The organism is Bacteroidetes bacterium GWF2_43_63 (assembly GCA_001769275.1).
In the GTDB taxonomy this organism is placed as follows: domain Bacteria; phylum Bacteroidota; class Bacteroidia; order Bacteroidales; family DTU049; genus GWF2-43-63.
On sequence record MEOQ01000014.1, the window covers coordinates 1 to 57,671 of the forward strand.

A 57,671-nucleotide genomic window follows, 5' to 3' on the forward strand; every position below is an offset into this window, starting at 1 on the left:
ATTCCTAAAACAATACTGACGTCCGGAGGATGTCAAACAATAATAGCATCCGGCTTTAGCCGGATGTAAAAAAGCACAAAAACAGGACCCTGACAAGGTCCAATCCACCTGTTTTTAAAACACATTGTTTCAATATTTCGTTTTATTCGACCTCTCCGAGGTCGGTTTTTATTCTATCTTTTACCCGGCCAGAATGGCCGGGCTATTATTGTTTGACCTGCGCTGCAGGTCAGGAAAAATCCATAGTAATCAATTACTCGTTTCTATTTGTCTCATTGAATACCTTCCTCAAAAATTTACTTAAAAACATGGGTGTCCCAGTGGCGAAGTCAGGAAAAATTGGAATGCAGCACGCCTTTGGTATGGCTGCAACTTCAATTTGGGATAAAAAAAAGCTGCCCCCAAAAGAGAGCAGCTTAATATTAAAATCGCTGAATTTTAGAATTCCCAGAGATCGTGTTCGAACACAAAGGTGTCGTTTTCAATTCTTTCACTCTCCAGCAATGCGTCAAGGTTTGCAGCATATGACACGATATATCTATCGTACACATTTGTTTCCTTAATAACATAGCTACCAAAAAGGCGTTTGAAGAACCAGTCATCATAAGTCAGGCGCTGACCATCGTTGAAGCGGTTAAAAACCTCGTTTTTAACAAGCACATTGCGTGCTTCCGGAAAATAGATCCAGAAATCGGCACGAGTACCTTTAAGGTTTCCTTCAAGGTCATATTCCTCGCGAAGCGGGCAAATACCAAGTATTCGGCATTCGATTACAGAACGCTGTCTGTCGAATATCCAGTCCTCTTTCACGCGAAACATAGTGACAGAGGCAACGTCGAACGGAGTTGGAATAATTGTATCAGGCAACTGCTCCCCAGTAAATGGGTCGAATCGGTCCTTCAAAGTGTCTATCTTGACAAGAACAGCTTTTACTTCTTCGGGCGACATCGGAGATTTGAATTCATCGTCTACAGCTCCGTAAGCAGTAATACTGTTTTCTTCAATCCCTTTGAGAATAGAACTCATGAGACTGATACGGCCGTTGGTTGGTTGAATAGGATAATAGAGTGGATGATTGATTTTCTCACGAAGATCAATGACCCGCCAGACACGTTTTGCAAAGAAAACATCGGCTTTCCGAAGGTGCGGATACGGAACCGCAACACGGTCAGGATAGTACTCCTTGTCCCAGACTCTGTCCGGAGGAGTATCAAATACCTGAGCCAGAGATGCGAGGGTAAACCCAAGCATTACAACCACAGAGACAAACAGCGTTTTCATAATTCAATCTTTATTGAGTGATTCTAATTGTAACAGATCCGATCTGCTTATTTCCGGTTGGGCCGGCCGCAACGATGTCTTCAACCCAGAAACGGTCACCACGACGCGAATTCTGAATCATAGTTTTCATTGGAGCACTCAGCATATAACCCTGTCCGGCCATATTGATAAGGTCACCAGCAGCATTCTTATAAACAAATTGATAAGATACGACAGTGTACCTAAGGTCAAAATCGAAATTCTCGAGAACTGCCAACACATATGGAGATCCCAGGATTTCAGCTTTCGTGAAGTTTCCTGAAATTTTGTTGGCCACTTTTGGAATTGGTGTTGGGATAGGTTTTACACGAAATTTAGTCGATCCCATCGGACGTGAACTTCCGTCCATGTCTGCTGAAACATTGATAACAGCTTCGGCGCCACCAGTCACACGGACATTGTATTTTCCGCCACCGGTCGGGCTCATGGAACCATTTGAAATGCTCGCGCGAACTTTTTCGTTTGCAACACCAGGAACTGAAACAGTTACAGGGTTGTCAACACCAATATAAAAAACGTTCATCTTGTCTGCAGAAACAGTAGCAGAAGGCTGAGCAACAAAATATGATGCATTGAACGGGTATTTTGTTGTCACACCATTTCTGGATGTAACTTCAATAACACCACCATACTTTTGTTCGCCAATGGAACCAGCCCCCACTTTGTAAATACCAACACCATCTTTACCTTCAATAGTGGTGACATTTCCAGCCACTTCATTAGTAATGGTATCAGCACTTGAACCAAGAAGAATCGTTGGCTGCGTTTTTGAATCATATGCAGCAACAAATATTTCCGCTTCGTATTCGCTACCAGTTAATACATAATTGCTTTTCGCAATAACCTTTGCTTCTACTTTATCAAAAGAAAATCCTTCAGCATCAATCATAGCGTACAACTGTGCTACAACGTCAGCTTCAGCATTTCTGACTTCCAGGATGGTTTTGTTGAGAATAACAACATCGGCTGCCAAAATGGTGTGATAGAAATTGGTTACCTGCCAGCTGGCAGTACCTTCGCCAGAAACAGTAGGAAAATCTTTCTCGACTTCAAGTCCAAGATTCACATTCTTAGCGTATTTTGGTCCAAGAAGATCGGTCATCTTTTTCTTGAATGCTACGATTTTTTCCTTTAATTCTCCAACTTTCGTCCCGGCTTCGCCTTTATCAGAATCACCGAAGAAGTAGCGATGAGGTATATCATAATTGTCTTTGCCGTTTATATCAGCCAGAAAGCTTTTGCCGTCTTTAAGAGCACCTTGCTCCAATGCTTTGATTTCTTCAGGCGTTTTAGCTTCAACAAGCCCGATGATATCCCATTTCACCTGCTCAATAAAAGCGACCAGAGCGTCGGCTTCTTTCTGCACAGACAGCGCCTTATCATAGTTTTCCTTGACTTTGCCAGGAGTCAAAGCATAGGCCTGCTTAAACATAGTGTAGTTTCCATCAACCTTCGCCTTGAAAATGCGATTGGTTTCGACGATGCTGTCGTTCACCACTGTGAATGCCTGCAAAATATCTTTCGATACGTTGAGAGCAAGCATAGCGGTCAACACCAGATACATCATCGAAATCATTCGCTGACGCGGGGTTTCCGGACAATTCTTTGATCCCATAAATTACCCTTTCTTTAAATGATTAGACAATATACCTTATATTACTTGTTGAGGTTAACATTCATTGCAGAAAGCATGTTGCCATAAACGGTGTTGAGGGCAGCAAGATTTTTCGACAGAACGTTTGCCTGATCTTTGTAAGAACTCAGAGCGCCCATTGTCTGATTAACATTTTCGACAAAAGCACCGAGACTTTCCTGCATAGCATTGGCTTTTTCAACCTGTACATTGGCACCCTGCAGCTGCAATTCATAAACTGCATTGAGCGCTGACAGGTTTTTAGTAATACGCTGGATCTGGTCACCATAGGATTTTCCATCCACTGCACTGAAATCAATAGCTTCAGCTGATTTGGTGAGTGATTCAGCGCTCGAGGTATATTTCTGAGCGAGAGCGTGAGCAGCATTGGTAGCACCTTTAATACTATTCACATATTCTTCGGTTGCAGCAACATCAGTGTTGATTGCATTGGCAACTGCCTTGAATGAACCAGCAGTTTCGTTGGCATTGTTAGCAGCAGCTTTAACAGTTTCAACAAATTCATCATTAACACCTACAGTTTTGCTGAGTGAGTGAGCTGTTTTGTCATAAACATCTTTCAGACCTGAAACGCTTGTTGCAGCAGCACCAAGATTGGTTACAAAACCATCGGTAGCAGCAGCGGCGTCAGCAACACCTGAAAGTTTTCCAGCATTTACGCTGAGATTTTTCATTCCTTCACCAAGACTTGAAATAAGTTCAGGACCGATCTTGGCATCAGCAAGCATTTGGTCAAGTTCCTGTGTCACAGTTTTTCCGGTAGCATCGGATTTTCTTGGCTCCCAGCCGAGTTTTTCAGCTTCTTCGGGGTGATAAATTCCCCAAAGTTCAGGATAAACAAGACTCCAGTCCGGTTCAACGTGCATTGGTTCAAAAGCAGACGCAAAGAAAATGAGAGCTTCGGTACCCATACCAATCAAAAGCATGAGACCAGCACCAGGATAGTGCATAATTTTAAACAGAGCACCTAGGATTACAAGTGCTGCGCCCCAGCCATAAAGCTTAGACATGAAGTTTTTGTACCCTTTACTTTCAACAATTTGTTTAATACCCATAACCTGTTTTTTAAAAAATTTGACTTGTTGTGATTTTTGACCCTTTGATTTTATCTGTAAACATTTGACGAGCTTGGACCATCACCCTTCATGCGGCCCAAATAAGTCTGAACGTTTCTGAATCCAATATATGATTTACCGGTGTCCTGGAATTCGTACCAGCGTGAGCTGACTTCCATAAAGAATCCAATGTCTTTCCATGACCCACCACGAATGACTTTTCTCTTAAGTGCTTCAGGATCAGTGTCTTTTGCTTCATAAGAATAGTCCATATTCAAGTCATGAGCAAACTGATACGCTGATTCATCAAAAGCATTGCTTGACCATTCAGCCACATTTCCTGCCATATCGTACACCCCAAAATCGTTTGGAGCATAATGTCCAACAACCAGAGTGTGGAAGCCGCCATCATCAGGATAGTTGCCACGTAACGGTTTGTAGTTGCCAAGAAAACATCCATTGGAATTGCGGATATACGGACCTCCCCATGGATACTTAGCAAGGTCAAGACCACCACGGGCAGCCCATTCCCATTCGCTTTCAGTTGGCAATCTGAAATCATTAACAATGGCCTGTCCAATACCTCTCAGATAGTTGTGCAGATACTGTGTTCTCCAGATGGAAAAAGCTCTGGCCTGTTTCCAGTTGACACCCACAACCGGATAATGGTCGTATGCCGGATGCCAGAAATAGTTCTGAGTCATAGGTTCATTGAACGAATAGGTGAAATCGAACACCCAACACAAAGTATCAGGATATACATTAATAATGTCGCTCTTAATGAAAACCGAGCGGTCATTATAACCCTGAGGTCTGTTGCGCAATGAAGCGGGATCTTCGCTGCTCTTGATCTGAGCGTCGGTGAGCGGATTGCGGAAGTCTTTTCTTGCAGCTGCCTTGAAATCGATCCAGTAATACTGGAAGTTCAGTTTGCGGCTGTCGAATTCCTGGCGACGATAAAATTGCTCGTGTTCCGGCAGATACATCTGCGAAAGAATTTCGCGAACGGTTTCATCATCATCGTCATACCTCAGTTTGGTTTTCCAATCGAGGTACGGCGGATCCAAATCCTGACCATACTGGTCCTGAAGGATCAGGTACTCCTCGATTTGTTCGCCGAGTAACTGACGTGCAATGGAGTCACGTACCCAGTTAACAAACTGACGATACTCATTGTTGGTAATTTCTGTTTCGTCCATATAAAAAGCCTGGACAGACACTGTTTTGGCTGTCTGTAGCTGATTATAAGGTACGTCCTGGTCGTTCTGACCCATCACATAGCTGCCCATCGGAATGAAAAGCATGCCATACGGATCGGGTTGATACCAAGGTTCGCGATCCTGGACTCCCACCAGATTTCCGCGATCTGAGGTGTCGCAGCTGGTGATGACCAGAACAAGCAACACTAAAGCTGTCAGGTACTTCATATTTAATTGGAGGTTGGACTTCATGGGTGCAAATTTAATAAAACCTATCTCTTTTTAACGCAGTTTTTATCGCTGAGGTTTCACAAACAAAACTTTTTAGAGGAAACGCACATTTCTGTAGCTGTCTGGGGGAATTGTTATGACGATTTTAAAGCAATAGTTCAACATGATCTCATGACTACCGCTACTTCGTCCTCCTCCACCCATGGCAGAAGTGGTTACATCGTAGCTATAACCTATGCCCAGGGTCTCAAGACTTCTGTTTCCGGAATTAATGAAAGGCTGAGCGCCGAGCAAAATTGCAACAGCATCCTGGGTACGATAGCTCAGACCACCCCAGAACTGACTGTTATAAAACATCAGTGCGTTGATATCGAACTGGGTGCTTGCCAAATCAGATTTAATGAAAACTGAGGGTCTCAGCTCGAACTGAGGATTATTGGGCAGTTGATACTGATATCCACCAGTAAGGTAATAGTGACGTTTAAGTTGCGGGCTTCCAAGTGTGGTAACGGCAGAGGCAAGATCTGTCTGGCTTTGCATCAGCTGACTGGAAGACAAACCTGCATAGAAAACACCAGGTTTGTTGTAGTAAGCACCAAAAGAAAGGTCAAATACCATGTCACTCTCAACAGCCTGGCTGTTAATAAGAGGATCGTTATCGTGAACAGCAACAAACTGTGAAAAATCAATTTTCTTATTCAGAAAACCAGCCATGATGCCTAATCCAAGGGTTCCGCCCTTAAGAGGCATGCGGTAGGCATATCCGAACTTCACACCAATGTTATCTTCATAGCCGAGTTTATCTTTGTAAACAACCAGCCCAAGACCTCCATGGATCGGGTCAACATTGCTGTGAAGCGAAAACAACATGGTCTGTGGTGCAACGTTGTTTTCCACATTGTTTACCGTTTCGGTAAATCCCATCCATTGCTGGCGGAAGAGTGCTGTAGCACAAATGGCGTCGTGACTGCCGGCATAACCGGGATTGATGGCCATCTGATTAAACATGTTTTGAGTAAACTGAGCATCCTGCTGCGCGTTTGCCGCACCAGAAGCCAGAAATACTAAAAGCAGGAAAAGTAAATTTTTCCTCATAATCAAAAGTTTAGGTTGTCTTACCTTCAAAAAGTGCATAAAGTAACGAAGATTTTCTGATATCAGCAACATTTTGTTCATATTTTTTCAAAAGTTTTAAGGCTTTAATGAAAATAACTCCGATCGTTTAATGAATATTTTATACTGCAGAACTTTTTTTTAGTTTCATTTAATGAATGTTTTTTGATTTACCTATTTAAAAGAACCGCATAAGCGACTATTGAACATCGTTTCGGATAACATTGCAGCACTAAAAGCAAATGAATGTGAATTGCATGACAATACTGTCGTGAAAGCGTTTACTGGTGCAGATTACGAATGTGTATGCCTAATCGTTTCCACATGAAGAAAAAATCAGCGATAATTTAACATACAAGACATTTTGCTACATAAATTTCTGAAATGTCTGCCACCATCGGTCCGGCAGAATCTCCTGCATGGCTTCTTCATAATCCCGGTAACTGCACGGCACCATATAATGTCTCTCGAATTTCGAGAATAAATTATTTGGACATGAAACTTCCATCCACCAGCGGTCACTTACAGGACTGCGATAAAACGAAATATCAGACTGTGTTTCGTGCATTGAAACTATGTACTTCATCAATGCCGATTTATTCAAATGCGGGTCGTCGCCTTTGCGGCTGGCAAAACCATCGATAAAATACCACATCATCTGGGCAGCCAGGTGAGCAGTCATGCCGTCTCTGTCGTTGGCCGGGCACAATTCATAGATTCCTACTGATGAGAGTTTTTCGCTCAGGCCGGCATAGCGCATAATCTGACAGGCATCTTCGCCATTAAAACCATTGGGCGATGGAAATGACGATGCCGGACAATCACTGATCCGGATAGCTGACATGTCGAAAGAAAGCAGGTCAGCATTGCGTATCAGCGGCTCCGTTTCTGTCATAGCCGATTTTGCCTGACCCAGGCGGGTGCCGTCGAAAAACAGTTTTTTCATTAAGGCAATGGCTTCCTGCTCAACCATATAGGTCTGATAGCCGAGATTGGAATAATTGAAAAGGAAATTCGGATCTCTGAAAATTATTTTATTGAGCCATGATTCATTATGAAAAGCCTCCTCCGATTTACCAATATCAAAGCGGGAATCAACAGAAAGGATGTTGATGATCCGGCCTCTTTTCTCGTAGGCGAGATAATTAGCATAGGTGAGATCCTGACTGCCGCCCAGCATCAATGGGACAACATTCAATTTCAGTAAAATGCTGACAACCTCGCTCACAGCCTCGTAAGTATCATCGACCGACATGCCGGTCTTCAGATTTCCAAGATCAGCTATTGCCACATTGGGAAAATGGTTCTGTAAGGCATAAAAGTAAGGTCTCACGGCGTCAGCGGCAAATGAGGAGTCACGTTCACTTTGCGAATTGCGGCTTTCCGGCACTCCAAAAATGGCGATCTGAATGTTTTCCGGATCTGGAAAGACATCACCAAGATTAAATGAAACACCTGCACCAATCTGCCCTGGCAGAAATTTTTCCGGAAACATTGAACTATCAACCGGCTCGAAATACAGCTGCAGCTCTTCCATCTTTTATTTCGTTTTTGTTTTGGCTACGGTAGCCTTTTTTGCAGTGGTTTTCTTTGCTGTCGCTTTCTTCGCAGTAGTTTTCTTCGCTGTAGTCTTCTTTGCGGTAGTTTTCTCAGCGGTAGGATTCTCTGTAGTTGTTTTTTTCGCGGTTGTTTTCTTCGCGGTTGAAGTCGTCGCCTTCTTCTTTGTGGCAGGTTTGTCTTTTACGGCAAATTTCTTTGCTTTGGAAGCTTTGGCCGATTTTTGATTTCTGGCAGGTTTTTCCGGATGCTCTTTTACGATTTCCAGAATTTCAGCACACGAAAGAGTATCGTATTTCCGACCTTTTCCAAGTGGATAATTTTTGCCTTTATATTTGATGTAGGGGCCAAAACGGCCTTTAACAATCTGCAATTCCGCGTCTTCTTTAAACGTCTTCAGCACACTATTGCGGTCTTTTTCCTGCTTATTGGCAACAATTTCGAGTGCGGTGGCAAGATTGACCTGAGTCGGATTTATGTCGCGCGGAATTGAATAGAATTTGCCTTCAAAGCGAACATAGGGGCCAAAACGGCCAACCGATACAACCACCTCGTTACCATCTGATTCACCCAATATTTTTGGGAAACAGAAAAGTGCCAGAGCCTCTTCGAGTGTCACTCCGTCGATAGTCTGACCTTTCAGAAGGCCAGCGAAACGTGGCTTTTCCTCATCGGTCGATTCACCGATCTGCGCCATGGGACCAAATGGTCCGAGTTTGGTATATACGTTCTTCTTCGTTGCGGGATCAACACCAAGTAGTCGTTCTCCGTGGTATTTGCCGGTTGTTTTGTCAATGTTTATAACCTGAGGGTCAAAATCTTTGTAGAAATTGGCAATCAATACGTTCCACTTTTTCTTTCCATCGGCAATTTCGTCGAAGTCTTTCTCAATGTTTGCAGTGAAATTGTAATCGATAATGTTTAAGAAATGTTCAATCAGGAATTTCGTGACAATGATACCAAGATCAGTTGGGAACAACTTGTTTTTCTCGCTGCCGAACTTTTCTGTTTCAACTGTTCTTTTAATAGCTCCCTTGGCCAACACCAGCGAAATATATTTCCGCTCAACCGGTTGCCGGCTTTCTTTAATCACATATTCGCGCCTTTGAATAGTAGAAATGGTCGGTGCATACGTACTCGGTCTGCCAATACCCAAATCTTCGAGCTTTTTAACCAGCGATGCTTCACTGTATCTTGGTGGTTGTTGCGAGAATCTCTGCTCTGCAACAATATTCTGAGAAGATAGTTTCTGACCTTCTTTGAGTTTTGGCAACTGGCCTTTGTCTTCGTCCGAAGCATCATCATCGCGTGATTCTTCATAGACTTTCAGAAAACCATCGAAGATAATCACTTCGCCTCTGGCAACAAAATACTGCTGCGCTCCGGAAATATCGATCTGAATTGAGGTCCGTTCAATTTTGGCTTCCGACATCTGCGAAGCAACTGTACGTTTCCAAATAAGCTCATACAGTTTTTTCTGAGCGGCCGGGCCTTCAATTTCGCGGTTGCTGGCATAAGTCGGACGAATTGCTTCGTGGGCTTCCTGCGCACCCTTGCTCTTGGTGGCAAATTGTCTGGATTTGGAATATTCCGGACCAAACGATTTCTCAATTTCCTCCTTGATGGTTCCAATGGCGAGCTTCGACAGATTCACGCTATCGGTACGCATATAGGTGATAAGTCCTGCCTCGTAAAGCTGCTGAGCAATAGTCATGGTTTGAGAAACCGAAAATCCGAGCTTGCGGGCAGCTTCCTGTTGCAGTGTTGAAGTAGTGAAAGGGGGTGCCGGATTGCGGGTGCCGGGTTTTATTTCAATCTTGCCAACTGAAAAAGCGCTGTCCTTGATTTTATCAAGAAACATCATGGACTCTCGTTCATTCTCAAAACGCTCATTGAGTTCAGCATTCAGAGAATCTTTGCCGGCTTCGAAAAGGCCATTGACGCGGAATTCAGAGGTGCTCGTAAACTGATTGATATCATCTTCACGTTCAACAATGAGTCGAACTGCCACAGACTGAACACGGCCAGCCGACAAAGCTGGTTTCACTTTTTTCCAAAGCAATGGTGACAATCTGTAACCGACCAGGCGGTCAAGAACCCGTCGGGCTTGTTGAGCATCGACAAGATTTACATCAAGACTTCTGGGATTCTCAATAGCTTCGAGAATAGCCGTTTTTGTGATTTCGTGAAAAACGATGCGTTTTGTTTTTTTGATGTCAAGATTCAGCGCTTCGGCGAGATGCCAAGCAATGGCTTCTCCTTCACGGTCTTCATCAGTCGCGAGCCAGGTGGTTTCGGCCTGTTTGCTAAGCTTCTTTAACTCACTGACAATCTTCTGTTTATCTGGCAAAATAATGTACAAGGGCTTAAAGCCGTTTTTTACATCAATGCTCAAATCTTCTTTTTGCAGGTCGCGGACATGGCCGTAGCTAGACAGTACCTGGAAATCTTTTCCAAGAAATTTCTCAATGGTTTTTGCTTTTGCCGGTGACTCAACGATTACTAAATTCTTCGCCATTCTCTCAAATTTTCCGCAAATTAAATGAATAATTATGGGATATCTTCATAAAACTTTTCAATTAATTTCCTTGTTGTCTGATTTTCAGTCCTTTGAGCCGTTACAATTAAAGGTATGAATTCTCTTTAGGGGTTTAGAGTCTGTCTAAAAATGATGTCGAAGGCAAAAACAACATTCCACCGTCCGAAAGCGACGTAGGAGCTGAAGGACATGGAACCGTTGTTTTTGGCATTGTTACGACGGTTCCATGTTCCGGCATTAATGTTAATTTTCAGCTCAGATGTTTGCAGGAACGGTGGAATGTCGCAACAATTAACTATTTTAGACAGTCTCTAAAGCTTTGCGTAAACTTTCATATTTGTAACTTTGCCGTGAAATGAATGTAAAGAGAAAGAAATTATACATTGAGACTTACGGCTGCCAGATGAATGTGGCCGATAGCGAAGTTGTTGCATCTATACTTAAAGATGAAGGCTACGATGTTTGCACCGATGCAGCAGGCGCCGATCTGATTCTGGTGAACACCTGCAGCATACGCGACAATGCCGAAAAGAAAGTTTTGGCACGCGGACGACAGCTGCAGGCGCTGAAGAGAAAAAATCCGAATCTGCGTGTCGGTATAATTGGATGTATGGCGGAACGATTGAATGAAACCATATTCGAAAAACTCGCTGGGGTTGATCTTCTGGCCGGACCCGACAGTTACAAAAAACTTCCGGAGCTTCTGAAAGAAGTGGAATCGCACCAAAAAGCTTCGGATGTAATCCTGAGTACAACCGAAACCTACGAAGACATTGATCCGGAACATTTTCAGACTGGAAGCATCACCGCATTTGTTTCCATTATGCGCGGATGCAACAATTTCTGCAGTTACTGCGTGGTCCCATACACGCGCGGACGCGAACGCAGCCGACCGGCAAGCTCAATTATGCACGAAATTAAATTATTGGCCGAACAAAATTTCAAAGAAATAACGCTGCTCGGGCAGAATGTAAACTCCTATCATGTCATTGAAGACTCAACGGAATACCGCTTCCCCGCCCTGCTTGATAAAGTTGCAAAAGAATTTCCGATGATGCGGATCCGTTTTGCCACGAGCCATCCGAAAGATTTATCGGAAGAACTGGTGAAGATAATGGCGAAAAACGACAACATCTGCAAATCGATGCACCTGCCCGTACAATCTGGATCCGATGCGGTTCTTCAGCGCATGAACAGAAAATACACGTCGGCAGAATATTTGAAAAAAATTGATTTGCTTCGAAAACATATGCCCGATATTACCATCAGCACCGATGTTATTACCGGCTTTTGTGGCGAAACCGACGAAGATCACCTTGCGACGATTGAACTGATGAAAAAAGCAGATTTCTATTACGCCTACATGTTTAAGTACAGCAAACGCGATGGCACCGCTGCTGCCAAAATGCAGGACGATGTTCCGGAAGAAACCAAATCGGAAAGACTGACCGAAATAATAAAAGTACAACAGGAACTTTCGCTTCAAAACAACAAACGCGATATTGGGAAAACATTCGAAGTGCTGGTGGAAGGATGTTCTAAACGCTCAAAAAAACAAATGTTTGGCCGCACAGGGCAAAATAAAGTTGTTGTATTTGATGCTGAAAATCTGATTCCAGGCACGTTCGTGAAAACAATAATTACGGATTGTTCAACGGCGACGCTGAAAGGGAAGATTGTTTAATTCTGATTTGACATCAGCGAAATCAAGTCCACCACGCGGTTTGAATAACCATATTCATTGTCGTACCATGACAGCAATTGGACAGTGTTTCCATTCAATACTTTTGTAGCCAAAGAATCGAAGACACAGGAATTGGGATTGCCAATAATATCGCTCGAAACAATCGGGTCCTCGCAATAGCTCACAATTCCCTTCATGTTGGTCCTGCAGCTGTATCTCACAGCCAGATTCAGCTCTGTAATAGTCACAAGCGAGTTTAGTCTGATGACAAGCTCAGTAAGCGCTCCGTCAGGCACAGGCACGCGGGTAGCGATTCCGCTGAAGCGATCACCAAGCTCCGGCATCACTTCGAGCACACATTTGATGGCCGTTGAAGAGGTCGGAATAATATTGACGCCCGCATTGCGGCCCCGGCGCAGGTCTTTGTGCGGCGAATCGATCAGCTGCTGATTATTGGTGTACGGATGAACCGTATTCATAAATGCAGTTTCGATACCAAATTTATCATTGATTATTTTTAGCAATGGCGCAACACAATTGGCTGTGCATGAAGCATTCGAAACTATATTGTCGTTTTTTGTCAGCAAAGTTTCATTTACTCCGATAATAATGGTTTTATCAACCGGTGACACAGCCGGACAAGTAAGTATTACTTTTTTAGCTCCGGCATCGATGTGTTTTTGCAGCGATTCCCGGTCTTTGTTTTTGCCACTTGAATCAATGACGATTTCAACGCCCCATTTCTTCCAAGGAATTTCGGTAGGAGAAGTAACCCGGCTAACCTGAATTTCGCGCCCGCCAACGATTACTGAATTTTCGCCAGCAGAAATAGTTTCGTTCAGCATCCCAAAAACAGTATCGTATTTCATCAGATACAACAGCGAGTTTTCCGGCATCGGATCATTGATTCCGGCAATTTCGATTTCCGGATGATTTAACAGAATGCGGAAAACCATTTTCCCGATACGGCCAAAGCCGTTTATCCCCACCTTGATTTTTTTCATTTCAATTTCAATAACACGACAAAAGTAAAGGTTTTATTTTCAATGTTCAAATACGTTTTTTTCGATACTTTGTCTTTGAAAATCGTCAATCAAACAGTAACAATAGAGATAATAAACCATGCATTGTTAAAAAATAATGCCCCCAGGTTTTGACATCAGTTCAATAAAACCGTTTATTTGTAAAAAACACAGCTGCTATGGCAAAAACAACTCAAAAACAGAAAAAGATTTTCGTACTTGATACTTCGGTAATATTGTATAATCACAGTGCTATTTTCAGCTTCGACGACAATGACGTAGCCATGCCCATTTCAGTGCTTGAGGAATTGGACACTTTCAAGAAAGGCAATGATACCAAAAATTATGAAGCTCGCGAATTTATTCGCATTCTCGATAAAATGTCGGACAATCAGCCCATCAACGACTGGATAAAAATTGAGCGTGCACGCGGCATGTTCACTGTTATCATGGACGAAACGAGCAATCCGGACGCAACCAAATTGTATCACAGCGATAAGGTTGATCATCGAATTATTAATGTGGCCATCAAGCTTTCGCAAAAATATAAAGACCGCAAAGTTATTTTGGTTTCAAAAGACATCAATCTGCGACTGAAAGCCAAAGCGCTGAATATTCTTGCCGAAGATTTCGAAACCGGCAAGGTGAAAGACGTTGAAGGTCTTTATACCGGGATGACATTGGTTGAAGGATTGACAAAAGAAACCATTGATTCTATCTATCAAAACGGATTCTGTCTGCCTGAAGAAATAGGTGTAAAAAAACCTATTCCCAATCATTATTTCATTTTGCGAAACACGACAAATTCGGTGCTTGCTTATTTTAATCCTATTACAGGCAACGTCGAAAAATTAGAAAAGAAAGCATCGTATCGGATCATGCCACGCAATGCTGAACAGGTTTTTGCGCTGCATGCCATCATGGCGCCCGAAATTAAATTAGTTACACTGCAGGGCGTTGCAGGTACCGGGAAAACGCTGCTGGCGCTGGCCGGAGCATTGGAACAAAAAAAATTGTATAAGCAGATTTACCTTGCACGCCCGATTGTTCCACTCAGCAACAAAGACATTGGATTTTTGCCGGGTGACATTAAGAGCAAGCTAAACCCATATATGGAGCCACTTTTCGACAATCTGAAATTTATTAAAAATCAATTTGGCGACAAAGATGCCACCCAAATTGATGAGCTGCTTGAAAAAGAAAAATTGGTAATTACCCCATTGGCATATATTCGCGGACGAAGTCTGAGCAACATTTGCTTTATTGTCGATGAAGCACAAAACCTCACCCCTCACGAAGTGAAAACAATTATCACACGCGCCGGAGAAGGAACCAAGATTATTTTCACCGGTGACATTCACCAGATCGACACGCCATATCTAGATTCGCAAAGTAACGGACTCAGCTATCTGATCGATAAGGTGAAGCATCACGCATTGTACGCCCATGTGAAACTCGAAAAAGGAGAACGCAGTGAGCTGGCGAATCTTGCTAACGATTTGCTGTAAATAAAAAGAGGCTTTCCAGAAACTGGCAGCCTCTTTTTTTTAAGAGATAGATTGCAAATTAATGTCGTATCACTTCTTCCCACCTTTGTGAGAATTGGATTGACCGGGGTTTGATTTATGCGATCTGTTTGTTTGTGTAGCTTGATTCTGTTTAGTCCCCTGCGATTTTTGCTGAACAGGATAATTCCCGTGCGATTGAGGTGAAGGTTTTACATAGTTATTATGTTTCACCTGCGGCCTGTAGGTATGGAATTGGTTCCCGGAAAATTTCTGGCCGGGCTTATCGTTGTCCTTAATTGCATAAGGAGTGAATTTTTTGCCATTATACTTCTCCACCTCATGTTTATTGGGCCCCATGTTGTACCATGAATTATTCGCATGGCCCTTCCTGAAATTTTTTATCTCCCTGGAATTGTGAAAAACCATTCGGTTATATGAAGCATTTACATAATAGTAATTCTTATTGTTCCTTTTGCCAAAATCATGACCTTTTACATACATCCATCGGTTGTATGGTGCACGATAGTTGTTGCTGAATGTTGGCCCCATAGGCTCCCAAACGTAGTACCCGTTTGTGTTTCTCCAGTTGACCCATCCCGGGCCCCATTCGTTGCCTGGAATCCATAATGGACCGTAGTTGGCGTCGTTATACCAGCGGCCATAGTGAAACGGAGCCCAGCCCCATGGGTAATTGGAGACCCATGCCCAGCCCTCATCGGTATAGGCCCAATAACCGTTGGTAGCGTAAGGTGTAAACCCCGGTGCTACATTTGGCTTCCATACATAACCGTGATTAGGAACGGCTAGCCACGTGCCATATGGACTCAATTCAGTATAAAAAATCTGACTGCTTACATCGCGTTTTGCTGAGGCTTTTTGAGGATGAATCAATAAACCTAAACAAAGTATAAGCATTAGCGAAACAACTGTTGTTCTCATAATTTCATTATTAGTCTGGTGAAAATATCAATTAATAAAGGTAATTCCGCTCACACATTGGCATGTTACACTAATCATGAAATATGTTACATGATTAACAGATTGGATGATGCCCGCAACGAATGGAAAAAGTAAAACCGGGAAATCAAAAAAATCGTAAGTTTGCCGCTTGAAACTCAAAGCAGTAATACCAAATATTTTCACAGCCGGCAATATGTTGTCCGGTTTGAGTGCTATTGTAATTGCGCTCGGGCCCTGGTATTATATTGAATATGCGTTTTATTTCATTCTGATTGCAGCAGCGTTCGATCTTTTTGACGGAATTGTTGCACGCCTGTTAAAAGCACAATCAGCTTTCGGTAAAGAATTTGATTCGCTTTGCGATGTGGTTTCATTTGGAGTAGCGCCTGCCATCATTACCATCAGAACCATTCAGCAATATTCAGAGCCATGCAACGATCTGTGGTGCCAGCAAACATTGCTGTTTATCGCACCCATGATTTTCGCGCTGGCTGCAGGAATCAGGCTTGCATGGTTCAATACCGACGAACGTCAGACTAAAAGTTTTCTTGGACTACCCTCGCCTGCAGCAGGAATGGCACTTGCATGCACCAGTCTGTTCTGGGCAGAATTATATGGCGAAGAAAAAGTACTGGTAATTCTAACATTCGCATCATTTATTTTTGCAGTTCTGATGCTCCTTCCGATTCCACTGCTTTCACTTAAGCTCAACGATAAAAAAAGCATCACGCTGGCTATAGTTCTTTTACTGGTTGCTGTTCCAATGTTTATATTCCTGCAACTGGCCGCCATTGCACCATTGATAGTGGTTTATTTACTTGCCTCACCCATCATCGGATATTTCGCAAAAATGTTTTCGAAGTCTGATGACACTAATCTTTCCTGAAAACTGCTCCGTATGAAATTGCCTCAGAAACGTTTTATTTGCATCGGTGAAACCGTTTACGATATTTTGTTTAAAGAAGATAAGCCCATTGAAGGAACCCCTGGTGGCGCTATGCTCAATACATCCGTGTCGCTCGGACGCCTGGGCGAAAACGTAGTGCTGGTGGGCGATTACGCAAAGGATGCCATCGGAAGACTGATCGAAAAATTCCTTGTTCGCAATCAGGTCTCGCTCGATTTCATGAAAAGCTACGACAATGGATTATCGCGCATTGCCATTGCCGTTTTAAACGAAAACAACGATGCAGAATATTCATTTTATAAAATCAGAAAAGAAGGGCAAGCCGAATTAATTTATCCGGATCCTGATAAAAATGATCTGATTATGTTCGGAAGTTTTTACGGAATTAAGGAAGAAATTCGTGAAGGGTTGACATCCTTTCTTCATCGTTGCCGTGAATCGGAGAGCATTGTCTTATATGATCCGAACTTCAGAAAAAATCACATGAAAATCAAGGATCAGGTAATGCCCATGATACAGGAAAACATGCGTCTGGCGCACATTACCAAGGGATCGGATGAGGATTTCAATAATATTCTTGGTACAAATGATCCGAAAATTGTGTACGATTTTGTGAAAACGCAGGGCGGACATGTACTTATTATGACAGCCAATAAATATGGGGTAACTCTTTGTACGCCTCAGATTCATAAACACTATCCGGTGAAAGATATTCCGGTAATCAGCACCATTGGAGCCGGCGACACTTTCAATGCGGGACTGCTCTATGCATTGAGCCATACACATATTTCGCCCGCTGATCTTGAAACATTACCAGAAAAAAACTGGGACAAAATAATCCGCACCGCCATTCAGTTTGCCGAGCATGTGTGCATGAGCTACGAAAATTATTTGTCGTGGGATTTTGCGCGCGAAGTTGAGAACGGTCACTGAGCAATATCCGAGGCTGTCTCAAATCAACATCTTCTTAAAAAACAATATTCCATCGTCCGAATGCGACGTAGATGCGTGAGGATATGGAATCGTTGTTTTTTAAGCTGTTACGACGATTCCATATCCCGGCCTGAGCCAATTTGTCAAATACAAAGCAGGCCGGAATATGGAATATCGTAACGATTATTAGTTTTGAGACAGCCTCTGTTTACTCCTACCTGCTCAGCTCCCAAATTACTTTTCCGTCAAAACGGATATAGCCGGTTCTATCAAGATAATTCACTCTGTACACTCCCTGCTGCACCCGCTCAATTCGCGTGAATTGTGGCGAAACATGATATTGCCCGTATACATCTGAGAAACCATACATACCATTGGCCGTAGCAATGAAGCGGCCGCAGGAGGGCATTGAAATATCGCTCCATTTACTGAACGGATAGGAAATTCCAGTCTCGAAGTTATAAAGATAATAACCATCGCGATTCAGAATGTAGATTTTATTACCCGCATTGCGTGGCTTTACAGTGCCGGAAAAATATTCCTTTCCTGTTTTATCAACAAGTATGAAGAGACTTCCCTGCCTGATAGTCGCAAGTCCGTTCTCATCAAATGACGAAGTTGCGGTGAGACGATTGCGATACAAAATTAATTGAATATTTCCGGTAGTATCAATCACATATGTTTCATCCTTCGTAGAAACGATAGCAAGATTTTGCGCAAACGATGCGGCCTTGTTATATGGCCCCAGCAGCTTGTTTCCGGCAAGATCGTAATAATATAACCGACTTTTCTTTGTGACCAGAACTCTGTCATTGCCCACCAGCAGCGGTCTGTCGGAATTAAATGCACAGACTTCAGTTCCATCCGAACGAATTAAAACAAAGCCGAGCCCTTTCTTTATGCTGTAATAACCGTCGCCGGCATCGGAAATTACTTTGGATTTTTTTGTTATGATTTCCCCTTCTGCGTTTACAAGTTGTGACGTTTTTCGTGAAATAATACGGTTGTTATTGGTGTCCGGCGGCGTTATACGATTGTATCTGCATTTCAATAATTCTTTTCCTGATCTGTCAATCAATCCAAATCCATTCTTGTTGAAAACAACAGCTGATCCGTTAATAAACGGATTAGCACGGAGCCATGCGGGTTTGATAACAACAGTGCCTGATTCATCAATGTATCCGAACAAATTGCCTGGTTTCACAGGGGCCAGTCCTTCGCTGAAATCAAGTGCCTCTCTGTAAGCCGGCTCTATGAGCCATTCCCCGTCGGTGCCAATATAACCGAATCGGCCACCTTTTATTGTAACTGCAGCTTTCCCTTCGGAAAATGATGAAGCTTTCCGGAATTTATTTTCAATAACCATGTTTCCCTGCCGGTCGATATAGCCATAGCGCGAGCCCTTTTTTACCATGGCCAGATCTTCTGAAAACGGCAATACGCGCGAATATACAGTGTCGGAGATGACATGACCGGTTGAATCAATATAGTACTGCATTCTGCGGCTCACAAAAGTCAGCATGTTGCAATATCGCTGTATCTGCGACTCCAAAATGGAAGGGTAGCTGTATTTGTGCACAAACAACGGTCGTGCATTTCCAACCGGAATGTTATTCAACCCCGGATCGAGACGGCCGGCGAGGCCTTTCTGCAGAACCAGCGAATCGGCATCCGGTGCAAAAATGAACAGCTTTTTATTTTTCATTGCCGCGATGGTGAATGCATCGACTGGCTTCAGAAAAGTTGTGAGCGGAGTGAAAGCAGCACTCACATTGCAAATGCGTTTATCGGTGCTTTTCTGTTTTTTTTCAGCAACATAGCATGAATCGAATCTCCAGACTTTTGCATTGCCGCGCCAGGCATCGATGAACTGAACCGATGGACGGTAAGTAGCACCGGTATATGATACTGTGCGCCAGTTTCCGGCTGTATCGATGGCAACGGCGAAATTTCGGTCAGAATTATAATACGGCGTCATCGTATTGCGGTTACTCTCCAATAATTGCCGCTGAAAATGGTTGAAATAAATGAACATGAATTCACTTGGAGCTATTATTCTTGAAGTATTATGATCAATAACACCAAATCGGATGCGGCCCATGAAGGTAAGTGGCCCAATCCTGAAGTAGCTGGTGTCACCGAAAATTCCTGTCAATGAAATATTACGGAGCTCATCCTTTTTTGCATAATCGTAGATGGGTGGTACAAAATATCGGTCATTGACGGCATCATACAACCCGAATTTTTTCAATACCGAATCGCGCCGCCAGGCAAGCGCTATACGCGAACCGGCTGTGCCAATCAATGAAGTCACTTGCGATCCCGATACTTCTAACCTGCGATAGTTGCTGAAATTCAGCAGGGGTTCGAGTGTTGAGCCATCCCAACTAAAAAATTCCATCACCCCGCCCCGTGCGCATTTCATGCGCGAGTTTCGCAAGGTTATTTCATCGTAACACAATTCAGTCAAAACATTTCCTCTCGAATTCATAACACCGCAAAATCCGTTGTTATAAACCTTCCACAACCCATCAGGCATCGGGCGGATGTTAGAATAAAGCGGATCGCATATTCGGTTGCCGGCTGTGTCGAGCAGCATAAATTTTTCAAAGGATACTCCGGCTATTATTCCTCGGCCGTCAATCATGTCAAGCCGAAAATACAAATTGTCATTGATCTGTTTGAAATTTTCATCCAGCAACCTGTATCCATCCGGATCGGTGAGTGCGACTGTCCATCGTTTACCTGTAACAGTATCCGTCATTGTGCGAAAACTTTTATAGACCGGGCCTAAAATTTCACCGCGCCCAGGTTTATACAAACCGCGCAATCCACTCATTCCAATAACAAAGATACTATCCCGAAAATAAAAAAGTTCCTCGTATTTCTGTTCGGTCAAAGGAATTCCCTCTTTGCTCAAAAGCCAATTGTAACCCGTATTCACAATGAAATTATCATCAATCGCAGTTGAAGTAATATCGGCCTCACTCAAATCCAATTCTAGTTTTCTATCACTGTAAACCGAGTGCCATTGACGGCCTGATGCCGAATAGAGTGAGTAAAAAGGAGTGGCTCTAATTTCATTTATTCCTTCGAGAAGGAACTTTGCGCGTGCATTGGCGCCTAAACGAATTACCTTACCGGAAGCCGTGTGCAGAATGGCCGTACTGTCGTTGTTGCGGAGTTCAATAAGTGCGTTGGCGGTAATATAATTGTCATATTTGTCGTCAATAACAGGTGCTCCGATTGGTGAAACAACGCCAAAATGAAAATCCCTGTTTTTGAAAATGTAAAAGCCGCGGTATTCAAGAACTTCATCCGAAGCAATTTCAACATCAAAAGCCCCTCTGCTGTTATAAACCGCAATTGAACTTCCATTTACGCAGAAGTATTTTCCATTTCCGGCTTTTCGTATGCTTGTATATTTTAGCGGAATAATGAGTTCCCCATTTTGATCGGCCACTCCGCTCATCCCGCCCCGGGTTACAATAAAACGTTCGGACGAGATGACTACGATGTCATCGTAAAAACCGGTAATCAGAGAAGAAGTTGCAGGCGAAAAAACAGCTTTGCCGGTAGGCCCTGTTACAACATATACGTTGAAAGCCCTGTCGTGATTTATTTCGGCAAACTGCGGCAGTAACACCACCGCTCCTGCAGTATCAATCAGGCCGTAATTCTGACTCTGCCTGACAATAAGCAACTGGCCGGATTGCTGACAGAATCCGGCCTTGAGAAGCAAGAGTAATAAAATTGCCTGAAGAATCCTCATGCAATGAAGAATCAGACTTGACAAATCAGGCCATTCAAATCCTCACGCGATTTTATTGGCATAGCTGTTTTCTGAAGCTCAAATTCAACAACCTCGTCTTCCTCGGCACGCAACAATACACCAACATCTTTGCCCACGTATGCCTCTCCCTGCTCATTTACAGCTACATACATCACTTTTTCACCCGTTGGCAGAAGGGTCGAATAATATGCATTTTCAGGCGTGCATTCCATGGTCACATTTCTTTCAATCAATACCTGATAAATTCTGATATCTTTATTCAATTCATTGCCATCGGCAAAGAAGCGGATTTTCAGTCTTTTCGGATTAAGAAATCTGAAAATCAGATCCCAGTTGCAGGTACCCAGCGAACTGATTTCCATGGTGCGCCGATAAACATTGCTGTATTCAATCAGACTTGCCGTCTGTTCACCCAGTTTTTGCATACTCTTGTCGGCCTGAGCAATCACATCGGCCTTATCTGATGGATCGACCGGAACTGGAACCACCGATGTTTTAAATGTACGCTCGGTACTTTTAAGCACAATCACATAAGCTCCGGGCTGGCTCTCATCGCGCGAAATCTGCGTATCGGGCCAGTTTAAATCAAAGATCCACTGTTCTTTTTCGGGATCAGAATACTTTTTATTGCCGCTGAATTTCCACATGATTTCCTTCATGTCGGCCAGCTCTTTATACATGGTATAGTTCACATTAATATCAAATACAAAATCATCCACTGTGCGGACATTCTTTTTCACATTGATACTAGCGTTCTCTTCAGTTTCGATTACCGGAGGTTCCGGAGCAAGTGGTTCAGCGTCCTGAGTAGTCAGATAGCGCCATTTACCCGCAACAGTATCGAACTGATAGAAGTTGAAGCCGGTGGTTTGATCGGCCCAGGGAGACGCCTGCGAAACGGTTACCGATTTGCCGTCGGCTATTTTCAACTTTTCGCCTTGAGGTGTTTCAGCATCGATGGTGAACATGCCGGCCGATTCAAAATAATGTGTCTCACCGGCACTGTCGTATTGCATCGGTATTCCACTGAGAATGACTTCGGCCTGATTCATATATTCCTCATATTCCACCTGGGCTTTACCTTTATAAGGTTTGTTGTCGGCGCCAGTGAGCGAATTTGCAGGAATAAAAATTGTACTGCCACTTTCTATTGTAAGCAGCGTGTCTTTGGTCGGGTCAATGCTGAATACATTTGTACCCATATCAACTTTTGCCACAGGAGGAGAGATTTTGCGGATCGCTGCATTCTTGTCGTTTCCGCAGGAATATGCAAATATTGATATTCCTAACAGTAAAACTAAAAACTTAGTATTCATAACTTCCTGGTTTATTTTTCTTGTTTGAACGGATAAAATTAAACTATTATTTTGCATTTGTCAACTATTCTTAATATTTCTTTAATATTTTAGTCTTTTTTTTACACATTTTATTCATCTATTTGATTTTCTGCCTCTTACGTTTTAACAAAAATAGCTTTATTTAACATAGTTAAGTTCTTTTTTACATGACAAATGAATATATGACTGAAAAATAGCAAAATAGATTAGTGGCATGATTTTTAATAAGCGACGGCGAAAAAATATCGGTGAAAATAAACAACTGGTGTTTTTCATTGAATAATTACCTAATTTTGTAAAAAAAGAAAAACCATGAAACACTTCCTAATCTTTCTGGCTGTACTATTTGTCAGCAGTATATCATTCGCTCAAATTGACATTGGTGGAAAAATAAAAGATAAGGCTCAGGAGCGACTGGAAAACAAGACCGACAAAACGATTGATAAGGGTTTTGATAAGACCGAAGAAGGCGTGAATGGCGTTTTCAAGAAAAAAGACAAAGAGAATGACAAAGATAAAAACAAGGACGGTGAAGGTGAAGGTGGAAACGAAGGAGTTGTTGAAGACAATGAGTCTGGTGATGAAACAGAGGGTGAAGCTGCCTCGGAAAATACTGTAAAGCTTGAAAGCTACTCACAATACGACTTCATCCCCGGTGACCAGGTGCTGTTTTTCGAGGACTTTTCGCAGGATGCCATCGGCGACTTCCCGGCACTTTGGACATCAAACAGCAGTGGGGAAGTAAAAACCGTCAATATAGCTCCAGGCAAATGGTTTCATTTGAATGGGGAAGATGCTACCTATTGTTTTTCAAAAGACATCGCATTTCCTGATAATTACATTATTGAATTTGATATAATTCCGGATGCAGTCTACGGTAGAGGTATTATGTTTACGCTCTATCAAACCGACCCCGACAATATGCACGAAATTGAAGATGCATTATATCCCGGACTATATGGATTGCATATTACCTTAGGAGCTAACGGATGGTATACTAAAGGGTATGGAGAAACTAAAGACTGGCTTGAAGGAAATGCATCAAAAAATCCTGTTGTAAAAGAAAAAGTCAATCATGTTACTATCTGGATTCAGAAGCGCCGCGTACGCATTTATCATTTGGGAGCTAAAGTCCTTGATGTACCAACCAATATTTATGCTGAAGGAAAATTCAATCGCTTCCGCTTTTTTGGATGGGATTGCAATAGTTTCCCGCTTGTCACCAATATTAAAGTTACTACAGCAGCACCCGATATGCGCAGCAAACTGCTGACTGAAGGAAAAATTATCAGCTACGGTATTTATTTCGATAGCGGTAAAGATGTTGTAAAATCAGAGTCCCGCGGATCGTTGAACGAAATTGCCAACATCCTGAAAGAAAATCCCGATATGCGAATTAAGGTAGTTGGTCACACCGACAGCGATGGTGATGACGCAATGAATCTCGACCTTTCAAAACGTCGCGCTGCCAACGTGAAAGAAGCGCTCGTTAAAGATTTTGCCATTGACGGGAACCGCATTGAAACAGATGGCAGCGGCGAAAGTCAGCCTATTGGCCCTAACGATTCCGTTGAAAATAAATCGAAAAACCGCCGCGTGGAATTTCTGAAACTGTAAACACTATTAAGACTATTAACCATGAAAAAATTCAGTCCGCTGTGGATATTGCTTGCAACATTAATTGTGTTTGCAGGCTGCAAAAAAGATGAACCGGGTCCAGACGATACAACGCCAACTACCCCAACCAACAGTGTTTTCACTTTCTACAAAGCAGGCGCCACCTGGACCTACGATACTTATGACTCAGACCCAGGCAGCCCTCATATTAACCAAACATACACCATCAACAGTATCAATGCTCAGAAATATGCAAATGTAACCTGGGAAATTGGTTGGGGTTATACAATAACTCAGGAATGGTTTGCCGACGACACCAAATTTTCGATGCTCTGTTCACAGGGTGGTGGAACAATGCTTGTGTTCTGCGATGCAAATCCAACTGTTGGCGAAAAATGGGGTGAAGCATTCCCCGACACCGTTGGTTTTATTAATGACTCCTGCTCCATTGTTGCATTAAACGAGACAGTAACAGTTCCCGCAGGCACTTTTACCGACTGTATAAAAATTCTTGAAACCACCGACCAGGACCCGATTTACTATAAGTATATCTGGCTGAGTCTGGCTCATGGAGTGATTAAAACCGAAGGCACTACGACCGAAGATTATCCGACTATTATTTATGAGGATTTGAGTTCACACAATTGAACCTCTGAAAATTGAATTCAAAAACGCTCCCTTCCGGAGCGTTTTTTTGTTTACACAAATCTGTGCAAGCCCTATGGATTAACCGAATATGAAATCATGGAAACAACACTCAGGAGTTCATCTGGGTGCATGTCTTAATTAGAGCTGTCAGAAATTACGCTGAGGAAAAAACAAAACAGAATTTCGTACATTTGCCCGAATATAAACTGCGTTTATGTATCCAAAACAACTCCAATGGTTTTACAATTCCATTGATGCTATATTCTCAATTTTCAGACTTCTGTGGCGGACTCGTTTCAAAAAAACAAAAAAAATTGAGACGACTCATCCAAAATGTCTGATATTGGGCAATGGACCATCGTTGACTTCAGCCCTGGAAAACTCAAAGGATGTTATTGGCAATTACGACCTGATTGCAATCAATTTTATGGGAACAACGCCCTTGTTTTCTGAGCTCAAACCATCAGTGTATATCTTATGTGATCCCGCTTTCTGGTTTGATGTCGCCGATGAAACACAAAAGAAAAAAGTATCTGATTTTTACCTCCATCTCTCCGACACAATCACCTGGAAAGTTCAATTGTATCTTCCCTGGCAAGCCAGTAAACAAAAAAATATTGCGCAAACCCTGAGTAAAAATCAGAATATCGAGCTTTGCTATTACAACAAAACAAATTTTGAAGGATTTCGTTTTCTGAAAAAATGCGTCTACCGAAAACAGCTTGGGATGCCGCGTGCACAGAATGTTTTGATTGCGGCACTGATGCTTGCCATTTATTCTTCCTACGATGAAATCTATCTGGCCGGAAGCGAAAACGACTGGCTCAAAAACTTGTGGGTAGATGACCTAAACAGGCTTCGCATTAATGATATTCATTTTTACGACCAGAAAGAAGCTTCGGAAAAAGCGCGGGTTATGCAACTCGACCTAATCACCATGCTGGCTTATCTGTATTATATGTTCAAAGGATACAAGGAAATCCGGGCTTTTGCTGACACCACAAAAAGTAAAATCTACAATTCAACCCCCGAAACTTTCATTGACGCTTTTGAACGAAAACCCTTGTCTTAAAACAGATCCATATGCTTCATAAAATAAAAGATCTTTTTCTTACATTTTTCAAATTTATGCGATTCCGCGAAAACAATGTTTTTTTGTCCTATTGCAGAACGGGATCTAAATCGTCAAAAAAGGGAAAACACACAAAGATTGACATCCCAAGCCACGTCAGAAATGCTGATATTGGCGATTACACGTATGTTTCAATGAACTCCTGGATCAACAACACCCGAATAGGAAAGTTCTGTTCGATTGGCCCAAATCTGTTGTGCGGCTGGGGAGTTCATCCCACGCAGGGAATCAGTACATCACCCATGTTTTATTCAACAAAAAAACAAAACGGGATCACCTTTAGTTCTACTGACAAGATTGAAGAGCGCGCGATTATTTCGATTGGCAACGATGTTTTCATCGGCGCAAATGTGACTATTCTCGATGGAGTTTCCATTGGTGATGGAGCCATTATTGGTGCCGGAGCCGTTGTTTCAAAAGATATCCCGCCATATGCAATCGCTGTTGGAGTACCGATTCAGATTGTAAAGTACCGGTTCAGCGAAGAACAAATTCAACAGCTGTTGAAAATTAAATGGTGGGATTTTGAAGAGTCAAAACTTAGAGATATTGAGAGCAATTTTTTTAATGTCGATGCGTTTCTTTCGAAAAATAAAGCTGACTGATAATGCGCATCCAGTTTTTTGTTCATTAAATGCGCCAGATACTCTTATCTGAATGAACAGGTTTACACAATACAATGACCTGAGTAAAACCGCAGGGCCGACGCATAAAAATGTTTGTGAATGCTTCTGATTAATGCAGCTGATGCCGACTTCAAGCGTGCAATTTTATACTTTTGTAACACAGAGTTTATAGGAGTACGCACAGAGTCGCACAGAGTAGATTTATTCAGGCAAAAGTCGATATCAATTACAGCAAAGTGAATTTGAAAGCGAGCTTTCAGAATTCGATATGCTGTAATTGATTAACACAACTACGTTGTGTCCTTTCCAATCGGCTTTTGTTTTTTATACTCCGTGGAACTCTGTGAAAAACTCTGGGTTACTCTGTGAACCGAGCACCAGCGGTGCGAGCTCATGAGCACCTTGCAAAAGTGATTTAATGAGCGAATAAACTACGATTCAGGATGTTTTTTAATTGGTTAAATGAGTTGGACCTGAGTAAAACCAGCGCAGTGCAATTTCTTTTGAATTAAAACCGTATTTTTGCAATCAATAACTCAGTAAACACACATCAGATGGAAAAAATCAATTTCAAAAAATGGCTGCCACACATTCTGGCCATAGCGTTGTTTATGCTATTAAGTGTCATTTACTTCTCCCCACTTGTGTTTGACAACAAAGAGTTGCCTCAGGGTGATGTTACAAGTTTTACCGGCATGGGTAAAGATCTGAGAGATCATCATGCGAAAACCGGCGAATACGCCCATTGGTCAAATGCCATGTTTGGAGGGATGCCTGCCAATTACACATATCCGGCTCCAATGCCAAATATATTCATGACGATCAGTAAGGCATTCTCATTCTACATTCCTCAATTGCACTTTGCTATTGTCTTTTTATATCTTTTGGGATTTTATATTCTGTTGATGTCAATTGGCTGTAAGCCATGGCTAAGTATTCTGGGTGCAATCGCATATGCATTTTCATCATACAACCTGATTATAATCGAAGCCGGGCACGTCAACAAAGCGCTGGCAATGGCCACCATGGCTCCGATAATAGGTGGTATTATTATGACTTATCGGAAACAATATCTGATAGGCCTTTTAACTACGCTTGTTTTTACAGGTGTTCACATCTACTACAATCATCAGCAGATCACCTACTATCTCTTGCTGATTATTGCCATCATGTTTGTTACATATTTTATTTATGCCATAAAAGAACATGCGCTGAAACATTTTCTGAAAATTTCGGCCATGTTGATTTTCGTTGCCGGAATTGCCATCCTGCCTTCGATGGGAAAAATGATTACCATCATGGACTACACCAAAGAAACCATGCGTGGTGGTGCAGTACTGAAAAATAATCCGTCCGGAAAGCAGGAAGGCACTGGTCTTGACATTGATTATGCCTATCAGTGGAGTTACGGAGCAGGCGAAACATGGACATTACTGATTCCGAATCTTTATGGTGGAAGTTCGAACTACAACATCGGCACTGACTCCGAAAGCTACAAGGCACTCAAAGGAACAGGTCAGGGAAAAAACTTCACCAAATATGCGCCTGCCTATTGGGGCGCACAGCCATTTACATCGGGACCTGTGTATGCCGGTGCCATTGTTTGTTTTCTGTTTGTTCTTGGGTTAATCATTGTAAAAGGAAAAGAAAAATGGTGGCTGCTATCGGCATCAATTCTTTCTGTCATGCTTGCCTGGGGTAAAAACCTGGAAGGGTTCAATCAGTTTATTTTCGACAATCTGCCATTGTATAATAAATTCCGAACACCGGCAATGGCGCTTATAATTGCAGGAGTGACCATGGCAATTCTTGCCGTATTGGCCATAAAAGAAATGATTGAACAACTAAAGGATGAAAATAAAAAGGATGCAATTCTGCGCAAACTATACATCGCGGGTGGCATTACCGGAGGGCTTACCTTAATTTTCGCATTATTTGGAGGCGGCTTGTTCAACTTCTCTGCAGCCGGTGATGAAAACTATCCGGAATGGCTGGTTGATGCACTGCGGGCTGACCGCAAAGCAATGATGGTTGCTGACGCCTGGCGCTCATTTGCTTTTATCGCGCTCGCTTTCGGCCTCATGTGGGCTTTTCTGAAATATAAATTCAGGGCAAACTTTCTTATTATTGGACTGACTGCACTGATTCTGGTTGACCTGTGGGTGGTGGATCGTCGCTTTCTGGGTTATGACAATTTTATTCCCAAGCGTAAATCCAATACCTATCAGATGACCGAAGCCGACAAAATGATTCTGGAAGATAAAGACCCGAATTACCGGGTGCTCAATCTGGCTTCAAGCACATTCAATGAATCAAACACTTCATACTATCACAAATCGATTGGGGGCTATAGCCCAGCCAAACTCAGACGTTATCAGGATATTATTGACTATCATTTTTCGAAAAATGTCAATGTCAATGTTCTGAATATGCTCAACACCCGATATGTTATCGTTCCCAACAGAGAAACAGGCGGCACAATTGTACAGAAAAATCCGGATGCACTGGGTAATGCATGGTTTGTCGATACACTAAAATGGGTCAATAGCCCCGATGAGGAAATTGTTGCCATCACCGATTTCAATCCACAAACAACTGCCATTATCGATCAGACCTGGAAAGAAAAACTCAGTAAACCTGAGTCTTTGCAGACAACTTCTGATAGCACAGCAGCCATTGTCATGATGGATTATTCGCCCGGTGCAATCAGTTACAAAACTACCAATACGAAAGAACAGCTGGCCGTATTCTCCGAAGTTTTCTACAAAACATGGAAAGCTACCATCGACGGCAAAGAAGTTCCTATTGTTCGTGTTAACTACATTTTACGCGGGTTGCAGGTGCCTGCAGGAAACCATGTCATTCAATTCACATGCAAAGATGAGCTTTACATAAAAGCACAAAAAATATCTTTCTGGGGATCTGTTATTGCAGGTCTGACACTGATTTCACTTATTGGACTGATGATATGGAAATGGATTCGCAGAGATAAAAAAACAGATGAACTAAATAAATCAATTGAATAAAATAATGAAGAAGATAGCACTGATTACAGGTATTACAGGCCAGGACGGATCGTATCTGGCGGAATTTTTATTGGACAAAGGTTATGAAGTTCATGGTCTCATGCGCCGCGCATCGTATTTCAACACAGGACGCATTGAACATCTTTATTTCGATGAATGGATTGAGGATATGAAGCATCAAAAAAAGCTCGAGCTTCATTACGGCGATCTTACTGATTCGTCATCGATCATCAGAATTATTCAGTCGGTAAAGCCGGATGAAATCTACAATCTGGCCGCACAGTCACATGTGAAAGTTTCGTTCGAAGTTCCTGAATATACAGCAGAAACCGATGCCATTGGAACACTTCGAATTCTGGAAGCAGTGCGCATTCTGGGGCTTGAAAAAAAGACAAAAATATATCAGGCCTCTACTTCTGAATTGTACGGAAAGGTACAGGAAGTTCCTCAATCGGAAAACACACCTTTTTATCCGCGCTCACCATACGGAGTTGCAAAACTGTACGGATTCTGGATCACAAAAAACTATCGCGAAGCATACAATATTTTTGCATCCAATGGTATTCTTTTCAATCATGAAAGCGAGCGTCGCGGTGAAACTTTTGTGACGCGTAAAATCACACTGGCAGCGGCCCGCATTGCACACGGACTTCAGAAAAAACTATATCTCGGCAATCTCAATGCCTTGCGAGATTGGGGCTACGCCAAAGATTACATTGAATGCATGTGGCTCATTCTGCAGCATGATACTTCTGAAGATTTTGTAATTGCAACCGGCGAAATGCATCCGGTACGTGAATTCTGTACACTCGCTTTTGCCGAAGCCGGCATTGAATTACGCTGGGAAGGTGAGAATGAAAATGAAAAAGGAATTGATGTGAAAACAGGAATTGTGTACGTTGAGGTTGACCCGAAATACTTTCGTCCTACCGAAGTGGAACAATTGCTTGGCGATCCTTCAAAAGCAAAAAAACTGCTGGGCTGGAACCCCACCAAAACCTCATTCAAAGAGCTTATTCGAATCATGATGAAACATGATCTTGAATTTGTACAAAAACATCATTTATAAAATCAGCCATGGAATTTAATGAGAAAATTTATGTGGCAGGGCATACAGGACTTGTCGGTTCAGCCATTGTAAGATCGCTCCAAAATCACGGATTCAATAATATTATCAGCAGAGATATTTCTGAACTTGATCTTCGGAATCAACAAGCAGTCAATGATTTCTTTGCTTCGGAAAAACCCGTTTATGTAATTCTCGCTGCTGCCAAAGTAGGCGGCATACACGCCAACAACACCTACCCCGCTGAATTCATTTACGACAATATGATGATCGAATTCAACGTGGTTCATGCGGCTTATAAAAATCAGGTAAAAAAACTTCTGTTTCTAGGAAGTTCATGCATCTACCCAAAACTGGCTCCACAGCCCATTAGTGAGGATTCTCTTCTGACAGGCTCGCTGGAACCAACCAACGAAGCATATGCCATTGCAAAAATTTCGGGACTTGAATTGTGTAAGTTTTATCGTCGTCAGTATGGATGCGATTTTATTTCAGCCATGCCAACCAATCTCTACGGCATCAACGACAATTTCGATCTGAACACATCGCATGTACTTCCGGCCATGATCCGCAAATTTCATGAAGCTAAAATTGAAAATAAACCGGAAGTTGTTTTATGGGGCACCGGAAAACCGCTGCGCGAATTTTTATATGTAGATGATCTTGCCGACGCATTGGTACATCTGATGCAAAATTATTCAGAAGAAATTCATGTAAACATCGGCACTGGCGAAGACCTTTCAATCAATGAACTTGCGCTGACTATAAAATCGGTTGTCGGATACGAAGGACAAATGGTGTACGACACAACAAAACCCGACGGCACCCCGCGCAAATTGCTTGATGTAAGCCGCCTCCACGCTTCTGGATGGAAACACACAACATCGTTGCGGGAAGGCATTGAAAAAGTATATCAATGGTACCTGAGCAAATAAAATGGCTGTAGTTTCTGTTATAACCATTACCTACAACGCAGAAAAGGTTCTTGAAAAGACCATTCAGAGCGTGCTTCAGCAAAAAAACTGCAGGATCGAATATATTCTTGTCGACGGAAGTTCAAAAGATTCAACAGTTGATATCATCCGCAAATATGAGCAGGAAGTTCAGCTAGGAAAATTTGAATGTGTCGTGCCATCTGCATTCCGTTGGATAAGCGAGCCAGACAAAGGTTTGTATGATGCCATGAACAAAGGTATGCAAATGGCCACCGGAGAATTCGTCTGGTTTATAAATGCCGGCGACAAAATATTTAATGAGCATACTGTTGAAAACATTGCAGCTTCCTTACACTTGAAACCCGCATCGGATGTGATTTACGGACAATCGCTCATTATTGATGAAAATGATCAGCCCTTGGGCGAGCGACATAAAATTGCTCCAGCCAATCTGAAAAAAAGACATCTTTTAAAAGGACTGGTAGTGTGCCATCAGTCAATATTGGTGCGGAAATCCGTGGCTCCATTTTATGATTTACAATATAAGATTTCAGCTGATTACGATTGGACAAACAAAGTTCTTTCTGTCTCGGAACACAATTTATTCATCAATGATTATATTTCCCGTTTCATGATTTCAGGTCTGTCAGCGCAGCACAGAAAAAAATCATGGAAAGAACGTTTTAAGATCATGAAAAAACATTTTGGGTTATGTCGCACCCTGTGGGCTCATTTTGTAATCGCGCTCCGGTTCCCGTTCTCGAAGAAATATTAACCCGTTTCAATTGTACCGAAACATCTGGAGTCTTTATTTATAAAACGAATTTCTGAAAGCTGAAAACTCGTCTTTCCGCAGTACGCAACGCTTCCAGAATGCATTGATGAAGCCGATTCCATAACCAATGAGCTGAATGAACGTGGCTGCAATGGAATAAAAAGCGATGACAAGGCTTTTGTTTTTAATCAGAGAATCAACGAATATCATCAGTACGTAAAGCGCAATTGGCGCCAGAATCCAGAAACTAAAAAATGATGCTGCTATCAATAATATCAGACCAATCGTAAATACCGATGGAAATAAATGCACAATTTTCAAGGAATCCGGATATTTTTTATACAGATTGATGCGTGCAATTCCGGAATTGTAAACCTGCTTGAAGAATTTTCTAAAATCAGTTCTGCGCTTGTGATACACCCATGCTTCGCGAATCAATACACATTTATACCCACCCTTAAAAATGCGAATACTGAAATCAATATCTTCGCCAAAACGCATTTTTGAAAAACCACCCAGCGCAAGATATACATCCTTCTTCACACCCATATTAAAGCTTCGCGGATAAAATTTATCAAGCTTCTTCCTCCCTCCACGAATGCCTCCCGTAGTGAAGAACGATGTCATGCCATAATTGATGGCCTTCTGAATTTTTGTAAAGGATGTATGCGCTCTGTCAGGGCCTCCGAATGCATCGACCGGAAATTCTTCAAGATATTTTCTCACAATCTCAAGATATCTTTGTGGTATTATACAGTCGGAATCAAGAATGATGAGATACTCTCCGCTACTGCGCTCTGCTCCATAGTTTCGGGATTGTCCCGGTCCAGAATTACTTTTTGAAAAATAACTGATTACAAGATTATCATCATACTTTTTGCAAATGTCTTCGCAAGGAACACTGGAACCATCTTCGACAATAATTACTTCAAAGTCGCGGTACGTCTGGGCTACCAGGCTTGCCAGCAGTTCATCCACTTCATCAGGCCTATTATAAACTGGTACTATTAAGGAGAAGTATGGTGTCATTTCAATTTGCATTAATTATTTCAGTCCTTTAATCACTGGTTTTCCTGGAATGAAGTCCTTGCCGTAGTTCGGCTCAAAATATGCGGTGTTTTCGAAATCCAACTTCTGAAACTTTTCAAAAGCCAGGCTGCATGCGAAAGCTGCGCGGTGCATATTTTCATTCAGAAAAACAACATTGCTGAAAGTTGAATACAATGCTTTCAATTTTTCTGCACCAGTACCGGCAAGAAATACTTTCCTGTCTGCAAATTCATCAAGACTTGATTCGTCCATAATCCAGGGTGTTGATGGCCTGACTTCATTTAGCGAAGCATCGTAGAATGCTGCGAATGCTTCCATACGACGCGCATCAATCAAAGGGATCAGCAAATCAGTACCTGTTGCTTTTGAAATTTCTTTCATCCCGAAAGCAGCTGAATGCAGCGACCCGACAGCGATAAGCGGAATGCCGAGTGAATGACAAATTCCTTTGCCGGTGCTTACACCTATTCGTAATCCGGTGTAGGAGCCAGGTCCCGAGCTGACAGACACCGCACTAAGATCTGCTGGCACAACATTATTCTGCTTCAGAAGCGCATCTATCATTGGCATAAGCGTGGATGCGTGCGCCATTTCAGTTTCAGCAACAACTTCCTCCATCAGCAATCCATCGCGGCTCAGCGCCGCTGAACAGACCTGTGTGGCTGTTTCTATGTGAAGAATAAGACTCAATGTTAGTTTACTTCAAAAAGATTTTTCCGATCAACCACTTCCACTTTTTCATCTCCCTGAAGCTTTTTGGCAATGGCGCTGTAAGGTGCAACAATAACAACTTCATCCTTTTTCAGTCCTTCAAGAATCTGAATATACTCATTGTCCTGCACGCCGGTCTTCACCGTTTTGCGTTTTGCAATGCCATTTTCAATCACAAAAACAAATTCTGTGACCGCGTCCTGATCATTCTTTTTTTCTTTTTTTTCTTTATCATCTGTCACTAAAACGTCTGATTCATCGCGCGTAGTAACGGATTGCACCGGCACAGACAAAACTTGTTTAACTTTCTCGGTCTGAATTTCAACCGATGCTGACATGCCTGGTCTGAAAGGAGAATAATCTATGGCGCCTTTGGGAATCATGTCGGCATACGACGATGAAAGAATTTGAATTGTAACATCGAAGTTACTAACCTGATCAGCACTGATGCCGCTAACGTTGGCCGAATTGCCGATTTCAGTCACAATTCCTTTGAATTTTTTATTCGGATAAGCATCGACATCAACAATAGCAGTATCGCCCAGAGACAAGCGTACAACCTCATTTTCGTTCACGCTGGCCATAACTTCCATTTCTGCCATGTCGGCAATTCGAAGAATTTCGGTTCCCGAACCAAATTGCGATGCCCCTGCAACCCGCTCCCCTACTTCAACATTGAGGGTGCTGATGGTTCCGTCGACCGGAGCAACGATGGTAGTCCGGGACAGATTTTTCGAAGCTTCACTCATGCTTGCCTGCGCACTATAGACATTGAATTTGGCCGCGTTTACTGTCTGTTTCGACGCTTGCACTTCGGCCTTCGCTACGTCAAATTGTGCCTGGGCAGCATCGAATTCAGCATTGGAAATCACCCCCTGATCAAACAGTGTTTTATTCCGTTTATACGAAGATTCGGTATTTAAAAACTGCGCCTCGGTCTGTGACAAACGAGCCTCAGCATTGGAAAGATTGGCTTTCTGCGAATTTACGTTGGCTGCAATCTGCTCATAGTTTGCCTGGTAAATATCAGGTTTGACGCGGGCCAGCACCTGGCCTTCCTTCACGAGGTCGCCCTCTTTTACAAGCAACTCAACTATTTCGCCCGAAACATCAGGGCTGAGTTTGACCTCGCGCACCGGTTGAATTTTCCCACTTGCAGAAACTGTTTCAATGATATCGCGGGAACTAACGTTTTCAACTGCGACCTTGATTGTCTCAACACCACCAATTACGCCAGTCTTACGCAGAATGACCAATAAAACCACAAGGCCAATAATACCCCAGATTATAATTCTTTTGTTCTGTTTTTTCAGTGCCATAGTTCTACTGATTTTTGTTACAACCTGATTTCTTTGCCGAGATAGTAGTCGAGAATTTTTGTGCGGAAAATGAATTCATATTTCGACTGAAGCATTTCCGATTTAGCTGTTGCAAGTTTATTTTTAGCATCGCTGTAATCAATGGGTGTTGCGAGTCCGACATTGAAACGTTGATCCATATATGAAAACGATTCTTCGAGCGCAGCCACCTGTTTTTTCGTTGCTGCATATTTTCGGTATGCACCCGATGCATCGGCATATGCCTGTTGAATTGTTTTCTGTAAATTCAATTTCTCCTGCTCAAAATTGATGGTGGCCGATTCAATGCTGATCTTTGCCTGACGTACAGCCAGCGTAGTATTCAAGCGGCTGAATATTGGTATCGTGAGCTGAAGCCCGACTGATTTATTGATGTTGTCGTTGATCTGATCCTGAAAGGGCGTTGTTTCATACGTGTAATCCAGCGAGGGCATCATTACATATTCAGTCAATGATTCACTGGTAAAACCAATCGTGTCAACACCATTGACATTATAACCGGTCATACGCCTGCTGGCTCCGGAATAGCCGGTGCCTAAGGAAGCGTTGAGCGAAAGTTGCGGATATCTTCCCGCACGGGCAACACCCAGATTGCGCTCTGCAATCTGAACTCTGTATTGTGAAGCCAGCAGCCCCGGCTGATTCTTCTCAGCAAAGGCATAAACATCGGCAGGATTCATGAGCAAAAACGAACTCGTGTCAAGCGTGCTTATGTCGGGAACAGCTATCTGAAAGCCGCTCACATCCTTAAGGTCGAGCATCTGCGCCAGCGTGAGTATGGACATTTCAAGCTGATTCTCTGCGCTTACTAACTGACTTTCTTCGGAGGCCGCCTGCGCTTCGATTGTAAGCAAAGCGCCCTGTGAAACTGATCCGGCTGCATACATTTTTCGATTTTTGTCAACCTGTAGTTGTGTTATTTCAAGTTGACTCTCTGCATTATTGACAAGTTCCATAGCATAAAGAACCTGAAGATAAGCAGTCGCAATGGAGAGCGATATATCATCCGAAGTCTGCTGTGCATCAAGCATGGCAGCTTCTGCTTCCAGCTGGCTTTTCTTGTATGAGTTTACGAGATTGAATCCGTTGAAAATCGTAACGTTCGCTCCAATATAGAAATTATTTGAACGAACACGGTCTGTTGCAAATTCATTGGTATACATATCCACCGTGCGTCCATAGTTGTAGGTATGCGTTGCACCGGCCGATACACCGGGGAGAAATGCCGCCTTGTCACGGGTCAGCGACAGCTTTGCCAATTCGGAATTCAGCTTCTGCAAACGAATAGTGAGATTGTTTTCTCTCGCATACTGAATGCAGGATTCAAGCGTCCAGACCGTCTGTCCTTCCACTGCGATGGCAGAAAGCAGCAGAAATATCAACAAAAGTCTTTTCATCAGTAGTTCTGTGTTAAGTGTAACAAAAGTACGAAATTAGGTGGTTATTCGTGTATGTTTCAAAATAATTATACAAAATCGGGTAGAAAAGAGCCTTGCGGCATAGGGCATGCGGCATGCGGCACACCCAACATTCTGTCGTCCGCAAGACATGGATTTGCAAATGGGAGCGGACACGGAATCGTTGGGTGCCAGGACTTTTCCCGCTGACGATTCCAGGTCAGCATGCTATGTGATCAGCCTAAATTGGCTGACGCTAAAAAAATGGTAGCGAAGCCAAGCTGTTGGTCGCTGAAATCCGCTCTGCACCGACGATTTCACGTCAGCAATGCTTCGATGTAAACCTGTTCTTGCTGACGGTAGAATGTCGGGGATCACCCAACATTCTGTCGTCCGCGTGACTTTGAATTATGCAGAGGAGCGGACACGGAATCGTTGGGTGCCAGGACTTTTCCCGCTGACGATTCCAGGTCAGCATGCTGTGATGTCAACCTTCTCTTGCTGACGCTAAAATGTCAGCAATTACCAAGCTGTTGTGGGCTGAAATCCTCACTGCAACGACGATCCCATATCCTCGGTTCAGTCGGACGATGGGATATCGTTGGGTGATTTTCATAACCACGGATTTTCATTACATTTGCTTTGCAAAAAATGAAATATGAAAACTTTCTTCATAGCGTTTCTGACGATCATCTGCTCAATTGCTGCATCAGCACAACAAAAATCGCCCGGCAGCGATAGTATTGATGTGATCAGATATTCCATCAATATTGATACGGTTAACATTGCCGGGCAGCAGATTTACGGTTACACCGATGTGTATTTTCAACCGAAAGTGAACAATTTGCAATTCATTCCGCTCGATCTGCTGGAACTAATTGTTGACAGCGTGTTTCTCGAATCAGCACTAAACACAACATGGACCTACAACGACACGCTGCTCATGATCCAGAGCCCGGTGCCAATGGCCATTAATGATACGCTGCATCTTAAAATTTATTATCACGGTCATCCGGTCATTGATCCCAGCGGCTGGGGTGGTTTTTATTTCCAGAGTCCCTATGCCTACAATCTTGGGGTAGGATTCGAAGACAACCCCCACAACTACGGACGCGTCTGGTTCCCATGCATTGATGATTTCACCGATAAGGCACTGTATGAATTGTATGTTCTGACCGATACCAATCAGATGGCCGTGTGCGGTGGAATGCTGCAGGATACAACACATCTGGAGTCTGGCGATCTGATCGCATGGCATTGGGTAATGTCTGAGCCGGTTCCAACCTATATCGTTTCAATTGCTGTTGGGCCCTACGTTTGCGTGACTGACACCTTTGCCGGCGTCAACGGGAATATTCCGATTGATATTTATGTTGCATCGTCTTATGTTGCCAAAGTTCCAGGCACATTTGTCAATCTCAAAAATATTCTGACAGCCTACGAAAACCGCTTTGGGCCTTACATGTGGGAGCGCGTAGGGTATGTTGGAGTTCCATTCAATGCGGGTGCCATGGAACATGCCATGAATATTGCACTGCCCAATGCCAGCATTACAGGCAACACAGCCAACGAATCGCTATGCGCCCATGAACTTTCACACCATTGGTTCGGGGATCTGGTGACGTGTGCCACACCCGAAGAAATGTGGATAAATGAGGGCTGGGCTGTTTTTAGTGAATTTATAATGAAAGAAAGTATATACGGAGTGCCCGCTATGCAGGAATACATCCGCAATGTACACGCCTCTGTGCTTAGAACAGCTCATGTTGATGATGGTGGTTTTTATCCGGTAGGCAATGTCCCGCACAATATCACGTACGGCACAACGGTGTACGACAAAGGCGCTCTGGTGGCGCATACCCTGAGAAACTATATTGGCGATTCCTTGTTTTTTCCAGCATTGAAAGTTTATTTCGATAGTCTGAAATATGGTAATGCCAGTAATAATCAATTGCGCGACATTCTCAGCGACGAAACAGGCATTGATCTGACCGACTTTTTCGACGCCTGGGTGCTGCGTGAAGGATTTCCGCATTTCGATGTTGATTCCATGCATGTAGCGCCAGCCGGAGCAAATTCAACAGTGACTGTATATTTGCGTCAGAAACTCTACGGAACCACACAGTTTGCCAACAGCAACCGCGTGGAACTGACATTTATGGATTCGCTGTGGAACACACACACCGTCACCGCCAGCTTCTCGGGCCAGAGCGGCACCGATGTGTTTACGGTTCCTTTTGCTCCTTCTGTTGTAATTGTTGACATGGATGAAAAAACTGCGGATGCAATTGTCAGCTATAACAAAATCATTACTGCGCCATCCACCGCTGTATTCAACTATGCTTTCGTTGATATTGTTGTAAATAGTCTTTCAGACAGCATTTTTGTCAGAGCTGAACACCACAAGGCTGCCCCGGATCCGCTTGTTTCAAATCCTGAAATTTTCCGTCTTTCGCAAAGCCGCTATTGGCGCGTTACGGGGATGATTCCGGAAGAAACAGACTATCAGCTGAAATTCGACTATAATCGCACTAGCAACTTTTATGACATAGAGTTACTGCCTGATAATGATTGCGTAGATTCGCTTGTGCTCGTCTATCGGCCCGGCCCGGGATTCGATTGGCAAATTTTCCCCTTCACAAAATCAGGAAACGACTACGCCGGCATGTTGACTACTGCTTATGGCCGCACAGGTGAATATGCACTAGCTGTCGGCGAACCCTTTCAAAGCGGAGTTTCTGAAAATGAGGGCACCCTGAAATTGAAATTATTTCCAAATCCATGCTCAGGCCTTCTTCAAATTGAAAATATTCCGGAAAGCTGTGCTGAACTCATCATCAGAGATTTCAACGGCAAGCTTTTGCTTAGACAATCTGTACCAAATGACGCGGCTTCAGCCAGCATCGATATTCGCAGCCTGGCTGCCGGAGAATACCTTGTCAGCTCAATCAGCCATGATGGCAAAGTGGAGTCGTGCTCGACCTTAACGGTTATCGGTGCGAAGTAGTTGTGAGTATCACTCAGCCTTTTCAGAGAAAGGTTTGAAACCGTTTCCGACAATTTCGTTGGCATCGATGACCGTCATAAAGGCATTTGGATCAACTTGTCGGATATAATCCTGCAAAATGGCCACTTCGCGACGGTTAACAACTGTGTAAATCATATCCTTCTCCTCACCGGAGTACATCCCTTTTGCTTTGATAAAAGTCCCGCCCCGATTAAGATCTACCAGGATTTTATTGCTGACTTCGTCAGGCTTGTCTGTAATAATCATACAGGTCTTGTCATAGCTAACACCCTGAATTACAGCATCGACCACTTTGCCCGTGATAAAAATAACTATCCAGCTGTAGAGGGGAATCTTCCAGTCGTCGAAAGCCACCAGGCTGATCATTACAATGGCGGCATCCACTGCGATCATCAACTGTCCAATCGGAATTTTGGTGTATTTGTTCAAAATCATGGCAATGATATCGCTTCCACCCGAGCTGGCTTTTGACTTAAAAATAAGACCGAGACCAAACCCGATGAGTAAGCCGCCAAAAATGGCAGACAACAGCGGATCACCTTCAACCAGAGGCTCATATCCCCAGGTGAATTCAAGCAGCGAAATCCAGCCCGACAACAGAACAAATCCAACTACGGTTTTAGCTCCAAACTTTGGCCCTAGAATCTTTATTGCAATGATTGTCAACGGAATATCAATCAATATCCCCACCAATCCAATGGGGGTATTTATTAAATAATGAAGTACAATAGCAACACCATACACCCCGCCCGGAGCCAGCTTATAAGGCGAAATAAACAGCACAAAACCCGCTGCCATAATGAATGAACCTATAATAATCAGCAGGTAAACACGAAACCATTCCGCTGAAAGGAATTTTTCTTGAGTGATGTAAGACATGGTGGAAATTTTCCGCAAAATTAGCCCTTATATTCATGATAGGCAACGGGTATAAATTGATTTAAGAATTTTCTCAGCCAATTCCTCTGACAATCAACATGGTTCGTATACTATTTTCCAGTTTTTTTCGTTATTAATTGACTTTCGCTTTTTGCGAATGTATCTTTGTAAAAAATTATTACTACTAGATGAAACTATCTGACTTTAAATTTGACTTGCCGCAGGAGTTAATTGCGAATTTTCCTTCAAAAAACAGAGATGAGAGCCGCCTGATGGTTCTGGACCGGAAGACCGGAACAATTCAGCACAAAAAATTCAACGATATTCTCAAGTATTTCGGTGACGGCGACCTGATGATTATCAACAACACAAAGGTGTTTCCCGCCCGCCTGTATGGCCGGAAGGAAAAAACCGGTGCCGTTATCGAAGTGTTTTTACTTCGCGAACTTAATGCAGAATCCAAACTCTGGGATGTATTGGTTGATCCTGCCCGAAAAATCAGAATCGGCAACAAACTCTATTTCGGCGAAAACGATGAACTCGTTGCTGAAGTTATTGACAACACAACTTCACGTGGGCGAACCCTGAGGTTTCTGACCGATATGGAACACGATAAATTCAAGGATTTACTGAAAAACATGGGTGAACCACCCCTGCCAAAACTCATCAACCGTCCGGTTATCGAAGATGATAAAGACCGCTATCAAACAATTTATGCAAAACATGAAGGGGCTGTTGCTGCACCAACTGCAGGCCTCCACTTTTCGCGTGAGCTGATGAAACGTCTCGAAATCAAAGGCGTCGATTTTGCAGAAATTACGCTGCATGCAGGGCTGGGGAATTTCAGAGCCATTGAGGTCGAAGACTTGTCAAAACACAAAATGGATTCTGAAGAATTTGCCATAGACGAAAGAACGGCAAATAAAGTGAATGAAATTAAAGAAAGCAAAGGCAAAATATGCGCTGTTGGAACAACTTCCATGCGCGCAATCGAATCAAGTGTTACTATAAACGGACACCTGAAACCTTTCAAGGGCTGGACCAATAAATTCATTTTTCCGCCCTATGATTTCAGCGTTGCTGATGCAATGATTACCAACTTCCATTTGCCTATGTCATCGCTGATGATGATGGTGGCTGCATTTGCCGGTTATCCATTTCTGATTGAAGCCTACAAAGTTGCTGTAAAGGAAAAATACCAATTCTTCACCTACGGTGATGCGATGCTGATCATTTAATGGCTAAACCATTTCATATCATTGTGGTGGCTGGTGGCAGCGGAAAGCGCATGAATTCTGCTATGCCTAAACAATTTTTGAAAATCAACGGGATACCTGTAATTGCTGTTACATTCAACAGAATGAATGCAGTCATTCCGGGATGCCGTTTTACAGTTGTAATTGCTGAACGCGATCTGAAATACTGGAACGATTGCAGCAATTACATCTCTTTTCATAGTAGCATAAACATTGCGTTTGGAGGACCTGAGCGATTTCACTCGGTCCGGAGCGGCCTGGCATTTGTCAGGAACGATGAAGTGGTTGCTATCCACGATGCCGTCAGACCCCTCTTTACTGGCGATGTCATCCGGCAAGGGTTTATGGTGGCCGAAAAATCCGGATCAGCCATTCCAGTTATTCCACTGAGTGAATCAATCCGGGAAATAAATGGGGGCCTTTCCAAATCGGCCGACCGCAGCCGTTTTCGTCTTTGTCAGACTCCTCAGTTCTTTCAGGCAACGCTGTTGCTCGATGCCTACCGGCAATCCTACACCCAGTCATTCACCGACGACGCTTCGGTAGTTGAATCCAGCGGTTATCCCATAAGAATTATTGAAGGTAATCCGGAGAATATAAAAATTACTACGCCTGCTGACTTGAAATTTGCAGAGGCGATTTTGCCAGGTCTTACCTGATTTCTCTTCCCTTCCAGACTTTGTTTTTATGCAGCAACATTGTGATGCCGATTGTAAGTAAAAAAAACGGATACAAAAGGGGTAAGATAAAAAACGGAATAATTTTCACCGGTGCTTTCCAGCTGAATGCCGCTGAAAACAACACAAGCGCATCACCCATAATTTTCAAAGCTATACCTGGCACGATGAAAAACCGAAGGTCTGGAAAAATAAAAAATAAAACAAGCGCTGCTACCAAAGCGGCATTTGATAATGCAACCAGGGAGCCAATCAGAAACGGGAGTAACCCCGAATAACCGCGCGATTTTCCGGCCCAGCGAACACGCTGCAACACCCATGATTTAATGCTGTTGCAGGGCTTTGTAATCACTGCTGCGCCGGCATTGTTGCAGAAACCTGTTGCTTTTGTTCCGAATTTTTTTTGAATATGCTGCAGAAAAAAAACATCATCTCCACACTTAAACCCGGCACCCACAGCCGATTTATAGAAATCTGAAAAATCGTTTTTCCAAAATATCATATTGGCGCCCGATGCCTGAAACATCAAACCCTGTTCGGCTGCACCAGCTCCAACACCAACAAGGAAGAGGGATTCAGCATATTCTGCTGCATTTCTGAATCCGGAAGATTGTGTGATTACCGGACCTGAAATAAGTTTTTTCTTGTCACTGAATTTTGAATACAAGCTTGCAGCCCAGTCACAGTCAACAATACAATCAGCATCTGTTGTAAGAATGACATCAGTATCTGCGGCCGCGATTCCTTTCATAATGGCTGCCCGCTTTCCGGTTTCATCACGACCGTTTGAAAGACCAACTACGAGCGGGTTTTCGCGAGCTAATGACTGAATTATATTTAGTGTCTCATCTTCAGAATGATCATCGACTACTATAATAGCTGCCGGTGTTATACTTTGCCGGAGTACGGACTGAATGCAGGCTCTGATGGATTCAGCTTCGTTGCGTGCAGCAATAATAACCGTGTACTTGAACCCTTTTTTTTCAACCAATTCATTTGATCCTGCCATGATCCCAATAGCGAAAACCGCTTCAATAAAAGAGAATAGCGCAATTACCCCAATAATTATCAATACAGCTGTCATACTTCTTTCTTTCTTAGAACTGATAATTTATTGAAAAAATATAAACCGGGAAGTGCGGGTACAATGAGATTTATAAACCAAATCAGAAAAGATGCAAGAATAATTTTTGCTTCCAGCGCATAAGGAACAACCTGACCTGAAATTCCAAACCAGGAAAGAAAAAGAATTATCATCACTGAGCTCCGGGCTGGAAAATCTGTCAGAATAAATGTTGGAACAGCCGACAAAATAAAATACATCAATGCAATCAGAAAAAAAGAATCTACCAGGGGAACATTTACTTCGAACAATGTCAAAAGCAATAGATTTTGAATGGCAAAGACCATATATCGGACAGAGCTGATTGCCAAAATCAAAACTTTCGTACTTGAGCCAGCAGTCTTCAAAACGGAAACAATATCATGCAGCTTTTTCCACCTTTTAAAGAATACAGCAACTGTTTGTATGTTGAAAAATACAAACAGCAATAATAAAATGCCCGTCACAGATATGGCTGAAGGCAGCAATGCGAGGTTAATTCCGAAATAAGCATTCAGCTGAGGCCCAAAATAAATGATGGCCGTAAATCCGAAAATCAAAGTCATCATCAGTTGGGCCAGAGAAGTAAAAACAGCCAGGACTGAACCCTTCCAGAATTGTGAAACAGGCAGTGAGAGCGATTTTCCGGCAAACTCGCCCACCCTGTTTGGTAAAAATAATCCGGCTGTTATTCCGGCCAGAATTCCACTGTATGCCTTTGCCAGTGTAATCTTGCTGAGCGAGCCTGAAACGATTTTCCATTTTAATGCCTCGCAAAGGAGATTTACGGGCATCAGAAAAATGACAAGTAAAAACAAGGTGATGGAACGTGCGGATTCGAATAATAAAGAGGCAGAATACGCTAAATCCAATTTTGTAAGCCGGTCTTTCACCATATAATATATCAGCATCAAAACCGCAGCCGTTATGACAACTGAAATTATAATATTTATAGTTTTCTTATTCAATTTATTCGCATTTCTGCGCAAAAGTAATGATTCCTTCAAATCTTGAACCCGCTCCTACTGTTTTTTGTGCTACTTTTGAGTATGAATTCAGAACAGCTGATTCTTGGGATCGACCCGGGGACCAATATTATGGGATATTGCCTGTTGAAGTATGATGGGCGAAATTATTCCATTCAGGACATTGGTTGTCTGCGTTTGTCAAAATGTGAAACCCATCTCGATAAACTACGTGGAATTGTAGAATTCACTTCTCAATTTCTCAATAAATACAAGCCTCAGGTAATGGCTATTGAGGAACCTTTTTTCGGGAAGAATGTTCAATCCATGCTAAAACTGGGGCGGGCCCAGGGCTCGATAATGTCGGTTGCAATGCAGCACGGTATTGAAATCGTTGAAATCACCCCGCGTCGCGTAAAGCAGGCAATAACTGGAAAAGGCTCTGCCTCTAAGGAGCAGGTCGCCGCTATGGTCGCCCATATTACCGGATACGATATTTCGGAACTCAACACCGACGCCACCGACGCAGCTGCCATTGCAATTTCTTATACTTTGCAGAAAATTAAAACCGGATCCCCTTCTTCATCAAGGAAGAATAAAAGCAGCTCCTGGGATCAGTTTCTGCGAGAAAATCCCAATAAGATTCTTAAATAAAATTGCCGCGGATTTGTTCTGCAATCGTGTGCAATTCCTCGTTTGACAGCTTCAGCTTTTCTTTCGAGAACTCAATGTCACGCATGCCACTTATAGGCACCAGGTGAATATGCGCATGTGGAACTTCAAGTCCAATAACAGCTACACCAACCCTTTTGCCCCAACCACCTTTTTGAATGGCTTTGGACACTTTTTGCGCAAAACCCATCAGATCTGCCAATGCCGCAGGTTCAAGATCGAAGATATGATCAACTTCAGTTTTGGGCACAACCAGTGTGTGTCCGTAATTCAACGGACTAATATCAAGAAAGGCAATGCAGGAAGCGGTTTCCGCAACGATGTGGGCCGGAATTTCACGTGCAATAATCTTTGAAAAAACAGAAGCCATCGTTAGTTAATTTCAAGCAGTTTAATACTGATAATACCCGCAGGGACTGTAACATCAGCAGATTCTCCAACCTTTTTTCCGAGTAAAGCCTGAGCGATTGGACTGTTTACTGACAACTTTCCGGCTTTCAGATCAGCTTCCTGATCAGGTACCAGCGTGTAAGTCATTTTCTGCTTTGTCTTTTTGTTTTCAAGAGTCACAGTTGAAAGAATACGAACTTTTGAATTGTCAAGTTTTGACTCATCAATAATTCTGCTATTGCTGACTATTTCCTGCAAATGGGAAATCTTCAGTTCCAGCATTCCCTGCGCATCTTTTGCTGCATCATACTCAGCATTTTCCGACAAGTCACCTTTGTCGCGGGCTTCGGCAATCTGCTTCGAAATCTTTGGCCTTTCGACACTCATCAATTGATTAAGATCGGCTTTCAGCTTTTCGAGCCCTTCCTTGGTAATGTAAGTCTGCTTCGCCATATCACTTTCACTTAGGTTGTATAAAACGAACAAGAAGACCTTTTGAAAGGCCCTCTTGCTCGACAAAATTACAAATTATTTTCTAAATCGCTCTTTTCTGTGCTTTTACAGGTTAATTCTTGCTCCAATGCAATGTGTTCCCTGGAAAGGATTCGAAGTTCTGTAGGAATAATCCAGCGAGAATGTTGAACCTTTTTCCTTATTCAGCGGTACCTGAATGGTAACACCTGCCGTAGGACCAGTATAAGCCGAAGTGCGCTCATTGGAGTCGAACATACCCTTTTCATATTGCAAACCACCACGCAGCATCAGATAATCATTGAAGTTGTACTGCAGACCACCAGCGAAGAGATCTTTGCCAAATGACATTGACGTAAAACTTCCAGCCAGTGTGATGGTGTGAGCATCGTTGATTATGAAATCATAAGCAGCACCAATGTTGAGGAGTGCAGGCAACTGGAATGAAACTGAACGCTGTTCAACAGTCATCAGGACATCTGAGTTGTTTACGTTGCCACGAAATGACAATCCGTCACCGGTGTACTTCATTGTTGGTCCAATGTTACGCAGAGCAATACCAAAATGAATGTTTTCGTTGTCACCGGTCAGGTACTGAATACCAGCGTCAATTGCAACGCCCTGTGCGCGGTTGTCAGAAATTGATTCGGAAATCACTTTCAAAACCAGACCACCATAGATGCTGTTTGAAAACGCTTTGGCATAAGAAATACCAATATTCATGAATGATGGCTTGAATGTTCCAATGCCGCCTTCAGGAAGATCAACGGTGGTAATCATGATGTCGCCAAACCCCATGGTCATCACTCCCAGGCCAATTACACCAGACTCACCTACTTTCTGAGTCAGACCAAATGAGTTTACACTGATTCCGGAGCCTTTCAGCCATTCGGTACGTGCAAACATCACTTCGGTTGATTTGGTAAATGCAGTTCCGGCTACATTCAGATACATGCCTTCAAGACCACGAATGCTTGAGGTGTTAGACATGCCCCAACCCGAACTGCGGGCAAAAGGCATGATTAGAAGTTCACTTGCTCCAGCTTCACCAGCACGATCTTCGTTGCCGGCCAGCACAGGATTGACCGAAATTGTCAATACGGCGAGGAGTAATATTGCAAACAGATTTTTTACTGTATTTTTCATTGCTTTCTCTCTTTAGTAGTTAACATTAGAATGAATTCAGGTCAATCGGACGCAATGAACCAAACCACTTGATGGTACGTTCACCAATTCCTGGTGCATTTACATGAATCAGATACACTCCACCTGAGATTGGGATATTGGCCGAATTCTTCAGATCCCAGTCGATATAGGTATAGGAAGGATCATCACGCGTATATCTGCGAATCAAAGTACCATCTATGGTATAAATGCTAACAGTACATACTGAAGGCAGGTTGGTAATCTTAACTCTGTTATCAAGCTGCGTTTCTTCGTATCCACTGGTTGCATAATATGGATTGGGGACAACATTAATCAGATCCAGCGCTGTTTTTGCAGTTTCAAGATCATTTTTCTTTGTCGCAATATCCGAAGTAGTGAAGCCATAGAGTGGGAAATTTTTGTTCTCCGCCGTCGTGCTTCCATAGGTTGAATAATTCGCAGCATATGGTTTTGATACCCTGATGCGAACACGTGCTTCATTGCTGAGCCATTCTTCGTCAGGCACTGATAATGGAATTGAGCACCACATTGCACTGGTAAATACATAGCGCATTGAAGTTCCGGTACCCTCAGTTATTTTTGATGCAAGCCACTGTCCACCGTCATAAGCGGGACAATCCGTTGCATTGTTACTAATGTGACCAAAGACATAAAGGAAATGCTTTCCACCAAAAAGAGTCTGGTTGAGGGCTTCATAAGAAGTTGTAGGATTGAACAACATATCACGGCCATTTTCGCCGATGAGCCAGCTATCTTCACCAAAAGCTACATTCAGACGCTCACCGGTTTCAATGTTAATTGCATATCCTGGGAACCATCCCATACCGTTGGCGATGCCATCGAAAGTTGCCTCAGGTGTGCCACTATTTCCGTTTTTATCAACGGAAGCATGTTTACGCATACCGTGTTTTTCTGCACCACCTTCAGATAGAAGAGGGTCTTCGCAAGTTTCAAGAACAGGACAACGGGTCCACTTGCTCTTGTCAGGTGTGAAAACTATATCAACACTGGCAAGATTGGCCATTTTATTTGTTGTAACAAGGAAAGGAGCTACAGAGGCAATTCCCGGGTTTTCAGGAATGTATGAAACTAGACGGAACGGAGCCCAGGTGCCACCAAGCAACTTCTCATAATACTGACCTGCATCGAGATAAGAGCCCTGGAAAATAAAATCGTCATATTCATTATCCTCAGAATCGGTTGTACCGGAGCGGATCCAATTATATACTACTGGACCATCCATGTCAGGAATTCCACCCAACCACATACGATTTGGGTCTTCGTAGACAATATCAGCTTCAAGGAATCCATTTGTTGGATGTTCCTGATTTCCAGGAGCTTTCCCCTGAACAATGGTAACTGAAATTCCAAGGTCAACAAAAATCTGTTCAAATTTAGTTTGAATAGAATGGTCTGATGGATAGCTGGCGACAAAGTTGCCACTCATATCATATTCATCAAGAACCCATTTGGCAAGATGCATTGAATCAGCAATGGTGCTGGCGGTATCAAAGCGGAGTTGATAATTCGCTTCTTTCACATTCAGTGGATCAATTACTTTAATATCAACCGGTCCTTCGCCATTTTCATAAGTCGGTGTCAGAATGAAATTGTCAGCAAGAACAGCATTTCTGCTTTCCTCTGTCATTTCAAGAATTAGTCCGCCATTGCCCTGACCTTCAATACGGGTGATTTTCGGACCATCGCCATAATTGGCATTGATCATAGTTCCACTGCTTTCAGGTGCAGGAATGTGAGGAATACCAACATAGGTGTCTATGTTTTTACGACCAGCAAGATATGGTTTCTGTTGTCCATAAAGTGATGCCTGACCAGGAATCTGGTAAGCAGGATCCTGAGAATATTTTTCATACTCGTTAAAGCCATAGGCAATAACCATGAAATAATATTTCTTATTGTTTACAAGGCGCTTGTCGCCAGTTGCGAACTGATCTTCGAGAACGCGGAACGAATGAACAATGCCTTCGTCGGCACCATCAACCTCTTCGCGGGGAACAACAGCACCCAGGTCATCAGAAAAATAGAAGTTAATCAGGCGTGATACACCGTTTTCAACATCACACTGCGCAATCAGACGAGCTTTGTCGCTGTCATAAAGATCAGTTGCGGAAACCGAAATGTCATTAACCTGGAAAATCTGATAGCCTTCGAAACGATAGAGAGAATCATAGTGCACCGTTCCAGATGAAACAATGGAAGGATCACCTTCTTCATACTGCTCAAGATAGTTATTGCTGGTAGCAGTGTTTGTCAAAAAGAGAATAATCTCTTTATCAAGTTCCTGGATAGTGAGATCCGGAGCATCAGGGCCGTCAACTACTTTGAAACAGTTGTCGAAAAGACGCTGGCATTTGTCATCTGTACGACGGAGCAATTCAACTGAAGCAAACGGGCCGCCAGAAGTTGCTCGTGCCCAAGGCAGACCAACTGTAATATAATTGAGTGCACCTGGTTTCAGAGTAAAAGGTCCGGCTGACTGCATAAAACGACGGTCATTAGGCTGGTTACCTGCTGTTTCTTCAGTCCATTTTTTAGGACCTGCAGGAGGAACACCACCGGTACCCCAATCACAAGGATCGGTTTCGTCGGGGAACATAAAATCACATTCAGGACCATAAGCACCAGAAGAGACGTGTGCATTTCCGCCATACATCATCTTGGTATTGTCTTTCCAAATACCACGGAGAAGATTGTAATACTCAACAGCAAAATCCGGGTCGGTCATATATTCTGGAGCTCCGGCTGTAGAATTGTTATGATATACAAAGCGACGCATACCGTAACGTTCGTCATCAATAATTCCGTTTCCAAAGTTCACACCGTTGACGGCTTCGTTACAGTTTTCAGTTACCGTAGCGCCAGATGTATCAGTGTATTGTTTAAAGGCGCCATTATCAATGCCATCGGGGTCAATATATGGTCCCTGGAAAAAGTCAATACCAATGGCAGGAGGTTGATCACCATATCCAAAAGCGCCTTGTCCGTCTTCATCATACTGGTCTCCGTTATAGCAATAACCTAATCCACGAGCCACATCGCAACCAATATAGTCATCCAGTGAATAACCCAGGTCGGGGTCAGTCCAAAGCGACATATAAGTTTCCTGCAAAGTGTAAGTTGACCGGTTGATAATTTCAAAGGAGTAAAAAGTCATGTTATTGATCTCATCATTGGTAGAGAAAGCAAATGCCTGCGCACGGATTTCAAGACCAATGGAAGCTCCCTGAGTTTCTGTATGAACATTTCCTTTGTCGTTGAAAACCCACCAGATAGTCTGGTCACCTTTAAGAACCTGGTCAGCAAGTAAACCACCGGTAACTATGCCTTCTTCGGTTTCAAGTGTTGGGTCTGGTTGGTGACAAAGACTGTTGGCAACATCATAATAAGGATAGTCACCCATGGTTGCATCGTACAACCCGTCCATGTCTGAGTCAAAAAATGGAGCCAGATACAAAGACTGTCCCTGATAAATATCTCCGTGGGCCGGATAAGTCAGAAAGTAAGCCGGAATAGAATAGTCCGGATATTCTGATGGGTTGGCTCTCCAGGCGAGGAATTCATCAACGTCTTTACGGTAAATGACATTCATTCTGTCATACTTGATACATGTTTCTGCACTAACGGCAGCTGTTCCGTCAATGGTCAACGGGCCAGGGAAAAAGTCGTTTCCAACCTGACGATACCTGTGAGCGGCCAGTTTCAGCTGACCATTAATGTCGGTACCACCAATCCACAAAGCGCCGGCAAACATCGAAGTCTTTTTTGAGCCATAAGGCACTTCATACTCGGCAACATCGGCAAGGTCCCACCACATATCACCACCAGAGTTGATACGTGCACGGACATTGTTGATTTTTAATTCTGTGCTAACCGCTCCAGGGAGACAGGCCTCAGCAGCAGCTCTAAGTCTGATCTGAGTTCCATCCTGCTTGGATCGGCTTTCGACTACCGGTACTTTTCTGGCGTACGAGCCCATCGCCAGCCCGAGAAGACCGATAAACAATAGCGATGTGATTATATTCTTTTTCATACTTCTATTTTTTTACTTTTTTAGAAACCGAAAGCAACACCAAATCTGATTCTTCTGGGCAAGCTGTAATTGTATGGGCTGTTAACAGCAAGAGAGTAAAGCGTGCGGTAAGCTTCTTCGTTAACCTGTGCTTCAATACCTGCCTGATATTCAGAGGCAGCAAGATATCCGTCATCATCAGCATTTCCGGTAGAACGATAAACATCAAGAATATTCTTACTGTTCAGAATGTTAAGAATTTCGAAGTACACATTCAGCACCATTTCTTTCTTTCCAATCTTCACGTCGATGTCACGGTCAATACGTGAATCGATGCGGAACGACCATGGAAGACGACTTCCGTTTACCATACCCTGAAGCTGGTAATTTCCACCACTTAATATACCCGAAACTATGTTGCTTGACTTGCTGTAAGGAGTACCTGAACCACCAGTGAAAGTGAAGTTCACGCCAGTGTTCTGAAGCAGCGGCGAAACCTTAACTTTTCCGTCACCTACTTTTTTAGTAATCTTCGGACCATTGTAATTCTTGCCTGAACCGAAACGGTAGTCAAGTACAAGGGTAAATGCATGACGACGGTCGAAATCGAGCGGGTTCAATGTGCGGAGGTTCGGCTGACCGGTACGCACCAGGTTCATACCTGAGGAAGAGTTCGATCCGGTACCATCTGCAAACTGCAAGGTGTAGCTGGCTTTCATCCAGACATTGGCACTGCGGCGAAGGTCATAGGCAATGATCATACCTTTTACGGTACCAAAGTCGATGTTGTTAAAGGAATAATAATCGATCGGGTATCCGCCATAGAAACGATAGGACTGTACCAGATCGCGCATTTCGCGATAGTAAGCCGAGAATTTCAGAGCAGACTTAACACTAATCAGCTGCTGGAAGCCTAATTCGTAGTCAACCGTTTTCTCTGGTTTCAGATCAGGATTGCTGATAAATGCCTGAGCATTGGCCTGAATAAAGTAATAGTTAGTCGGGTCAAGACGCAAACCTGAAGTTGGACGCTTCGATGTTACATCATAGTGAGCAAAGAATAAAGCTTCGTCAGAGATCGGGAATGAGAATGAAATACGCGGCATATAAGAAACCTGAGGTTTGTAATCCTTAAATGCGGCTGAAGTCGGTTTTGTCAGGGATGGATCTATCAGATAAGGAGCTATTCCGCTGGATGTTGAAATCAGGGATGGGTCTGTAATCTGAGTTCCGAAAGCGTTATACCAAATATCACCATCGCGGTAACCAAGAATCTCATTTGGATTGTTCACATTGTCAACATAAACTGTGGCACTGCCAGGAATATTGCCTGGATGAACACCCAGATTGGTAACCTGGTCGGCAGTTTTTGCTTCATAAAATAAATACTTGTCTTCCAGGACCATCTGATTGGCATCGAAACGGTCTACACGCAAACCAATGTTGAAGATGAGATCTTTGAAAGCAAACTTGTCCATGATGTAGCCTGCCATGTAAATAGGCTCAAAGGCACCAACTTCGCGAGTATAATTGCCATCAGCATCTTTCTTGGTGAAAAAGTCATCAAAACTAGGCTTGCTGGACAATTTCTTACCTGTGTAATCGTATCCGTAGTAAGTAACATAGGCATTACCTTCATTCAGCAATTCATCAGCTGAGAACCAATCGATGCTGAATACTGATGGATCATATGAATCAACATCAATCCAATCTGTGTTTTCTTTGGCCAAACCGAGCGATTCGCGGAAGTTAATGTCGAATGCATACTGGCTGGCGCCATCATACAAACGGGAATATTCCACGGTATCGGTAAAAACACCATAAATATCTTCCTTGCGATAAGGATTATTTAAGTCAAGCTGCTCGATATGCGCATTTGTCAGCTGACGCATACGGGTCCAAAGCCCTACCGGGCCAAATCCGCCATTATCACCTAATCCATAATAAGAATCGCTACGCTGTTCGTACTGGATACCAAACTGGAAAGCGTGATTTCCGATATCTGCCGATGCATTTGCATTTACGCCGATTTGAGTGGCGTCTGACTTGTTGTATGCGTCATAAATGGTTCCAGGAGCAGCCCATAAGCTATAAATTGATTCAGGCTGCTGGCCATTCAGCAATGCTCCGGCATTCTGAATGTTAGTATAATTGGAATAATAACCGCTGTGCAAATCATATAAATCATAATACTGATTTGTATAATTTGAGGTGATGGGATTATTTGAACCTGGTTCAAAAGTTACCAGCGTATCATAAAAGTTGTTCAGCACATATACATTATATAGACCTTCTTCAGGAAGATCGGTCAGCTCATAAGATTTGGTTTTGTAGGTGTTGAATTTACCCCAATGACCATATTTGAACAGGTTATCCTTATGTGATGGATCCTGAACAAGAGAATTGTTTTTTGAGTAGTCAGCCTGGATGTTGTAAAAAACATTTTTCACAATCGACTTACTGGCAGTATCCGTGTTGAAGCGCTGGGTGAAACGGCCGAAAACGCGCCAGGTGCTATTGATCACCTGAGGATATTGATTGTAATTAAACATCGAATAGCTGTGAATGTAAGCCAGTCCGTTGTTGTAGTTGAGCGAACCACCAAAGGTAAGGTTGGTAGTGCTTGTTGTACGGACGTCAAGTTTCAGCGAAACATTGGCAGCATATGAAGGAGATTCGATTTTTGACTTGATTTTCTCAAGATTGTCCATGGACACGAACTGCAGGTTCTGGTAAGTACCATAGCCAGTTCCGGTTTCGCGGAGCGGAAACTGTTCTACCTGAGCAAGGTAATCATCTTTCGCCTTATAAAGTCCGTCATAGAATGGTGAACCGTCTTTCTCGTAAGAAAACTCTCCTGCAAGGAAATATCCGAGCAAAGCGGTATTCTGCGTTGAATCTCTGCCCTTGAGCAGTGGTCCCTGCATATAGAGTCCAAGAAGGTTGTAATCGTAAGCATCGAGAAGTTTCGATGTTACCAATTCAGCTCCCATGCCGAAAGTACGGCTGGCACCCTTTGTAGTAATGTTTACAACACCACCGGTTGCATCACCGAAGTTTGCGGGCAGACCGCCGGTGATAACTGTTACCTGCTCGAGTGCAGATTTCGGAAGCGAAGATGAGCCACGCACGCGAACACCGTCGATGTACATTACTGTACCATCGGTACGACCACCGCGGATGGATCCCATTTCACCGTCAGAAGAAAATACACCACCCACGGTAACAGCAACCGAAGTTGCATCGCGGCCGGCCATTTTCTCGATTTCTTCCGATGTTACCGTACCTCCGGAAGAACCACCGTCCTTCTCAATGAGGGGAACTTTATAGTCAACAACCTCGAAAGTCGTCAGCGTAACTGCTGTCGACTCCATGTCAATGTCGAGGAAGGTGATTGTGCCGTCTTTCACAACAACACCCTGAACCATCAATGGCTTGTAGCCAACATAAGTGGCTTTCACATCGTAGGTTCCCGGGTTAATCGGCTTAATAGTGTAATTTCCGTCGAAATCGGTGGTTGATCCGCCCATTTGCTTGCCGCCGCTTTCAGCGACGATGTTAGCAAACGGGATGGGTTCTTTGGTTTCCTTATCCACCAATTTCCCTTTCAACGTTCCGGATGACTGTGCGAGCAGCATCGAGCTCACAAACAAGGTCAATCCTAAGGCAGAGAGTAGTTTTCGAAACATATGGGTTGGTTTATTTTTTGAAAAAGCTTTAAATTTGAGCGGGTAAAGTTATAAAGTTTTACTTTTTTAAACTGATTTTTTTTCAGATTGTCGAAAAGATTTTTCAACGTCAGAAATATTTAGGTTCCAAAATGGCCGAATAGATGACCGCTTTTTTCAGTTCAAAATGAGATAAAACAGGATTAGGCTGATTTTTCTTACTGTTAAAAACATCTTCTTTCACCGGCTTGCCAGCAAGGGTGCTGTGGAGATTATCTTCAGTTGTAAGAACATCAATCGAGGAAGAGTATGGAACATATTGATCAATAGACATGTATGTTGGAGCGGTGGCTTCAATACCACCTTCTTCTACCGATGATTCAATGGAATCGATGGAATCGGAGTAACTGTTTTCAACCGTTACGGGAGCCGGAGTGTTTTGTTGCGATGTGAAATCACCCTGTGTGAACATTTCAATCAACTTGTTGATTTCGTCTGCTGTTGATGCAGGTCTGCTTGCCTGTTGGCCCGGCATCTGTGCATTCTTACGCAACTGCTGGGCGGCTTCCTGCTGCTTCCGGGCAGTTTTTTTCATTGCTGAAATAATTATCCAGGCAACGAAGAAAATAATAAGACCTATAAATTGTTCCATGGGGAAATTGGGGTTGGTTGTGAATTTCGCAGCTTAAAAGTATATTATCGTTTCAATGACGTTTGCCGTGAATCAGAATCCGGCAAGAGAAGAAAAGTTATCGGCTCAGAGTTTATTGATAACATCCATCACCATCTCTTTTTTTCGTCTGGAAATGGGAATTTCGGTTCCATCCTTCATGATAATGTAACCACCATCATTGCGGACTACTGTTTTGATGTAATCAAGATTGATCAGGTGTGATTTGTGCGGTCGAATAAAATCCTTACCTGAAAGCTGCTCTTCAATCTCTTTGAGCGTTTTGGAAACAATAATTCTTTTTCCATCTTTCAGATAAAAATTTGTATAGCAATCATCGCTTTGACAGCGGATAATATCCGATGTTTCAACGACATGCATGCCTTCGAACGTATGCAAAACTATTTTGCGTGGCTCCGGATTCAGGTTTTCCAACAGCGTTTTATAACTGATGGTCCGATCGGGAGCTGCAATCTTTTCGCGATGCTTTTCAACCGCCTTTTTCAGATCATCGGGCAAAATGGGTTTCAGCAAATAATCCAAAGCACTGAATTTAATGGCTTTAATGGCATACTGATCGAATGCGGTGGTGAAAATGACATCAAAATCAATTTCAGGCAACATTTCGAGCAAGCGAAATCCGCTGCCATCGGGCATCTGAATATCCAGGAAAACCAGATCCGGCGTGTGTTGCTTGATGGCAGTCAGCCCGGATTCAACATCCATAGCTTCGGCAATTATCTGAACGTCGGGCACATAGCGTCCCAACAGTGCTTTCAGGGTAATTCTCGATGCGTCTTCGTCATCTATTATTATGGCTCGTATCATAGCTCAATAATTTTGTTCAAAAATACAAGAATTTTTCGCTCAAAGGTCAATAAAAGGAATCACAAGTCTCACCCTCGTTCCCGAGGCGTTTCCTGCTTCGTCCTTCAGATCGGTAATTTCTACGGAAATTTTATTTTTCAGATGTTTATTCAGAATGTCCAGCCGCTCTTTGGTGATAATGATTCCCTGCGATTTCTGAATCAACCCGCTCTTTTGCTTGATTTCCATGGCTTTCTCGCGTCCTATTCCATTGTCTTCAATCACGCAGAGAATGTAATCTTCTTCTTCCCACATCTGCACCAGCAAGCGGCATTCGCCCGTTTTTTTATTCATAAACCCATGAATAATTGCATTCTCGATGTAGGGCTGAACAATCATAGGAGGAATCCCCATATATTCAGTATCCATACCTGATTCAACACGAATTTCATAATGAAAACGGTTGTTGAATCGCATGTTTTCCAGATCGAGATAATGCTTCAGCAGCGATATTTCCTCGGATATAGGGATGTAGGCCTCGCGGCTGGTAGAGAGAATCAGCCTCATTAGCTGACTAAATTTTGCCAGATAATTGATGGCGTTTTCCGAATCGTTCGAAATAATGAAACTCTGAATGGAATTGAGGGAATTAAAAATAAAATGCGGATTCATTTGCAGACGCAACGCTTTCTGCTCCAGATCGAACATTTCCTTTTCAATTTTCAGCACGCGGGTT

Annotated in this window: 42 protein-coding genes (1 of these 42 running past the window's edge); 16 read left to right on the forward strand and 26 right to left on the reverse strand. The window is 43.0% G+C overall.

What is annotated here, in order from left to right; translation table 11 throughout:
* Nucleotides 1-438: 438 nt before the first annotated feature.
* The 7 genes from A2W93_07855 to A2W93_07885 all read right to left on the reverse strand — a co-directional run bounded on the left by A2W93_07855 (nucleotide 439) and on the right by A2W93_07885 (nucleotide 10,647).
* Nucleotides 439-1,281 (reverse strand): hypothetical protein, encoded by an 843-nt coding sequence (locus tag A2W93_07855; protein ID OFY55529.1) that lies wholly within the window; start codon nucleotides 1,279-1,281, stop codon nucleotides 439-441.
* Nucleotides 1,282-1,291: 10 nt separating this feature from the next.
* A complete protein-coding gene (locus A2W93_07860) occupies nucleotides 1,292-2,935 on the reverse strand; it encodes a hypothetical protein (protein ID OFY55530.1) in 1,644 nt (547 codons plus the stop codon).
* Nucleotides 2,936-2,976: 41 nt separating this feature from the next.
* A complete protein-coding gene (locus tag A2W93_07865) occupies nucleotides 2,977-4,029 on the reverse strand; it encodes a hypothetical protein (GenBank protein OFY55531.1) in 1,053 nt (350 codons plus the stop codon).
* 50 nt (nucleotides 4,030-4,079) lie between these two features.
* A complete protein-coding gene (locus tag A2W93_07870) occupies nucleotides 4,080-5,456 on the reverse strand; it encodes a gliding motility-associated lipoprotein (GenBank protein OFY55532.1) in 1,377 nt (458 codons plus the stop codon).
* 96 nt (nucleotides 5,457-5,552) lie between these two features.
* On the reverse strand, nucleotides 5,553-6,635 hold the full coding sequence (locus A2W93_07875; protein ID OFY55533.1) for a hypothetical protein: 1,083 nt from the start codon (nucleotides 6,633-6,635) through the stop codon (nucleotides 5,553-5,555).
* Between the two features lie 304 nt (nucleotides 6,636-6,939).
* Nucleotides 6,940-8,109, reverse strand: coding sequence for a hypothetical protein (locus tag A2W93_07880; protein OFY55534.1), 1,170 nt, complete (start codon nucleotides 8,107-8,109; stop codon nucleotides 6,940-6,942).
* Nucleotides 8,110-8,112: 3 nt separating this feature from the next.
* Complete coding sequence (locus A2W93_07885) at nucleotides 8,113-10,647, reverse strand: DNA topoisomerase I (protein OFY55535.1); 2,535 nt, start codon at nucleotides 10,645-10,647, stop codon at nucleotides 8,113-8,115.
* Nucleotides 10,648-11,023: 376 nt separating this feature from the next.
* Between A2W93_07885 and A2W93_07890 the strand changes: the two genes are divergently transcribed.
* The gene (locus A2W93_07890) at nucleotides 11,024-12,352 is read left to right on the forward strand and encodes a tRNA (N6-isopentenyl adenosine(37)-C2)-methylthiotransferase MiaB (protein ID OFY55536.1); all 1,329 of its coding nucleotides are present in this window, start codon (nucleotides 11,024-11,026) and stop codon (nucleotides 12,350-12,352) included.
* Here A2W93_07890 and A2W93_07895 read toward each other — a convergent pair.
* On the reverse strand, nucleotides 12,349-13,356 hold the full coding sequence (locus A2W93_07895) for a type I glyceraldehyde-3-phosphate dehydrogenase (GenBank protein ID OFY55537.1): 1,008 nt from the start codon (nucleotides 13,354-13,356) through the stop codon (nucleotides 12,349-12,351). The genes A2W93_07890 and A2W93_07895 overlap by 4 nt on opposite strands.
* A gap of 197 nt (nucleotides 13,357-13,553) precedes the next feature.
* Here A2W93_07895 and A2W93_07900 point away from each other — a divergent pair, with 197 nt between their 5' ends.
* A complete protein-coding gene (locus tag A2W93_07900) occupies nucleotides 13,554-14,882 on the forward strand; it encodes a phosphate starvation-inducible protein PhoH (GenBank protein OFY55538.1) in 1,329 nt (442 codons plus the stop codon).
* A gap of 69 nt (nucleotides 14,883-14,951) precedes the next feature.
* Here A2W93_07900 and A2W93_07905 read toward each other — a convergent pair whose 3' ends face one another.
* A complete protein-coding gene (locus A2W93_07905) occupies nucleotides 14,952-15,821 on the reverse strand; it encodes a hypothetical protein (GenBank protein ID OFY55539.1) in 870 nt (289 codons plus the stop codon).
* Between the two features lie 169 nt (nucleotides 15,822-15,990).
* Here A2W93_07905 and A2W93_07910 point away from each other — a divergent pair, with 169 nt between their 5' ends.
* The gene (locus tag A2W93_07910; GenBank protein OFY55540.1) at nucleotides 15,991-16,728 is read left to right on the forward strand and encodes a hypothetical protein; all 738 of its coding nucleotides are present in this window, start codon (nucleotides 15,991-15,993) and stop codon (nucleotides 16,726-16,728) included.
* A 12-nt stretch (nucleotides 16,729-16,740) separates the two neighbouring features.
* Nucleotides 16,741-17,682, forward strand: a complete 942-nt coding sequence (locus tag A2W93_07915) for a hypothetical protein (protein OFY55541.1) — start codon at nucleotides 16,741-16,743, stop codon at nucleotides 17,680-17,682.
* A gap of 214 nt (nucleotides 17,683-17,896) precedes the next feature.
* On the opposite strand, the gene A2W93_07920 is transcribed toward A2W93_07915, so the two are convergent.
* Nucleotides 17,897-21,454 (reverse strand): hypothetical protein, encoded by a 3,558-nt coding sequence (locus A2W93_07920; protein OFY55542.1) that lies wholly within the window; start codon nucleotides 21,452-21,454, stop codon nucleotides 17,897-17,899.
* Between the two features lie 11 nt (nucleotides 21,455-21,465).
* A complete protein-coding gene (locus A2W93_07925; GenBank protein OFY55543.1) occupies nucleotides 21,466-22,791 on the reverse strand; it encodes a hypothetical protein in 1,326 nt (441 codons plus the stop codon).
* Nucleotides 22,792-23,124: 333 nt separating this feature from the next.
* Here A2W93_07925 and A2W93_07930 point away from each other — a divergent pair, with 333 nt between their 5' ends.
* From A2W93_07930 to A2W93_07965, 8 genes are all read left to right on the forward strand, one after another.
* On the forward strand, nucleotides 23,125-24,429 hold the full coding sequence (locus tag A2W93_07930) for a hypothetical protein (GenBank protein OFY55544.1): 1,305 nt from the start codon (nucleotides 23,125-23,127) through the stop codon (nucleotides 24,427-24,429).
* A gap of 21 nt (nucleotides 24,430-24,450) precedes the next feature.
* Complete coding sequence (locus A2W93_07935; protein ID OFY55545.1) at nucleotides 24,451-25,077, forward strand: hypothetical protein; 627 nt, start codon at nucleotides 24,451-24,453, stop codon at nucleotides 25,075-25,077.
* 214 nt (nucleotides 25,078-25,291) lie between these two features.
* Nucleotides 25,292-26,149 carry a hypothetical protein gene (locus tag A2W93_07940; protein ID OFY55546.1) on the forward strand — a complete coding sequence of 286 codons (858 nt, stop codon included), beginning with the start codon at nucleotides 25,292-25,294 and terminating at the stop codon, nucleotides 26,147-26,149.
* Between the two features lie 137 nt (nucleotides 26,150-26,286).
* Complete coding sequence (locus A2W93_07945) at nucleotides 26,287-26,814, forward strand: chloramphenicol acetyltransferase (GenBank protein ID OFY55621.1); 528 nt, start codon at nucleotides 26,287-26,289, stop codon at nucleotides 26,812-26,814.
* 575 nt (nucleotides 26,815-27,389) lie between these two features.
* A complete protein-coding gene (locus A2W93_07950) occupies nucleotides 27,390-29,861 on the forward strand; it encodes a hypothetical protein (protein ID OFY55547.1) in 2,472 nt (823 codons plus the stop codon).
* 4 nt (nucleotides 29,862-29,865) lie between these two features.
* Nucleotides 29,866-30,930, forward strand: a complete 1,065-nt coding sequence (locus A2W93_07955; GenBank protein OFY55622.1) for a GDP-mannose 4,6-dehydratase — start codon at nucleotides 29,866-29,868, stop codon at nucleotides 30,928-30,930.
* Between the two features lie 8 nt (nucleotides 30,931-30,938).
* A complete protein-coding gene (locus tag A2W93_07960; GenBank protein ID OFY55548.1) occupies nucleotides 30,939-31,862 on the forward strand; it encodes a GDP-fucose synthetase in 924 nt (307 codons plus the stop codon).
* Between the two features lies 1 nt (nucleotide 31,863).
* Nucleotides 31,864-32,637, forward strand: a complete 774-nt coding sequence (locus tag A2W93_07965) for a hypothetical protein (GenBank protein OFY55549.1) — start codon at nucleotides 31,864-31,866, stop codon at nucleotides 32,635-32,637.
* Between the two features lie 33 nt (nucleotides 32,638-32,670).
* Here the strand turns inward: A2W93_07965 and A2W93_07970 are convergent, their stop codons facing one another.
* Genes A2W93_07970 through A2W93_07985 form a run of 4 tightly spaced genes read right to left on the reverse strand, consistent with a single transcriptional unit; the run spans nucleotide 32,671 to nucleotide 37,153 of the window.
* Complete coding sequence (locus A2W93_07970; protein ID OFY55550.1) at nucleotides 32,671-33,678, reverse strand: glycosyl transferase family 2; 1,008 nt, start codon at nucleotides 33,676-33,678, stop codon at nucleotides 32,671-32,673.
* Nucleotides 33,679-33,681: 3 nt separating this feature from the next.
* Nucleotides 33,682-34,377 (reverse strand): tRNA (adenosine(37)-N6)-threonylcarbamoyltransferase complex dimerization subunit type 1 TsaB, encoded by a 696-nt coding sequence (locus A2W93_07975; protein OFY55551.1) that lies wholly within the window; start codon nucleotides 34,375-34,377, stop codon nucleotides 33,682-33,684.
* 2 nt (nucleotides 34,378-34,379) lie between these two features.
* Nucleotides 34,380-35,717: an efflux transporter periplasmic adaptor subunit gene (locus A2W93_07980; protein ID OFY55552.1), complete on the reverse strand. Its 1,338-nt coding sequence runs from the start codon at nucleotides 35,715-35,717 to the stop codon at nucleotides 34,380-34,382.
* 17 nt (nucleotides 35,718-35,734) lie between these two features.
* On the reverse strand, nucleotides 35,735-37,153 hold the full coding sequence (locus tag A2W93_07985; GenBank protein ID OFY55553.1) for a hypothetical protein: 1,419 nt from the start codon (nucleotides 37,151-37,153) through the stop codon (nucleotides 35,735-35,737).
* 658 nt (nucleotides 37,154-37,811) lie between these two features.
* Here A2W93_07985 and A2W93_07990 point away from each other — a divergent pair.
* Nucleotides 37,812-40,160, forward strand: coding sequence for a hypothetical protein (locus tag A2W93_07990; GenBank protein OFY55554.1), 2,349 nt, complete (start codon nucleotides 37,812-37,814; stop codon nucleotides 40,158-40,160).
* Nucleotides 40,161-40,169: 9 nt separating this feature from the next.
* Here the strand turns inward: A2W93_07990 and A2W93_07995 are convergent, their stop codons facing one another.
* Nucleotides 40,170-41,060 (reverse strand): hypothetical protein, encoded by an 891-nt coding sequence (locus tag A2W93_07995; GenBank protein ID OFY55555.1) that lies wholly within the window; start codon nucleotides 41,058-41,060, stop codon nucleotides 40,170-40,172.
* Between the two features lie 188 nt (nucleotides 41,061-41,248).
* Here A2W93_07995 and A2W93_08000 point away from each other — a divergent pair, with 188 nt between their 5' ends.
* Together A2W93_08000 and A2W93_08005 are read left to right on the forward strand one after the other, a co-directional pair.
* Nucleotides 41,249-42,298 (forward strand): tRNA preQ1(34) S-adenosylmethionine ribosyltransferase-isomerase QueA, encoded by a 1,050-nt coding sequence (locus A2W93_08000; GenBank protein OFY55556.1) that lies wholly within the window; start codon nucleotides 41,249-41,251, stop codon nucleotides 42,296-42,298.
* A complete protein-coding gene (locus tag A2W93_08005; protein OFY55557.1) occupies nucleotides 42,298-42,975 on the forward strand; it encodes a 2-C-methyl-D-erythritol 4-phosphate cytidylyltransferase in 678 nt (225 codons plus the stop codon). Before A2W93_08000 ends, A2W93_08005 begins: the two co-directional genes overlap by 1 nt.
* Here A2W93_08005 and A2W93_08010 read toward each other — a convergent pair.
* Both A2W93_08010 and A2W93_08015 read right to left on the reverse strand, forming a co-directional pair.
* Nucleotides 42,968-44,077, reverse strand: a complete 1,110-nt coding sequence (locus tag A2W93_08010) for a hypothetical protein (GenBank protein ID OFY55558.1) — start codon at nucleotides 44,075-44,077, stop codon at nucleotides 42,968-42,970. The two genes, A2W93_08005 and A2W93_08010, sit on opposite strands and share 8 nt — an antisense overlap.
* On the reverse strand, nucleotides 44,074-45,084 hold the full coding sequence (locus A2W93_08015; protein OFY55559.1) for a hypothetical protein: 1,011 nt from the start codon (nucleotides 45,082-45,084) through the stop codon (nucleotides 44,074-44,076). Before A2W93_08015 ends, A2W93_08010 begins: the two co-directional genes overlap by 4 nt.
* A gap of 60 nt (nucleotides 45,085-45,144) precedes the next feature.
* Between A2W93_08015 and A2W93_08020 the strand changes: the two genes are divergently transcribed.
* Nucleotides 45,145-45,714: a crossover junction endodeoxyribonuclease RuvC gene (locus A2W93_08020; GenBank protein ID OFY55560.1), complete on the forward strand. Its 570-nt coding sequence runs from the start codon at nucleotides 45,145-45,147 to the stop codon at nucleotides 45,712-45,714.
* Here the strand turns inward: A2W93_08020 and A2W93_08025 are convergent.
* From A2W93_08025 to A2W93_08060, 8 genes are all read right to left on the reverse strand, one after another.
* Entirely contained in the window at nucleotides 45,707-46,102 is a 396-nt protein-coding gene (locus A2W93_08025) for an HIT family hydrolase (protein OFY55561.1), read from the reverse strand. The genes A2W93_08020 and A2W93_08025 overlap by 8 nt on opposite strands.
* 2 nt (nucleotides 46,103-46,104) lie before the next feature.
* Entirely contained in the window at nucleotides 46,105-46,575 is a 471-nt protein-coding gene (locus A2W93_08030; protein ID OFY55562.1) for a transcription elongation factor GreA, read from the reverse strand.
* 105 nt (nucleotides 46,576-46,680) lie between these two features.
* A complete protein-coding gene (locus A2W93_08035; protein ID OFY55563.1) occupies nucleotides 46,681-47,739 on the reverse strand; it encodes a hypothetical protein in 1,059 nt (352 codons plus the stop codon).
* A gap of 25 nt (nucleotides 47,740-47,764) precedes the next feature.
* Nucleotides 47,765-51,811, reverse strand: coding sequence for a hypothetical protein (locus A2W93_08040; GenBank protein ID OFY55564.1), 4,047 nt, complete (start codon nucleotides 51,809-51,811; stop codon nucleotides 47,765-47,767).
* A 20-nt stretch (nucleotides 51,812-51,831) separates the two neighbouring features.
* Complete coding sequence (locus tag A2W93_08045) at nucleotides 51,832-55,428, reverse strand: hypothetical protein (protein ID OFY55565.1); 3,597 nt, start codon at nucleotides 55,426-55,428, stop codon at nucleotides 51,832-51,834.
* Between the two features lie 160 nt (nucleotides 55,429-55,588).
* Nucleotides 55,589-56,110: a hypothetical protein gene (locus A2W93_08050; GenBank protein ID OFY55566.1), complete on the reverse strand. Its 522-nt coding sequence runs from the start codon at nucleotides 56,108-56,110 to the stop codon at nucleotides 55,589-55,591.
* A gap of 105 nt (nucleotides 56,111-56,215) precedes the next feature.
* Entirely contained in the window at nucleotides 56,216-56,956 is a 741-nt protein-coding gene (locus tag A2W93_08055; GenBank protein ID OFY55567.1) for a hypothetical protein, read from the reverse strand.
* Nucleotides 56,957-56,995: 39 nt separating this feature from the next.
* On the reverse strand, nucleotides 56,996-57,671 hold the 3' portion of the coding sequence (locus tag A2W93_08060) for a hypothetical protein (GenBank protein ID OFY55568.1). Its footprint extends 2,480 nt past the window's final position; only the last 676 of its 3,156 coding nucleotides appear in the window; its start codon lies beyond the right edge, outside the window — the gene reads right to left on this strand; the stop codon is at nucleotides 56,996-56,998.

What these genes read in the sequence shown, in the direction of transcription:
- A2W93_07855 (OFY55529.1), bottom strand. Translation starts at nt 1,281, where the DNA reads ATGAAAACGCTGTTTGTCTCTGTGGTTGTAATGCTTGGGTTTACCCTC.
- A2W93_07860 (OFY55530.1), bottom strand. Translation starts at nt 2,935, where the DNA reads ATGGGATCAAAGAATTGTCCGGAAACCCCGCGTCAGCGAATGATTTCG.
- A2W93_07865 (OFY55531.1), bottom strand. Translation starts at nt 4,029, where the DNA reads ATGGGTATTAAACAAATTGTTGAAAGTAAAGGGTACAAAAACTTCATG.
- A2W93_07870 (OFY55532.1), bottom strand. Translation starts at nt 5,456, where the DNA reads ATGAAGTACCTGACAGCTTTAGTGTTGCTTGTTCTGGTCATCACCAGC.
- A2W93_07875 (OFY55533.1), bottom strand. Translation starts at nt 6,635, where the DNA reads ATGAACAAAATGTTGCTGATATCAGAAAATCTTCGTTACTTTATGCAC.
- A2W93_07880 (OFY55534.1), bottom strand. Translation starts at nt 8,109, where the DNA reads ATGGAAGAGCTGCAGCTGTATTTCGAGCCGGTTGATAGTTCAATGTTT.
- A2W93_07885 (OFY55535.1), bottom strand. Translation starts at nt 10,647, where the DNA reads ATGGCGAAGAATTTAGTAATCGTTGAGTCACCGGCAAAAGCAAAAACC.
- A2W93_07890 (OFY55536.1), top strand. Translation starts at nt 11,024, where the DNA reads ATGAATGTAAAGAGAAAGAAATTATACATTGAGACTTACGGCTGCCAG.
- A2W93_07895 (OFY55537.1), bottom strand. Translation starts at nt 13,356, where the DNA reads ATGAAAAAAATCAAGGTGGGGATAAACGGCTTTGGCCGTATCGGGAAA.
- A2W93_07900 (OFY55538.1), top strand. Translation starts at nt 13,554, where the DNA reads ATGGCAAAAACAACTCAAAAACAGAAAAAGATTTTCGTACTTGATACT.
- A2W93_07905 (OFY55539.1), bottom strand. Translation starts at nt 15,821, where the DNA reads ATGAGAACAACAGTTGTTTCGCTAATGCTTATACTTTGTTTAGGTTTA.
- A2W93_07915 (OFY55541.1), top strand. Translation starts at nt 16,741, where the DNA reads ATGAAATTGCCTCAGAAACGTTTTATTTGCATCGGTGAAACCGTTTAC.
- A2W93_07920 (OFY55542.1), bottom strand. Translation starts at nt 21,454, where the DNA reads ATGAGGATTCTTCAGGCAATTTTATTACTCTTGCTTCTCAAGGCCGGA.
- A2W93_07925 (OFY55543.1), bottom strand. Translation starts at nt 22,791, where the DNA reads ATGAATACTAAGTTTTTAGTTTTACTGTTAGGAATATCAATATTTGCA.
- A2W93_07930 (OFY55544.1), top strand. Translation starts at nt 23,125, where the DNA reads ATGAAACACTTCCTAATCTTTCTGGCTGTACTATTTGTCAGCAGTATA.
- A2W93_07935 (OFY55545.1), top strand. Translation starts at nt 24,451, where the DNA reads ATGAAAAAATTCAGTCCGCTGTGGATATTGCTTGCAACATTAATTGTG.
- A2W93_07940 (OFY55546.1), top strand. Translation starts at nt 25,292, where the DNA reads ATGTATCCAAAACAACTCCAATGGTTTTACAATTCCATTGATGCTATA.
- A2W93_07950 (OFY55547.1), top strand. Translation starts at nt 27,390, where the DNA reads ATGGAAAAAATCAATTTCAAAAAATGGCTGCCACACATTCTGGCCATA.
- A2W93_07955 (OFY55622.1), top strand. Translation starts at nt 29,866, where the DNA reads ATGAAGAAGATAGCACTGATTACAGGTATTACAGGCCAGGACGGATCG.
- A2W93_07960 (OFY55548.1), top strand. Translation starts at nt 30,939, where the DNA reads ATGGAATTTAATGAGAAAATTTATGTGGCAGGGCATACAGGACTTGTC.
- A2W93_07965 (OFY55549.1), top strand. Translation starts at nt 31,864, where the DNA reads ATGGCTGTAGTTTCTGTTATAACCATTACCTACAACGCAGAAAAGGTT.
- A2W93_07970 (OFY55550.1), bottom strand. Translation starts at nt 33,678, where the DNA reads ATGCAAATTGAAATGACACCATACTTCTCCTTAATAGTACCAGTTTAT.
- A2W93_07980 (OFY55552.1), bottom strand. Translation starts at nt 35,717, where the DNA reads ATGGCACTGAAAAAACAGAACAAAAGAATTATAATCTGGGGTATTATT.
- A2W93_07985 (OFY55553.1), bottom strand. Translation starts at nt 37,153, where the DNA reads ATGAAAAGACTTTTGTTGATATTTCTGCTGCTTTCTGCCATCGCAGTG.
- A2W93_07990 (OFY55554.1), top strand. Translation starts at nt 37,812, where the DNA reads ATGAAAACTTTCTTCATAGCGTTTCTGACGATCATCTGCTCAATTGCT.
- A2W93_07995 (OFY55555.1), bottom strand. Translation starts at nt 41,060, where the DNA reads ATGTCTTACATCACTCAAGAAAAATTCCTTTCAGCGGAATGGTTTCGT.
- A2W93_08000 (OFY55556.1), top strand. Translation starts at nt 41,249, where the DNA reads ATGAAACTATCTGACTTTAAATTTGACTTGCCGCAGGAGTTAATTGCG.
- A2W93_08005 (OFY55557.1), top strand. Translation starts at nt 42,298, where the DNA reads ATGGCTAAACCATTTCATATCATTGTGGTGGCTGGTGGCAGCGGAAAG.
- A2W93_08010 (OFY55558.1), bottom strand. Translation starts at nt 44,077, where the DNA reads ATGACAGCTGTATTGATAATTATTGGGGTAATTGCGCTATTCTCTTTT.
- A2W93_08020 (OFY55560.1), top strand. Translation starts at nt 45,145, where the DNA reads ATGAATTCAGAACAGCTGATTCTTGGGATCGACCCGGGGACCAATATT.
- A2W93_08025 (OFY55561.1), bottom strand. Translation starts at nt 46,102, where the DNA reads ATGGCTTCTGTTTTTTCAAAGATTATTGCACGTGAAATTCCGGCCCAC.
- A2W93_08030 (OFY55562.1), bottom strand. Translation starts at nt 46,575, where the DNA reads ATGGCGAAGCAGACTTACATTACCAAGGAAGGGCTCGAAAAGCTGAAA.
- A2W93_08035 (OFY55563.1), bottom strand. Translation starts at nt 47,739, where the DNA reads ATGAAAAATACAGTAAAAAATCTGTTTGCAATATTACTCCTCGCCGTA.
- A2W93_08040 (OFY55564.1), bottom strand. Translation starts at nt 51,811, where the DNA reads ATGAAAAAGAATATAATCACATCGCTATTGTTTATCGGTCTTCTCGGG.
- A2W93_08045 (OFY55565.1), bottom strand. Translation starts at nt 55,428, where the DNA reads ATGCTGCTCGCACAGTCATCCGGAACGTTGAAAGGGAAATTGGTGGAT.
- A2W93_08050 (OFY55566.1), bottom strand. Translation starts at nt 56,110, where the DNA reads ATGGAACAATTTATAGGTCTTATTATTTTCTTCGTTGCCTGGATAATT.
- A2W93_08055 (OFY55567.1), bottom strand. Translation starts at nt 56,956, where the DNA reads ATGATACGAGCCATAATAATAGATGACGAAGACGCATCGAGAATTACC.